Below are 54,857 nucleotides of genomic sequence, written 5' to 3'. Positions count from 1 at the left end.
GTCATTCCCGCCTGGGACACCGCCTTCCTGGCCGAGCCGCGCTTCGGCGGCGTGGGGCTTTCCTCCGTGCTGGGCGTCTGGTCCATCATCCTGGCGCTGAGCGCCGCCATCCTGGTGCTGGTGGCGACGAATTGGGGACGGCTTGCTTCGGTGAAGACCTCGCTGGACGCGGGCGCCAATGCCTCGGTGCTGCCCATCTTCAACACGGCCTCGCTGGTGGGCTTCGGTGCCGTGATCGCGGCCCTGCCGGCCTTCGACCTGGTGCGGCAGGGCGTGCTGGGCATTGGCGGCGAGAACCCGCTGGTCTCCCTCGCCATCGCGGTGAATGTGCTGGCGGGCATCACGGGCTCGGCCTCAGGCGGCATGAGCATCGCGCTCTCCACCCTGGGCGAGACCTATGTGCAGATGGGGGCCGCGGCCGGCATCGCGCCGGAGGCGCTGCACCGCATCACCGCCATCGCGACGGGCGGGCTGGACAGCCTGCCGCACAATGGCGCGGTGGTGACGCTGCTGGCCATCTGCGGGCTGACGCACCGGCAATCCTATGGCGACCTGGCCATGGTGGCGGTGGTGTTCCCGCTGCTGGCGCTGGTGGTGGCGATCCTGGCCGCGACCTTCCTGGGGGCCTTCTAGACGGGGCTCACTCCAGGAACTGAAAGCCCATCGTGCGCGCGTGATAGTGCAGCCCGCCATCCTGCACGATCAGGAAGCGGGCCTGCACATCGCCGCCATTGTGGTGCGAGTGCGGCTCACCCGGCGGGGTGACGAGGGTGTTGTGCAGGCTCCAGCGCCGCGTTTCGCCGGAAATGCGCGAATGGCAATCCTCGCCCTGCAGCACCAGCGTGATGGCGGCGGCGTTGTGGCGATGGGCGCGCTGGTTTTCGCGCGGCGGCAGGGTGTTGAGGGAGAGCGTCATGCTCGCCGTCAGATTCCGCCAGGCCTCGAGCCCGTCCGAGCTGAAGATCAGCGCCAGCCCCGCCGTGCCGTCATTGCTGGTGCAGGCGCCGATGACGGCGAGCTGGCGTTCGATCTCGGCCGCCGGGAAATGCACGGGCGCCAGGGTGGCGGGGCCGGGGCGCAGGCCCTCGAAGGCCAGCAGCGGCTCATTGCCCACCAGCCAGAGCACCGCATCGGCCGAGGCGGTCAGGGCCACATGTCCGCCAGGCAGCAGGAAGACATCGCCCTCGCCCCAGGTGAAGGCATCGGCCGCGCCCATGCCGCGCAACACGCAGCCGATGAGGCCGGTGGCCCTGCTGTCGAAGGCCAGCGTCTCGCCCGCGCGGATCACGGCGTAGCGCGCCAGCATCAGCGGCGTGGTGGCCGGGAAGGGGCAGCCAATGGCCGCTGACTGATCACAGGGATACACGCCGGTCGCGGCGCCGGGGGCGAAGGCCGCGGCGGCCACCGCGCCGAAATCCGCAGCCGGCACGGGCGCCAGCTTCACGTTGAAGGCATTGCCCGAGTTGAAGAAGCGCGCCCGCGCGGCCGCGGCATTGGCGGGGCGTTCGGGGCGCTGCACGGGCAGCGCGGCCATGTCCATCATGCGCACAACTCCTTCACGGTCTCGGCGAGGACGGCGGCGCCGGCCTCCACATGTTCGGGCTCCGCCCATTCCAGCGGCGAGTGGCTGATGCCGCCGCGGCAGGGGATGAAGATCATGGCCGTGGGACAGCGCGGCGCCATGTGGCGCGCGTCATGCCCGGCGGCGGAGAGCAACGCCATGTGCGGCAGGCCGAGCCGCGTGGCGTTGGCGGCGAGGCGCGCGCGTAGCCCTTCGTCGAAACCGTTGGAAGGCGCGTGGACCAGCCGCGTGATGGTGACGCCGCAGGGCGCGGCTTCTTCCGCCGCGATGGCCTCCAGCCGCGCGCCGGCGCGTTCCAGCGCGGCATTGTCCGGGTGGCGAAGATCCATGCGGAACACCACGCGCCCGGCGATGACGGAGGGCGCGTTGGGCACCACCCGCACCATGCCGATGGTGAATTTCACGATGGGGTCCGCCTCGCCCACCTCGCGCTGCATGCGGGCGGCGATGCGGGCGAATGCCATCACCGCATCTCGGCGCAGCGCCATGTCGCGCGTGCCGGCATGGCCTTCCTCGCCCTCCAGCGTGATCTCCCATGTAATCTTGCCCTGGATGCCGGTGACGATGCCGATGGGGATGCCGGCCTCCTCCAGCAGCGTCGCCTGCTCGATATGCGGCTCGATGCAGAAGGCGAATTCGCGGTTCAGGGGCAGGCGCGGCAGATGCGGGAAGGCGGCGTGCAGCGTGTCCAGCGCCTCGCCCAGGGTCACGCCGTCCGCGTCGCGCAGGGCGCGGATGGCGGCCAGCGTGCGCACGCCCGCGAAGGCCTCGGAGCCTGTCATGCCCGGGGCGAAGCGGCTGCCTTCCTCATTGCTCCAGGCCACGACGCTGATGTCGCGGGCGGGGGTGAACCCTAGGTCCGCCACGGCTTCCAGCGCGGCCAGCACGCCCCAGGCGCCGTCGAACTTTCCACCATTGGGCTGGGTGTCGAGATGGCTGCCGATCACGGCCGGCGGCAGGCTGCGGTCGCGGCCGGGGCGGGTCAGGAAGAGGTTGCCGGCATCATCGGTGGCGGCTTCCAACCCCGCCTCGGACGCCCATTGCAGCACCAGCCGCCAGGCCTCGATCTCACCCGGCGTCAGCGCCTGGCGATCCACGCCGCCATCGCCCCGCGCGCCGATCTCCGCCAGGCGCATCAGCCGGTCCCATAGGCGCGACATGCTCAATCCGTCCGCATGATCTGGCCGGGCAGCGCGCGGGGGTCGCGCTTGTCCCAGCGCCCGGCCTCCACCTGCGCGATGAACTCCGCGAGGTGCATGTTGAACCAGGCGGGTTCCTCCAGATTCAGCGTGTGGCCGGTCTTGGGAAAGACCGACAGGCCGCAGGCGGGGAGCGTCTTCTTGAGGAAGATGCCGGGCTGCAGGCAGTGGTCATCCTCATCGCCCACGATGACGAGGGTGGGGATGGGCATGGCGCGCAGCTCCTCCTCCAGATCCCAGAAGGAGGGCCGCCGCGCCTGCACGCCCCGCATGGTGAGCGAGGCGCCCACATCCGAATGCGTGGCCAGCCGGTCGGCGAATTCCCGCCAGCCGCGCGGGTCCTTGTTCTGGAACTGCACGCGGCTGGCGCCTTCGGCGTAGATGGGCGCGAAGGCGCGGGCGCCGTCGGTGGCGAAGCGGCGGGCCACTTCCAGGGAGACGCCGCGGAAATACTCCTCATGCTCCTTCTCGCAGCCATAGCCGGCGCCGGCGACGGTCAGCGACAGGGCACGTTCCGGCGCGCGCAGGCCGAAATGCACGGTCGCGAAGCCGCCCATGGAGAGGCCCACGATATGCGCCTTGGCGATGCCCAGCCCGTCCAGCACCGCCACCGCATCGGCCACCGCGATGGCCTGGGAATACTGCTCGACATCGCTCGGCACGTCCGACGGCGGGTAGCCGCGCGCGGCGTAGGTGATGCAGCGGTGCCGCCGCGCGAAATGGCGCATCTGCGGCTCCCAGCTCTCATGGTTGCCGCCGAATTCGTGGATGAAGAGGATGGGCGTGCCGGTGCCCGCTTCCTCGTAATGCAGGCTGATGCCGTCGGGCGTGGTGATGCGCGGCATGATGTGTCCCTCTCAGAATTGCGGCGTGAGGTCGTTGAGCGTGCGGGCAGTGGCGGCCAGGGCGGGCAGGCGATCGGCCAGCTTCTCCGCCCATTCGCCAGGGACGGAGGTGCTGATCTTCATGAAGCGATGCCCGAAGCGTGCCGTGTGGTAGCTGCCCTGGCGGATCATGATGCCCTCGCGCCGCGCCGCCTCCACCAGGGCCTCGGGGCGGATATTCGCGGCCTCGGTCTCCACCACCAGGAAGTTGCCGTGGCTCGGCCAGACGGGCACGGAGAAGCCCGGGATGCGAAGGGCGGCGTCACGGATCATGGCGTTGTTGGCGCGCGTGGTGGCGCGCACCTGAGCCATCCATTCGGGCTTCACGGCGAGGCCCGCCAGCGCCGCACGCTGCGCGATGACGCTGGCGCCGAGAACGCCCGTGGCCTGGTCCGCGAATTCCTCCAGCAGCGCCGCCGGCGCCACCAGCGCGCCGATGCGAAGCCCCGCGAGGCCCAGCCATTTGGAGAAGGACAGCGAGACGACGGCATGGTCCGGCGCCTCCAGCAGCGCCGGGTGGTGGCCATCGGCGAAGTCGCGATAGGTGCAGTCATGCACCAGCAGCGCGCCCACTTCCTTCGCGATGGCGGCGAAGGCGGCGATCTCGTCCCGCGTGTAGCAGATGCCGAGCGGGTTGTTGGGGTCCACGATGTAGATGACGCTGGTGCGCGCATCCACCGCCGCGCGCAGCGCCTCGGGCGTGAGGCGATACTGGCAGCCAGCGTCGTAGATCGGGATTTCCACCACCTCCGCCCCCGCCTGGCGCGCGAAGAGGCAGGGCCATTTCCACGTCGGGTCGGTGGTGACGAAGGTGGTGCCCGGCCGGCAGCGCGCGCGGCAGACCAGCGCCAGCGCGTTCACGCCGCCCTCCGTCACCAGGGCCTCCGCGCCGCGCACGCCGAGGTCGGCCAGGATGGCTTCCCGCAGCGCCTCGAAGCCCAGCGGCGGCGCGTAGGCGTTGAACTCCAGCCCGTCCACCGCCGCGTGCATGGCGCCCAGCACCGCGGGGTGGGCCGGGATGTGGTTTGTGTTCTGGCCCATCCAGGCCAGGCCCGGCGTGGCGCTGAGCGCGTCGAAATAGCGGTTGCGGGTGAGGGCGCCGGCCATCAGATGACGGAGCCGCGCGCCGAGATGCCGCCATCAATCGTCACCACCGTGCCCGTGATGTAGCCCGCGCGCGGAGAGGCCATGAAGGCGCAGAGATCCGCCGTCTCGCGCGCCGTGGCGGGGCGCTTGCCGGGGTATTTGGCGAAGAGCTCCTCCCAGCGCGCCTCGTCGCCCAGCATCTCGCGCGCCTTCACCTTCATGATCTTGAGCATGCGGTCGGTGGCGACGGGGCCGGGGTTGATGCCCACCACGCGGATGCCGTCATCCAGGCTGCGGCCACCGATGGCCTTGGTGAAGGACATCAGCGCCGCATTGCCGGTGGAGCCGGCGAAATAGCTGGCATCCCAGTTCTCGCCGGAGTTGCCGATGACGTTCACGATGACGCCGTCCCGCCCCTTCATGCGCGGGTAGAACAGGCGCGTCAGCGTGATGTAGCCGAAGACCTTCAGGTCGAAGCCCTGGCGCAGCGCGGCATCGGTCACGGCGTCGAGCGGCCCGGCCGGGATGTCGCCCGCATTATTGATCAGGATGGTGGCGTCCCGCGCGGCCTCGGCCAGCTGTTCCATGGCCGCGGTGGTCGAGAGGTCCAGCGCATGGGTGGTGACGCGCACGCCATGGGCGGCGCGCAGCTTGGCTGCCGCCTCATCCATGGCCGCGCCGTTGCGGGCGGCGAGGTGGAGGTGGCAGCCCTCCTCGGCCAGCACCTCGGCGCAGGCGAGGCCGATGCCCTTGGAAGCCCCGGTGATGAGGGCGGTCTTTCCCGCGAGATCAAGCTGCAAGGGGCGCTCCGTTATCCATGTTGTATGCATTGACTAGCAATATGCATACCAACATGGAGGCGGGCGTCAGTCGAGCCCCGCGATCAGGTCCAGCAGGTTCTCTCCCAGCAGGGTCAGGTGGGCGCGCATGGCGCGGTGGGCGGCCTCCGGGTCGCGGGCCAGGATGGCGGCCATGACCTCGGCATGCTCGCGCAGCGTGTCCTCCACCCGCGTGGGCATGTGCGTGACGCGACGGCGATAGGCGGCGACCCGGTTGCGCAGGCGGCGGGTTTCCTCGGCCAGGAAGGCGTTGTGTGCGGCCTCGTAGATGGCTTCGTGGAATTCGGCGTTGATGTCGTAGAAGGCGTCCGCCGTGTCGCCGGCGGCCTGCTCCAGCCGGGCATGGATGGCCTGGAGCGCCGCGTTCTGGGCGGGCGTGCTGCGCCGGGCGGCCAGCCGGGCGCAGAGCCCCTCCAGCTCTCCCATCACCTGGAACATCTCGATCAGCGTCTGGGCGGAGATGCTGCGGACCACGGCGCCCTGCCGGCCGCGCAGTTCCACCAGGCGCTCGCTCGCCAGCAGGCGGAACGCCTCGCGCACGGGGGTGCGGGAACAGCCGTGCCGGTCGGCGATTTCCTGTTCGTCCAGACGTGCGCCGGGGTCCAGCCGCCCGCCCGCGATGTCGTCGCGCAGGCGGCGGTAGAGGGTGTTGGCCAGGGTGCCGGCACCGGGGGCGGCGGGTGCCCTGCGCCCGGAAGCTGACCATTCTGCCTCGGGCATTGCCTGTTTCGCGCGCATTTGTGTGCGGGAGCCTCATTCATGTGTGCAAAGACGCCCGTCTTTGTATTCCAAATCGGCGCCGCTGTCGTGAAGATGTTTTAGAGCCTCATCCCGGGGCGCAGAAGGCAGGTCACGGATTGAACAACGCCCCTCTTCTCGAACTGCGTGGCCTCTCCAAGCGTTTCGGCGCGGTGCAGGCCCTGGAGGGCTTCGGCCTGGATGTGCAGCCAGGCGAGTTCGTGACCGTCGTCGGCCCCTCGGGCTGCGGCAAGAGCACGCTGTTCAACATCGTGGCGGGCCTCGACGAGCCCGATGATGGCGGCATCCTGCGCTTCAAGGGCCGCGGCTGCCATGCACGGGAATTGCTGGGACAGGTCTCCTTCATGCCGCAGCGCGATTTGCTGCTGCCCTGGCGCAACGTGGTGGACAACGCCATCCTCGCCAATGAGATCGAGGGCGCGAACCGGCGCGAGGCGCGGGCGAAGGCGCTGTCCATGCTGCCCGAATTCGGCCTGACGGGGTTCGAGAACCAGTATCCCCACCAGCTCTCCGGCGGCATGCGGCAGCGCGTGGCGCTGATGCGCACCTTCCTCTTCGAACGCGAGCTCATGCTGCTGGACGAGCCCTTCGGCGCGCTGGACGCGCTGACGCGCAGCATGATGCAGCGCTGGCTGCTGGATGTGTGGCAGCGCCACCGCCGCACCATCCTGTTCATCACGCATGACGTGGACGAGGCCATCTTCCTGGGCGACCGCGTGGTGGTGATGACCGCGCGGCCAGGGGCCGTGAAGCTGATGCGCGCGGTGGACCTGCCCCGCCCGCGCGCGCCGGAACTGCTCACCTCACCGGAATTCACGGCCATCAAGCGCGAGGTGCTCGACGCCATCGAGGAGGAAGCCATGAAGTCCTTCCTGACCGGCACGGCGGCCGCGCCATGACCGATGCGGAACGCGAGGCGCGCATCTCGCTCGCCGCCTGCTACCGGATGGTGGCGCGGCTGGGGCTGGATGACGTCATCTACAACCACATCTCGCTGCGCGTGCCGGGCGAGGACGGCGCCTTCCTGCTGAACCCCTATGGGATGCTGTTCAGCGAGATCACCGCTTCCTCCCTCGTGAAGATCGACACGCAGGGCCGCAAGCTCGCGCCCAGCCCGCATGAGGCGAATGTCGCGGCCTTCGTCATCCATGCCGCCATCCACAAGGCGCGGCACGACGCGGCCTGCGTGCTGCACGCGCATTCGGATGCGGCGGTGGCGGTGTCGGCGCAGCCGGGCGGGCTGCGCCCCCTCAGCCAGTTCGCCATGTGGTTCCACCAGCGCCAGGCCTTCCACGACTATGAGGGCGTCGCGATAGATCTGGACGAGCAGGAACGCCTGGTGCGCGACTTCGGCACGCATCCCGTCATGCTCATGCGCAACCACGGCACGCTGACCGTGGGGCGCACGCCGGGGGCGGCCTTCATGCTGCTCTACTACTTCGAGCGCGCGGCCCGCATCCAGCTGATGATGCAATCCTCCGGCCAGCCCATCATCGAGCCGGCGCCCGAAATCTGCGCCCGCGCCGCCGACCAGTTCTGGCAGCAGCAGGGCGACATCCTGGGCCCCGGCGAGCGCGAATGGCCCGCCTTCCTCCGCCTCCTCGACCGCGAGGAGCCAGGCTTCCGTGACTGACCCAACCCAAGCAGGAGAGAGCAGGATGAACAGGCGCCACCTTCTGGCCGCGACGGGCGCAGCCGCCGTCACCCCCTTCATCCGCCCCGCCGGGGCGCAGAACCTGGTGCGCGCCACGCTGCGCCTGAAATGGCTGACCCAGGCGCAGTTCGCGGGCTTCTACGTGGCGCTCCAGAAGGGCTATTACCGCGAGGCGGGCATAGACCTCACCATCAACCCCGGCGGGCCCAACCTGCTGACGGAAAACCTGGTCGCCTCGGGTGCCGACACCTTCGGCCTTTCGGGCGGCACGGACAGCGTCTTCGCGGCGCGCGAGCGCAACCTGCCCATCGTCTGCGCCGGCGTGATGCACCAGCAGACGCCCTTCGTCTTCGTGACGCGCGCCGATGGCCCCATCCGCACGCTGGCCGATTTCCGCGGCAAGACCATCACCACCTGGTTCACCGGCGCCAACTTCGTGCTGCTGGGTATGCTGGCGCAGGCCGGGCTCGGCCGTGGTGACTTCACCATGCAGCCGCAGCAGGTCAGCGTGCAGCCCTTCGTGGACCGGCAGGTGGATGTGGTGACGGCCACTCGCTACAACGAGTTCTTCACGCTGATGCAGCGCGTGGGCCGCGACAACCTGCGCAGCTTCGTCCCCGACGACCACGGCATCACCTTCCCGCGCGACACCGTCATCGTCAGCGAGCAGACGGCGCGCGACCGCCCGCAGATGGTCACCGCCTTCCTGCGCGCCACCATCCGCGGCTGGCGGGACGCGCTGCGCGACGGCAAGCTCGGCGTGGATTCCGTCATGTCCGTGGCGCCCACGCTGAACCGCCCCCACCAGGAATTCATGATGGAGGAGGCCGGCAAGCTGATGGTCGCCGGCGGCGCCGCGCAGAACGGGCTGTTCTGGATCGACCGGCCCGTGATCCAGGCCGCGCATGACTTCTTCCTGCGGCATGAGGTGATCAAGACGCCGCTCGACCTCGCCGCCGCCTACAATTCCAGCTTCCTGGAGGCGATCCCGCTGGCGGACCGCATGGCATGAAGTCCACGGCGATGGCGGCGCTCCGCCTGCTGGGCGGGGTGATCCTGGCCGGGTTGGTGTGGGAGGCGGTGGTGGTGGGCTTCGGCATCCGCCCGCATTTGCTGCCGCGCCTGTCGGACATCTTCGCCGCCATCGCCCTGACGCCCGGCGCCTATTGGGCCGGGCTGCAACGCACCGCCGCCGAGACGCTGATCGGCTTCGCCGCCGGCACGGCCGTGGGCATCATCAACGGGCTGGTCTTCTTCCGCGCGCCCCTGCTGCGCGACATGCTGCTGCCGGTCTTCGTCGTGTCGCAGACCATTCCCGTCATCGCCTTCGGCGCGCTGGTGGTGATGTGGTTCGGCAACACGCTGATGGCCAAGGCGGTGATCGCCTTCTACCTCACCTTCTTTCCCGTGACGGTGAACACGCTGCTCGGGCTGAACAGCGTGGACCCGCGCCAGGCGGCGCTGCTGCGCAGCTTCGGCGCCACGCCGCGGCAGATCCTGTTCCGCCTGCAATTGCCCATGGCCCTGCCGCAGATCTTCGTCGCACTTCGCCTCGGCGCCTCGCTCAGCCTGGTGGGCGCCATCGTGGGCGAATGGTTCGGCGACAACACCGGCATCGGCGTGCTGCTGCTCCAGGCCATGTACAATGAGAGCGTGGTGGCGCTCTGGGCCGCCATCCTCTGCGCGGCGCTGCTGGGCACGGGCTTCTACGCGCTGGTGGCTTGGGCCGAGCGGCGCATCGTGTTCTGGGGGGCGGAGCAATGAGGGCCTCCGCCACCGCGCGCGGCGTCTTCGGCGCCGTGCTGATCCTGGCGCTGTGGGAGGTCACCGCGCGCGGCTTCGCCCTGCCGGCCTACACCCTGCCGGCTGTGACGCAGATCCTGGGCGCGGTGTGGGAGCATCGGGCAGCCTTGCAGGCGGCGGCCCTCGTCACGGGCTTCGAGGCGGTGACGGGCTATGCCATCGGCGCCTTCGCCGGCATCGGCATGGCGACGCTGCTGGTGCTGGCGCGGCCCTTGCGCGCCGGCGTGCTGCCGCTGCTGCTGGCCATCAACTCCGTGCCGGTGGTGGCCTGGTCGCCGCTGGTGCTGCTGTGGTTCGGCGTGGGCGTCTCCTCCAAGATCGTGATGGTGGCGCTGGCGGTGGGCTTCACCATCTTCCTCAGCGCGCTGGCGGGCTTCGACCGGGTGGACCGGCGCAGCGTGGACCTGATGCGCAGCTTCGGCGCGGGGCGCCTCGGCATCTTCTGGCGGCTGCGCCTGCCGGCCGCGCTGCCGCTGATCGCGGCCGGGCTTCGCGTCGCCACCGTCCGCAGCCTGATCGTGGCCATCGTGACCGAGATGCTGGGCGCCTATGGGGGGCTGGGCTGGATCATCTACCAGTCCGTCACGCTGATTGATTTCGTGCAGGTCTGGGCGGCGATCCTGGTGGCCTCCGCGCTCAGCCTCGCCTTCTTCGGCGCGGTGGGCGCGCTGGAGCGGCGCTTCATCTTCTGGCGGTAGGCGTTTCATGCGGCAGATGCATCTCGGCCTGTTCCTGCTCGGCACCGGCAGCCATGTGGCGGGCTGGCGCATGCCGGGCGCCGTCACCAGCTTCCAGGACATCCGCGCCATCCAGGCCATGGCCGCCCAGGCCGAGCGCGGCTGCTTCGACCTGATCTTCATGGGCGACAACCTCTACGCCGACCCGGGCGCCCATCCCTCCTACACGGTGCGGCTGGAGCCGCTGACCATGCTCTCGGCCCTCGCCATGGTCACGAAGCATATCGGCCTCGGCGCCACCGTCGCCACCACCTACAGCGACCCCTGGAGCGTGGCCCGCGCCTTCGCCTCGCTGGACCATATCAGCGGCGGGCGGGCGGCGTGGAACGCGGTGACGGGGTCCTCCGCCCAGGCGGGGCCCAATTTCGGGCGGCTCCATCCCAACCACGCCGAACGCTACGCCATCGCCGCCGAATTCGTGGAGGTGGTGTGCGGCCTCTGGGATGGCTGGGAGGAGGATGCGCTGGTCGCGGACCGCGCCACGGGCCTCTATGTGGATCCGGCGAAGCTGCACAAGCTGAACCATGAGGGGCCGCATTTCTCCGTGCAGGGGCCGCTCAACATCGGCCGTTCGCCGCAGGGGCGGCCCGTGATCCTGCAGGCCGGCGGGTCCGATGCCGGGCTCGACCTCGCCGCGCGCACCGCCGATGTCGTCTTCGCCGTGGTGCAGGATTTCGAGGAGGCGCGCGCGCAATACGCCGCGCTGAAATCCCGCCTGCCCGCCCAGGGCCGCCGGGCGGAGGAGGTGGCGGTGCTGCCCGGCGTCATGCCCATCGTCGGCCGCACGGAGCGCGAGGCGCTGGACAAGCTGGCGCAGCTGCAATCCTTCATCAGCCCGACCAATGCGCTGCAGCTTCTGCAGGACCGGCTGGGCGTGGACCTGGCGGGCCGCGACATGGACGCGCCGCTGGGCGAGATGCCGCTCTTCGACGGCGGGCACGGCTTCGCGCGCGCCCTGCTGAACAAGGCGCGGCGCGACAACCTGACGCTGCGCGACATCTACAACCTGCTGGGCGCGGCGCGCGGCCACTGGGTGCTGTGCGGCGCGGCCGAGCATGTGGCGGACACCTTGCAGCACTGGTTCGAGAATGGCGCGGCGGACGGGTTCAACGTCATGCCCTCGCACTTCCCGGGCGGCATGGAGGATTTCGTGGAGCTGGTGGTGCCCATCCTCCAACGCCGCGGCCTGTTCCGCACGCGCTACGAGGGCACCACCCTGCGCGACCTGCTGGGGCTGCGGCGACCGGCGCGCGGCGAGGGGTGATTGCCGGGACGCCATGACCGGGCCCACCATGCGCCCACCGGATCATGGAGACCCCCGATGCCCGCTCTCGACCCCGAAATCCGCCTGGCCGCGTTGGAGGCGGTGGTGGCGCGGCTGCTGCTGGCCCAGGCCCGCCAGCACCCGGACCCCGCCGGCATGCTGGACCAGTTCGCCGGCGAGATGCGCCGCCACGCGGACATGCAGGATGATGCGGGGTTGGACGGCCTGGCGCTGGGGGCGGCGCTGTTGCAGCTCGTGACGCTGGCGAAGGAACGCCTGATCGCGGAGGGGGGACGGTAGCCGGCCGCCCCCCGAACCCGCGCCGCCCTCGCCCTATTCGGGCTGCGCGCCGGAGATGCGGACCATCTCGCCCCAGATCGGCCGCTCCCGATCCAGCCTTTCCTGAAGCGCCTCGGGCGTGGTGCCGAGCAGCCGCGCGCCCATCCCGATGACCCGCTGCTGCAACGCCGTATCCGAGAAGGCGGCGCGGACTTCCTCGGAAAGCCGGTCTATCACCGCACGCGGCGTGCCGGCCGGCGCGGCCCACATGTGCCAGGGCCCGTAGGAGAGGCCGGAGAAGCCGGCCTCGGCCATGGTCGGCACATCGGGCAGGGCCGGCCAGCGCTCCTGCGTGGTGACGGCGAGCGGGCGGATGCGGTTGTCCTGGATCACGCCCACATAGGAGGCGAGGTTGTCCACCGCGATCTGGATATCGCCCGAGAGCATGGCGGGGATGGTCTGCGCCGCGCCCCGGAAGGTGACGTGCTCGGCCCGCAGCCCCGCCTGGGCCATGAGATAGGCGCCGGAGAGATGGATGGTGGTGCCCACGCCCGAGGACCCGAAGCTGACCCCCTGCGGCCTTTCCCGCGCCCAGGCGATGAACTCGGCCAGGGTGCGCGCCGGCACGTGCTGCGCCGGCACGGCGGCGACATTGGGCAGGTCCCACATCGCGCTGATCCAGGCGAAATCCCGCTGCGGATCATAGGGCAGGCGGCGGAACAGCAGCGGGTTGATCAGCAGGTTGTGCATGCTGACCGTGCCGATGGTGTAGCCATCGGGGGTGGCGCGCGCGATGGCCTCGGTGCCGATATTGCCGGACGCGCCCGAGCGCGTCTCGACATAGAAGCTCTGGCCCAGCCTGTTCTGCATCTGCTCGCAGGCCAGCCGTGTCATCACGTCGAGCGAGCCGCCCGGCGGGAAACCCACGATCACGCGGACAGGCCGGTTGGGCCAAGGCCGTTGCGCCAGGGCCGGCGCGGCAAGGGGAAGGGTCGCTGACGCGGCGATGAGCCGACGGCGTTGCAGCATCTTGGTTTTCCTCCGGGTGGCCTCCCGCCATCATGTCGCGGGCGGGAGTTGCCGAGGAAAGCTTAGGCGGGCCCCGTCCGGCGGGGCAACCACGGCGGGCGTCAGCGTCCCGTGAAGCGTGGCGGCCGCTTGTCGAGCTTGGCGCGCCTTCCCTCGGCGTAATCCTCGCTCGCATAGCAACGGTCGGCCCAGGCCTGGGCACGCGCCAGGTCGGGCGGGCCGTCGCGGCGGGCCAGTTCCCGGAAGGCGATCTTCGCCGCCGCGAGGCTGAGCGGCGCATTCGTCGCCAACTCCTCCGCCATGGCCTTCGCCTCTTCCCGCAGCGCCGCGCGGTCTGGCAGGACGCGGTGCGCCAGGCCGAGGCGCCGGATATCCTCCGCGCCGTGGCGGCGGCCCAGCAGCACCATCTCGCGCGCCGCCGCCTCGCCGATCACGTCGAGCAGCTTCACGATGTCCTCGGCGCGGTAGGGCAGGCCGAGCTTCACGGCCGGCACGCCCATGGTGGCCTCCGCGCTGCACAGGCGCAGATCGCACATCAGCGCGATCTCCATGCCCGCGCCCAGGCAATGGCCGTGGATGGCGGCGATGGCGGGCTTCGTCAGCTCGCGCAGGCGCGCGGCGACCACGTGCTGCAATTCGTTGTAGCGCGCGGCGGCGTCTGGGTCGGCGCGCAGCGTCTCGAATTCGCTGATGTCGTTGCCGGTGCAGAAGGCGCGGTCGCCCGCGCCTTCCAGCAGCAGCACGCGCGCGGCGGGGTCGGCCTCCACCCGCGCCAGCGCCTCGGCCAGTTCGCGCCACATCGCGGCGGTGATGGCGTTGAGGCGGCGTGGATGGTCGAAGGTCAGGCGCGCGATGCCGTCCTCGACATCGAGCCGTATGCGGGCCTCGTTCATGGGGCGTGCTCCATCAGGGGGTGTGCGCCGCCTGCCGGGGCCCGGGCAGGGTGACGACCAGGTTGCCATTCGCCTCGACCGAGGCCACGGCGCCGGGCGGCAGCACCAGGGTGGACATGCCGTCTTCCACCAGGGCGGGCCCTTGCAGGCGGGCGCCGGCTACGAGCCCCGCGCGGGCATGGACGGGCACGGGCACCAGTCTCCCCTCGATGCGGAGCCCACGCTCGCCCACCGGCGTCGGCGCGGCCGCGAGGCCGGGCTCCAGGGCAGTTCCTGGCGGCTTCGCGCTGACCGAGACGCGGATGTTCACGAACTCGATCCCCTGCACCGGCGGGCGGCGCGTGAAGATCGCGTCATAGGCCGCGAGGAAGGCGTCACGCAGGGGCGCGAGCGAGGCGGCGTCATAAGGCCCGGGCGGCAGGGCCGCCACGATCTCGTAGCCCTGCCCGGCGAAGCGCATGTCCGCGCCGCGGCGCACCTCGCGCGGGACATCGGGGCCGAGCGTGGCCGCGACCACGGCGCCGGCCTCCTCCTCCAGGCGCTGGAAGGCGGCCTCCAGCGCCTCGGGCGGAAGCTGGTCCAGCCTGCGCGCCAGCGTCGCCACCCGGTCCACCCGCGCGGGCGCCAGCAGCAGGCCGAGTGCCGAGGCCACGCCGGCCGCGGGCGGGCAGACCACGCGCCGGATGCCCAGGCGCCGCGCCACCTCGCAACCATGCAGCGGCCCGCCGCCGCCCGTGACCAGCAGCGCGAAGTCGCGCGCGTCGCGGCCATGCTCGGCCACATGCACCCGTGCGGCGGCGGCCATCGTCTCGTTCACGACGGCATGGATGCCGGCAGCGGTCTCCGTCGTGGCGAGGCCGCCCTGCGTCGCCACCTCGCCCACCGCGCGCTCGGCGGCGCCGGCGTCGAGGCGCATGGTCCCGCCGGCGAAGCCCTCCGCGTCCAGCAGGCCGAGCAGCAGGTTGCCATCGGTCACGGTGGGCGCGGTGCCGCCGCGCGCGTAGCAGGCCGGCCCAGGCTCGGACCCCGCGCTGCGCGGGCCCACCTTCAGCAGGCCCAGCGCGTCCAGCCGCGCGATGCTGCCCCCACCGGCCCCGATCTCGATGAGTTCCACGGTCGAGATGGCCAGTGGCAGGCCGCTGCCCCGGGTGAAGCGCCGCTCCCGCCCCGCCTCGAAGCGGTGCGCGACCAGCGGCTCGCCCCCCTGCACCACGCAGAGCTTGGCGGTGGTGCCGCCCATGTCGAAGGCCAGCAGGTCCCGCAGGCCCGAGCGCGCGCCGAACACCGCCGCCGCCAGCGCCCCCGCCGCCGGGCCGCTCTCCAGCAGCTGGACGGGCACGCGCTGCGCCTCTTCCAGATGCGTGAGGCCGCCATTGGACAGCATCATGAACAGCGGCGCGCGCAGCCCCAGCTCCCGCAGATCGGTCGAGAGGCGGCCGAGATAGGCATCGGCCAGCGGCTTGATGTAGGCATTGGCGACGGTGGTGGAGGTGCGGTCGTATTCCCGGATCTGCGGCGCGACCTCGCTGGAGAGCGAGACCGGCAGCCCCGGATGCGCCTCGGCCAGGATCCGCCCCGCCGCCTGTTCATGCGCGGGGTTCGCATAGGCGTGCAGGAAGACGACCGCGAGGGATTCCACCCCCTTGTCCACCAGCCGCGCCGCCGCGGCGCGCAGGCTGCCGCCATCGAGCGGCTGTTCGATGCCGCCATCGGGGCCGATGCGCTCGATCGCCTCCTCGCGCAGGCTGCGGCGGACGAGCGGTTCCGGCAGGGGCAGATGCAGGTCGTAGAGTTCGTATTTCCGCTCATGCCCGATTTCGAGCGTGTCGCGGAAACCGGCCGTCGTGATCAGCCCGGTGCGCGCGCCCCGCCGCTCGATCAGCGCATTGGTGAACAGCGTGGTGGCGTGGACGATGCGCCCCACATCGGCGCAGGCCAACCCCTCGCGCGCGAAGAGCCGCGCGATGCCCGTCACCACGCCGCGCGCGGGGTTGTCCGGAGTGGTCAGTTCCTTATGGGCGTGGAAGCGGCCCGTGCGCTGGTCCAGCACCACCACATCCGTGAAGGTGCCGCCGATGTCCACGGCGAGGGCGAGATGCGGGGCCCTCATGCGACGAAGCCATCCTCGATGTCGGCGGCGATCGCCGCGGGGTCGCGCTCGGCGGGCGGGCCGAAGCCGCCGCCGCCCGGTGTGCGAAGCTCGACCGTGTCGCCCGGCGCCAGGATGTGCTGGCGCTTGGGGTCCACCGGCACGCCATTGACCAGCACCGCGCCGGGCGCGCCGGCCTCCCCGCCCGCGAGCCCCGGGGCGGCGGCCTCGATGCGGGTGCGCTCGGCCATGAAGGTGACGGCGACGGGGCCCGCCGCGCGGTTCTCGAACAGCCATTCCTGCCCGGTGCCGCCACGGTGCCGGCCCCGCCCGCCCGTGCCGGCGCGCAGCCGGCGGTGGCGCACATGGAAGGGGTTGTGCTGCTCGATCATCTCGACGGGCGCGGCCGAGACGTTGCTCGGCCAGGAGAGGACGTTGGGCCCGTCGCGCAGGGCGGAGGCGCCGTAGCCGCCATTCATGAAGAAGTGGTTCGCGGTGGTGCTGCCATCCGCGCGCTGGCCGGCGAAGTTCAGGCTCCAGAGGGGCGAACCCACGCCCGCGATGACGCGCTCCGGAATGGCCTGGGCCAACGCGGACAGGATCAGCGGCGGCAGGAAATGTCCGGTCAGCGCGCGGTTGGCGCCGGCCGCCGGCGGCGTCGAGTTCAGGATGCAGCCGCGCGGCGCCTCCACCGTCACAGGCCGGAACGCGCCCTCATTGTTGGGCACCTCCGGGCAGAGCGCCGCCTTCAGGGCGAAGGCGGTGTAGGCGAAGGTGTAGGAGAGGCAGACATTGATGCCGCGCGGCACCTGCGCGTCGGTGCCCGTGTAATCCGCCACGATGTCCTCGCCCCGCTTGTGCAGCGCCAGCACGAGGCGGATGGGCTGTTCGAGGCCGTCGGTCAGCACCTCGGCGCGGTAGGTTCCGTCCGGCACCTCGCGGATGGCCGCGCGCATGGCCCGTTCGGAGCGCGACTGGATCTCGGTGGCGAGCGCGCCCAGGTCGTCCAGCCCGTATTCGTCCATCAGCGCCAGCAGCCGGCGCTCCATCAGCTCCAGCGCGGTGAACTGGGCGAAGAGGTCGCCCATCACCTGGTCGGGCACGCGCGTGTTCTTGCGCAGCATGCGCGCGAAGGTGTCGTCCAGCACGCCCGCACGTACGGCCTTGAGCGGCGGGATCTGCAGGCCTTCCTCGAACACCTCGCGGCTTTCGGCGGTGCGGATGCGCCCGCCGATGTCCGGCGCATGCGCGGCCGAACCCGCGAAGGCGACGAGGCGGCCCTGGCGGAAGATGGGGCGCGCCACCGTGATGTCGGGCAGGTGGCCTGTCCCCATCCAGATGTCGTTGGTCAGCAGCACATCGCCCGGCGCCAGCGTTTCGGCCGGGTATTCGTCGAGGAAGTGCCGCATGGTGCGCGGCACGGTGCAGAGGAAGGAGGGCACGCCATCCGTCGCCTGCACCAGCGAACGGCCCTGCGCGTCGGCCAGCACGCAGGCGAAGTCGTGGGATTCGCGCACGATCGTCGAGAAGGAGGTGCGCAGCAGCGCCGCGGCCGCCTCGTCCACCGACGAGGCGAGGCGGGTCCAGAGCAGTTCGAGCAGGACGGGATCGAAGGCCCGCGGCGCCGTAGCCATGCCTCAGTTCACCCTGATGTTGGCGGTCTGGATCACGCGCGTCCATTTGCGCGTCTCCTCCGCGAAGAAGCGGCGGCTCTCCTCGACCGAGAGGCCGCGCTTGATGGCGCCGAGCTGCCGCAGCCGGTCCTGGATGGCGGGTTCGTTCAGCACCGCCACCGTGTCGGCGTTCAGGCGCTGGAGCAGCGGCGCGGGCACGCTGGCGGGGGCGGCCAGCGTCATCCAGGCGGTCGCCACATAGTCGGGCAGGCCCGCCTGCGTCGCGGGCGGCACGCCGGGCAGCGCGTCCACCGCCTCGGCCGAGGTGACGGCCAGCGCCCGCACGCTGCCCGCGCGGGCCAGGGGCGGCACGGTCGGCACGTTCTCGAACATGAGCTGGATGCTGCCGGCCATCAGGTCGGTCAGGGCGGCGGAGCTGCCGCGATAGGGCACATGCGTCATCTGCACGCCGGCCACCTGCATGAACAACTCGCCCGCCATGTGGGTGGAACTGCCGCTGCCGGCCGAGCCGAAGGTGAGCGCACCGGGCCGCGCCCGCGCCAGCGCGATCAGCTCCTGGAGGTTCTGCGCCGGCACCGAAGGGTGGACGATGAGCGCGTTGGGCATCTCGGCCAGCACCGTAACGGGTGCGAGATCGGTGTCCGGGTTGTAGGGCAGGCGGGCGTAGATCGAGCTGGCGGCGTGGATGCCGATGGTGCCCAGCAGCAGGGTGTGGCCATCACCCGCCGCACGCGCCACCTGCTCCGCGCCGATATTGCCGCCCGCGCCGGGGCGGTTTTCCACCAGCACGGGCTGGCCCCATTTGGCCGAGAGGCGCTCCCCCACCAGGCGGGCCAGCACATCGGCCGTGCCCCCGGCGGCGAAGGGCACCACGATGCGCACCGGCCGCGTGGGGAAGGCCGCCGTCTGGGCGGAAGGCGCGCCCAGCGGCGCGGCGCCGAGCGATGTGGCAAGCGGCAGGAGTGCGAGGCTGCGTCTACGCATGATGTTCATCCTTCCCTGTTCTGGTCCGAAAGCGGTGATGCCGGTGGGGCGCCGCAGGGCGCCGTCACGGGCCGTAGGGCGTGGCGTCGGTGACATGGCCGGAGGCGAGGTCGGCCGCGCGCGCGCCCGCCTCTCGCAGGCCAGGGTCGCCATGGCCGCCGCCGCCCGGCGTGGCGAGCAGCACCGTCTCGCCCCGTTGCAGGACGTATTGGCGCTTGGGGTCCACCTTCTCGCCATTGATGCGCAGCATGCCGGGCGCGCCGGCCTGCCCGCCCTCGATGCCGAAGGCGGGGAAGATGGTGCGCTCGGCCAGGAAGGAGACGGCGATGGGCGTGTCGGAGCGGCTCTCGATCAGGATTTCCTGGCCGAGCCCGCCCCGGTGCCGCCCCGGCCCGCCGCTGTCGGGGCGCAGCCGCTTGTGGTGGATGCGCAGGGGCGCGATGTGCTCGCTGATCTCGACCGGCGTCGAGGAGACGTTGGAGGGCCAGGAGAGGCAGGAAATGCCATCCCCATGCACGTTCCCGCCCATGCCCCCGTTGAAGAAGAACATGTTCGCATAGGGCTTGCCGGCCGCGTTCACGCCCGACTGGTTCATGCCCCACATGGGCGAGCCGCAGGCGGCCATCACGCGCTCGGGCACCACCTGGCCCAGGCAGCCGAAGACCAGCATGGGCAGGTAATGCCCGATCAGCATGCGCGAGCCGCCCGAGGCCGGGAAGACCGGGTTCACGATGCAGCCCTCGGGCGCCTTCACCGAGATGGGGCGCCAGGCACCCTCATTGTTGGGCAAGGTGGGGGTGGTGCAGACCTTCACCCCGTACATCGTCATGGCATAGGTGTAGCAGAGCGCGCAGTTGATCGCGCGGTCCACCTGCGGGTCGGTGCCGCTGTAGTCCACCTCGATGCGGTCGCCCGCGATGGTGAGCGCCATGCGCAGCGTCACGGGCTTGTCCAGCAGCCCGTCGGTCTGCAGGGCGCTGTGGTAGGTGCCGTCCGGCAGGGCGGCGATGGCCGCGCGCATCGCGTTCTCGCAGCGCGCCTGCACCTCCCGCGCCAGGTCCGACAGGTCGTGCAGCCCGGCCTGCTCCATCAGGACGTGCAGCCTCTCCTCCATCAGGTCGAGGGCCACGACCTGCGCCCAGAGGTCGCCCATGGTCTGTTCGGGCGTGCGGACGTTCTTGCGGATGATCGCGACCAGCGTCTCGTCCGGCTCACCCGCGCGGAGCAGCTTCATGGGCGGGATCTGCAACCCCTCCTCGAACACCTCGCGCGGCTCGGGGCTGCGGATCTTGCCGCCGATGTCCGGCGCGTGCGCGGTGGAGGCGCTGAACGCCACCAGCCGGCCCTCGCGGAAGATGGGCTTGGCCACCGTGATGTCGGGCAGGTGGCCGGTGCCGAGCCAGATGTCGTTCGTGATCAGCACGTCGCCCGGGCGCAGCGCCTCGGCGGGGAAGAAGCGCAGGAAGTGCTTCACCGTCTCGGGCAGGGTGCCGATGAAGCTCGGGATGCTCTCGGTCGCCTGCACGAGCGACTGGCCCTGGGCATCCGTGACCACGCAGGAGAAGTCATAGCTCTCGCGCACCAGCGTCGAGAAGGAGGTGCGGACCAGCGCCGCTGCCGCCTCGTCCACCAGCGAGATCAGGCGGCGCCAGAGCAGTTCGAGTTCGACCGCGTCGAAGCTGCGGGGGGTGTGTTCCATGTCGGGCATCCTCAGCTCAGCCGCTCGGCCAGGATCGAAAGGTCGGGCAGGACGCTGATCCGCGCGTCGGGGCCCACGACGAAGGTGCTTTCGTCCTCCTCGAAGACCGCGGGTCCGGGCAGTTGCGTGCCAGCGGCCAGGGCGTAGCGGTCATAGACGGGGGTCTCGACCATCCCCTCCGCCTCCGGGAAATGCACGGGGCGGCGGCCCTTCAGCGCGGTGTCCGCCGCGTGGGTCTGCAGGCGCAGGGCCGAGCCCGCGCCCGGCATGGGTGCCGCCAGCGACAGGCGCAGCGCCACGAACTGCGCCGCGGCGCCGGGCGGCGTGCGGCCGAACAGGCGGCGATAGGCGGCCTCGAACGCCGCGAGCACCCCTTGCTCCGACAGCGGCTCGGGCAGCGCGATCGTGATCTCGGAGCCCTGGCCCACATAGCGCATGTCGGCCAGGCGGCGGGTGGTGCGCCGGTCCATATCGGCGCCGCTCGCGCGGATGATCCCGGCAGCCTCCGCCTCCAGCGCGGCCAGCAGCCGTTGTGCCTCGGCCCAGTCCGCCGCCGCGACCGGCTGGTTGAAGGAGGCCACGCGGTCCACGCGCGCGGGCGCCATCAGCATGCCGATGGTGCTGCCCACCCCGGCGCCGGGCGGGCAGATGACCCGCCCGATGCCGAGCTTCCCGCCCACCTGCCAGGCATGCACCGGCGCGGCCCCGCCGGTGGCCAGCAGCGCGTAGTCGCGCGGGACGCGCCCGCGCTCGGCGATGGCGACGCGCGCCGCCCCCGCCATGTTCTCGTTCACCACGTCATGCACGCCGAAGGCCGCGCGCGATGCATCGAGCCCGATGCGCCCCGCCAGCGCGCCCAGCGCCTCGGTGGCCGTGTTGGCGTCGATGCGCATGGCCCCGCCCAGGAAGAAATCGCCGTTGAGATAGCCGAGGGCGAGATCGGCGTCGGTCACGGTGGGTTCGGTGCCGCCCCTTCCGTAGCAGACGGGGCCGGGCTGCGCGCCCGCGCTTTCGGGGCCCACATGCAGCGTGCCGAGCTCGCTGCGCCGCGCGATCGAGCCGCCGCCGGCGCCAATCTCGATCAGCTCCACGGTGGCGATCTGGATGGGCAGGCCGCTGCCGCGCAGGAAGCGCTTGGTGCGCGCCGCCTCGAAGCCCCAGGCGACCAGCGGCTCCCCTTCATCCACCAGGGCGAGCTTCGCGGTGGTGCCGCCCATGTCGAAGGCGAGCACCCGGTCCAGCCCCGCCTGGCGGCCGAACCAGGCGCCGGCCAGCGCGCCGGCCGCGGGGCCGCTCTCCAGCAGCTGCACCGGGGCGCGCTTGGCCTCCGCCACATGGGTCAAGCCGCCGCTGGACAGCATGAGGAACAGCTCGCCCGGGATGCCGGCGCGCTTCAGCTCCGCCTCCAGCCGGTCGAGATAGGTCTCGGCCAGCGGGCGCACATAGGCATTGGCGACGGTGGTGACGGTGCGCGGATATTCCCTGATCTCGGGCGCGATATCGGCCGAGAGCGAGAGGGAAAGCCCCGGGAAGCGCGCCGCGATGGCCGCCTCCGCCGCGCGTTCGTGCACGGGGTTCGCGTAGGCGTGCAGGAAGCAGACCGCGAGGCTGGTGACGCCCTGGCTGACCAGCAGCGCCACCTCCTCCAGCAGCGCGTCCACATCGAGCGGCACCTCCACGCTGCCGTCGGGCGCCAGGCGCTCGCGCGCCTCGCGCCGCCAGGGGCGGGGCACGAGGGGCTGTGGCATCTCCAGGAACAGGTCGTAGAGCTCGTATTTCCGCTCGCGCCCGATCTCCAGCACATCGGCGAAGCCCGCGGTGGTCAGCAGCCCGGTGGGGGCGCCCTTGCGCTCGATCAGGGCGTTGGTGAACAGCGTCGTCGCGTGCACCACGCGGCCCACGCGGCCGGGCGCCACGCCGGCCTTCTCCAGCAGCCGGGCCACGCCCGTCATGGCCCCGCGGGCGGGTTCGTCAGGCGTGGTGCTCTCCTTCCAGATGACGATGCGGCCATCGGAAGGGTCGAGCAGGACGAGGTCGGTGAAGGTGCCACCGATGTCGATGCCGAGGGAAAGTGACGCTGTCATGAACTTCCATATCCTTGCGCGCATGGCGCCTTGCTGGGCACGGGGGCCCCGTCTTGGCCGCGGTTCAGTCGCTGCGGATGGCGTTGGCCTCGATCACCTGCCGCCAGCGCTCGCGGTCGCGGCGGATGCGGGAAGCGAAGGCGGGGCCCGCCTCGGGCAGCGGTTCGAGGCCGCGCTGCCGCAGGGTGTTCGCGGTCTGCGCGTCGCGCAGCACCACGTCGAAGAGGTCGGCGAGGCCGGTCCGGACATCGGCCGGCAGCCCCGCGGGGCCCACCAGTCCGAACCAGTTGGTGATGTCGAGCTGCGGGACGCGGGCGGCGAGGGGGACGAGATCGGGCGCCATGGCGCTGGGCTGCGCGGCCGTGATGCCGATGGCCTTGAGCTGCCCCGCGCGGAGCTGGCCCGCGACCTCGGCGAGGTTCGCCACCATCACATCCACCCGCCCCGCCGTCACGTCGAGCACGGCGGGCGCGCCGCCGCGATAGGGCACATGCGTCATCCGCACGCCCAGCACCCCCGCCAGCAGGGCGCCCGCCAGGTGGTTGATCGAGCCGGTGCCGCCCGAGGCATAGGTGGCCGCGCCGTCACGGCCCCGCGCGAAGCCGGCCAGGCCGTCGAGGTCGGCGAAGGGGGCATCGGGCCGCGCCACCAGCGCCATGGGCGTGCCGGCGAGGTTGGAGACCGGCACCAGCTCCCGGTCCAGGTCGAAGGGCACCGCCACCCCGGGCATGACGGGTGCCACGGACATGTTGCCCATGATGGCGCTGGCCAGGGTGTAGCCGTCGGGCGCCGCCCGGGCCGCGCCCTGGGCCGCGATGAAGCCATAGGCGCCGCTGCGCACCTCGGGCACGGTCGCGACGCCGCGCAGGCGGAGCATGCCCTCGGCGACGATGCGGATCACGATGTCCACGGCCCCGCCGGGCGGGAAGCCGATCAGCAGCCGGACGGGCTGGCTGGGCGTCCAGGCGGCGCGTGCCGGCAGGGCGGCCGCGGTGCCGAAGCCCGCGGCGAGCAGCATTCGGCGTGAGGTGATGGCGTCGGTCATGCGCAATTCCTTCCGTGGGCCATGACCGGCGTTGCCCTTCCCCTTGAGCGCATGGCCGCCCGCGTCCAGCGCGGGTCATGTCCATGCTGCATGATGTCTTTCTGTCCGAGACCGTTAAGCAGGAGCGTAAGGGCAGGAATGTCCTGCTCGCTACTGAAAAGCCGTCATGTTTCCATGAGGGTATGGAATGAAGTGACCGGAGACGCGCCATGCATCGCCACACGCCTCCCACCCATTGGCTGCGGGCCTTCGAGGCCTGCGCGCGCCATCTGAGCGTCTCGCGCGCGGCCGAGGAGCTGTCCCTGACCCAGAGCGCGGTGAGCCGACAGCTGGCCGCGCTGGAGGGCCAGCTTGGCCTGCGCCTGTTCCAGCGGGTGCGGCAGCGCCTGGTGCTGACCGCCGCGGCCGCCAGCTATGCGCCGGAGGTGAGTGCTGCGCTGGCGCGCATTGACAGCGCGACGCAGGAGGTGCTGGCGCATCGCGGCGCGGGCGGCACGCTGAACCTGGTCGTCTCGCCCACCTTCGGCGCGAGGTGGCTGATGCCGCGCATGCCGCGCTTCCAGGCGCGGCATCGGCTGGTCGTGGTGAATATCCGCAACCACACCACATTGCCGCGGCCGCTGGATTTCGCGGGCGAGGGGGTTCACGCCGCCATCTACATGGGCGCGGTGCCGCGCGCGGGCGTCACGCTGCACCCGCTGGTGCGGGATGTGCGGGTGCCCATCTGCGCGCCGGCGCTGCTGGCCGGGGGCGGGCTGCCGGCGCCCGCGGCGCTGGTCCGCCACACCCTGCTCCAGCAGACCACGAGGCCCCGCGCCTGGCTGCATTGGCTGCAGGCGCATGGCGTGACGGGCGTGGATGGGCTGCGCGGCCCGCAATACCAGCACCACGCCATGGTGGCGGAAGCGGCGGCGGCCGGGCTGGGGGTGGCGCTGATGCCGCGCTTCCTGGTGGAGCCGGAGCTGGCGGCGGGGCGGCTTGTGGTCCCCTTCGACCTGCCGCTGGATGATGGCGAGGCCTATAGCCTGGCCTATCCGGAGGGGGCGGCGGGACATCCCGTGCTGCGCGCCTTCCGCGACTGGCTGCTCGGGGAGGTGGCGGACGCCAGCGGATAACCAGCCTGTACCGATGGCCGGGACAGGACTCGGCCGAGGGCCAAGCGTGCGGCGCTGCTACCTATGTGCTTCCGAGGCTTTCGCCGCCTGGCCGCGATGCGCTGTAAGTGCTTGAAAGGATGGTGGGCGCGACAGGGATTGAACCTGTGACCCCTGCCGTGTGAAGGCAGTGCTCTCCCGCTGAGCTACGCGCCCATCCGTGGCCGCTCCTTTGCGGCGAAGGCGGCGATCTGTCAAGCGCGGTCCCTGCCGGTTGTATGGGCGGCCGTGAAGCGCATATGCGCAAGCATGGCCCTGCGCGCGCTTCCCCTGCTGCTGCTTCTCGCCACGCCGGCCGCGGCCGAACCCTGGCGTGCCACCTATTTCATCAATGCTGCCGGCCTGCCCATCGCGGAGGTCGAGCTGCGCTTCGCCCTGGACGGCCCCGGCTACAGGGTGGAGACCCGCGCGCGCTCGCTGGGCGTGGCACGGCTGTTCCTGCGCGGCGAGCAGGTCTCGCGCTCCGAGGGGCAGTGGGTGGCCGGGCTGCCCCGGCCGCGCGTCCATGTCAGCGAAGGCAATTGGCGCGGCGTCATGCGCCGCACCCGGCTGGAATACGGGCCCGATGGCGCGCCGCGCGTGGCGGTGCTGACGCCCGCCCAGGACATGCCGCGCAGCCCCGTGCCGGCCTCGGCCATTCCGGGCACCATGGACGGGCTGTCCGCCCTGGCGGGGCTGGCGCGCCATGTGCGCGAAACCTCGACCTGTGAGACGGGGGCGCGCGGCTTCGACGGGCGGCGCCTCACGCAATTCGCCGTGGCGCGTGACCCCGCGCCGGCGGAAGGGCCCCGCCTGCGCTGCGTGATCGAGGCGCGGACACTGGCCGGCTATGCCCTGGACCGCGACGCGGCCGAGGCGCGCGAGCCGCTTCGCATCCTGGCCGACTTCGGCCCCCGCGCACCCGGCCACCCGGCGGTGCCGGAGCGCGTGGAACTCGGCAGCCGCTGGTGGGGCACCATCGAGGCGACGCTGATGGATCTGCGGCGCGAGGCGCCGGCCAGCAACTGAGTTCAGCCCCCCAGCAGGAAGGGCAGGTCCTGCGGGCGCCTGGCCACCAGATCCGCGCCCTCGCCGCTGCCATAGCCCCAGGCGGCGAAGACCGTCCGCACGCCGGCGCCCTTGGCGGCCAGGATGTCGTTCTGGTGGTCGCCGATCATGACGGATTGCGCGGGGGACATGTGCATGGCCTCCAGCACGCCGCGCACATGGCCGGGGTCGGGCTTGCGGACGGGCAGGGTGTCGCCGCCCACCACCAGCTCGAAGAAGCGCAGCATGCCCAAAGCCCGCAGCAGCGCCTGGGCGGCGGCCACGGGCTTGTTGGTGCAGACGGCGGCGCGCCAGCCCGCCACGCCCATGGTGGCGAGCGCGGCCTCGATCCCCTCATAGGGCTGGGTGAGGTTGGCGCTGTTGGCCTCCAGATCGGCCAGGAAGGGCGGGATCACGTCATCGGTCAGGGTGGCGCCGCGGGCGGTGAAGGCCTTCACCAGCAGGGCATGGGCGCCGTCGCCCACCATGGCCGCCACCTGGGGCACGGTGAAGGGGGCCAGCTTTTGCCGGGCCAAAGCGCGGTTCAGCACGGCGGCGATGTCCGGCGCGCTGTCCACCAGGGTTCCGTCGAGGTCGAAGATGGCAAGCTTCATGGGCGTTCCGTCTGGGGGCGTTCCGTCGGCGTGGCGAAGAGTTTCAGCAAGGGCGGCAGCACCAGCATCACGCAGGCCAGCGAATAGACAAGGCTGATGGAAAGCACGACGCCCATGCTGGCCGTGCCCGGGTGCGGCGAGACCATCAGCGCCCCGAAGGCGGCCGCGTTGGTCACGGCGGAATAGATCACGGCGCGGTTCAGCGGGCTGGCCAGCAGGTCGCGCCGCCCCTGCTGCCAGGCGGTCACGAAGTAGATGTCATAGGCGACACCCATGCCGAACAGCAGCGGCAGGGCGATGATGTTGGCGAGGTTCAGGTCCGGCCCCAGCAGGGCGCAATGCGCCATGGTCAGTAGCCCCGCCAGCGCCAGCGGCGCCACCGCCAGGACCGACAGCTTCAGCGAGCGCAGCGCCACCCAGAGCAGCAGCACCACCACCGTCATGGCGATGACGCCCGAGAGGATGAAGGCCCCCTGGATGGTGGCGGAGGATTCCACCGCCGAGATGGCGAGCCCCGTCGCATCCGGCGCCACCGCCTGCACGGCGCGGGCGAAGCGGCGCAGCTGGGTGGTCTCGTCGCCCTCGCCGGGGGAGGGCGCGATCTCGATGCGCGCCTGTCCCGTGGCGGTGATCCAGTCGCGCCGCAGCGCCTCGGGCAGGGTTTCCAGCGTCACGGGGCCGGCGGAGAGCAGCAGGCGCACCCGGCGCAACGTGTCGGTCAGGCCGGGCAGGGTGGCTTCGGCCAGGGCCTCGCGCCCCGCGGGCAGCCCGTCGGCGAGGCGGTTATAGGCGATGGCCAGCGCGCGGGCATCGGCCGCGACGGGCCCCGTGCCGCGCAGGGCCGCGAGCGCCAGGGCCGCCTCGCGCAGGGCGGCGATGGTCTCGGCCTCGGTGGGGGGCTCGCGCGGGGTGGGGGCCAAAGCGGGCCCCAACAGCATGGCCGCGTCCTCGATGAGGAAGAGCTTGGCCTCCTGCCCGCCCGGGAGGAAGTCGGCCAGGGTGGTGGCGCGGGCCACCTCGGGCAGGGCGTCCAGCCGCGCGGCCAGGGCCTGCGCCGCCTCAAGGTCCGGTGCCAGGATTTCCAGCGTGTTGGGGTCGGTGTCCGGGTCCTGCGCCAGGTCACGCCAGGTGGAAACCGATTCCGCCTGGGGGTCGCGCAGGTTGATGGGGTTGGTGTCGAAGCGCAGCCAGTAGCTGGCGCCGGCGCAGAACAGCGCCAGCAGCAAGGCGAGCGTGCCGGCCAGCCGCGCATGGCGGGAGAGCCACTGGTCCACCGGGCGCAGGGCGGGGTAGCCCACCTCCCGCATTTCGCGCCCCGGCCGGGCCAGCAGCATCAGGGCGGGCAGCATGGTCATGGCCAGCAGCCAGCCGATGAACATGCCCGCCCCCGCGATGAGGCCCAGCTCCGCCACGCCGCGGTAGTCGGTCGGAATGAAGGCGAAGAAGCTGAGGCCGATGGCCAGCGTCGCCAGCGTCATGCCCGGGCCGGCCACCCGCGCGGCCTCGATCAGCGCGGGGCGCACCTGGCCGAGGCGCGCGCTCTCGGCGCGGAACTGCACGGCGTATTGCGTGCCGAAATCATTGCCCAGGCCGATGAACATCACCGCGAAGGCGATGGAGAGCGGGTTGAAGCTGCCCACCGCCAATATGCCGAAGGCGGCCGTCCAGAAGATGCCCACGATGGTCAGCGCCAGCAGCGGCCAGATCAGCCGCCAGGAGCGCAGCGCCATCCAGAGCAGGATGCCCACCAGCACGAAGGAGAGCACGCCTGTCAGCACCGCGCCGTCGGCCACGGTGGCGAATTCCTCATCGCCCATGGGCACGGGGCCGGTCAGGCGCAGGCGCATCCCCTCTTCCGCGAGGCCCAGCATGCGGGCCTCCTCGCGGATCACCTCCGACGCCGCGGCGCCGGCGGAAAGCTGCGCGTAGTCCAGCGTGGGCTGGATCATGACGAAGCGCCGCAACTCGGAGGGGCGGGGCGTCTGCCCCGTCATCAGGGCGCGCCAGTCGGGGGGCGCGATGGCCTCGCGCGTGGCGGCCTCGGCGGCGGCGGCGAGCGCGTGCAGGGGGCCGGCCACGCGGTCGGGCTCCGCCTCGCCCCGCGCCAGCCCCTCGGCCATGAGGCGGCTGATTTCGGCGAGGCCCCGCAGCGAGGGGTCGGCCGCGATGGTGCCCAGCAGCGCCTGGCCCTCGATGAGGCGTTCGGCGACGGCCGCGACCTCGGCCTCCGGCAGGAAGAGCAGGCCGTGGCGGTCCCAGAATTCCCCGGCATCGGGGCGGCGGACGGTGCGGAAGAGCTGGGGCTGGGCGCGCAGGCGCTCGGCCAGCGCCTCCGCCGCGCGGTCGAGGCGCCCGGCATCGGGCCCGTCCAGCACGGCCACGACGAGGTCGGTGCGTTCGGGAAAGGCCTCGGCCAGGGTGCGCTCGGACACCCGCCAGCCGAGCTCATCCGGGAAAAGCTTCGAGACGTCCGAATCCAGGGTGAAGCGCGTGACCGTGAGCCAGGCCGCGAAGACCGTCACCACCGCGCAGAGCAGCAGCGTGGCGACGGGCCAGCGCACCGAGCGGCCGACCAGCGCGACCACCAGCCGCCCCAGCAGCGCCCCCGGGGGGGATGGCTGCGGGGAGGCATTCATGGCCTAAACCGCATGCACCAGCAGCGCCGCCACCAGGGCCGCCAGCGCCACGCCGGGCCAGAAGGCCTGGCTGGTGCTGCCCTCACAGGTCTCGGGCTGGCGCCGGGCGAGCCAGCGCAGGCAGCCCGCCATGACGGCCAGCAGGCCGACCAGCGCCGCACCCGCGCCCAGCGCCACCGTGCCGGCCGCGACCAGCAGCAGGGCGAGGATGCCGCCCGGAAGCGAGGTGAACCACACGCTCAGCGCCAGCGCCGCCGCCACCAGGAAGACCGGCAGCACGGCCCAGAGCCCCGGCACCGGCACCCCCATGAACAGCGCGGCGATGGGGCCGCAAAGGGCGGTAGCGATCAGGATGGAGGCCTCGGTCAGGGCCAGCAGCCGGTCGGGCGGGACCTCGCCGCGCAGCAGCCAGGCCTGCCACAGCGTCAGCTTCACCAGCCCCAGGATCAGCCCCGCCGTGGCGAGGATCATGCCGCCGGGGGCCGCGACGCCCGGGCCCATCTGCGCGCCCAGCATCAGCACGCCCGGCAGGGCCAGCGCCATGCCGCCCAGCGCCAGCATCCGGTGGTTGCGGGCGCTGCGCATGGCGCCGGTGCCACGCAGGGCGAACCAGAGCAAAGGCAGGCTGCCCATCCAGATGGCCGCGCCCGATTCGCGCAGGAAGGTGGCCAGAACGGGCAGGGCGCCGGCATGGGCGCCCCCCTGCAGGATGCCGCCCAGCAGCAACACGGTGGCCGCGCCCACGATGGGGGCCGGCGGCCCGTCCTTCCAGGCCAGCGCGGCCGTCGCCGCCCCGCCGCCCAGCGCCATCAGCGCGCCGATCAAGCCGCCCCAACCCGCGGTGGAGGGCAGGACCAGCAGCGCCACCAGCACCGCCAGCACGGCGGCCACGGTGGTGACATAGCGGGCCAAAGGCCGCACCGCGGGCGGGGCCGCGACCAGCAGGAAGGCGGCGCTGCCGAGCGCCGCGCTGCGCGCGAGCATGGCCAGCGCGTAGAGGAACCAACCCTCCGTCATCGCTCAGCCCGCCGCCGGCGTGGCGGGGGGCGCCATGCGGTTGGGGGCGCGCAGGAAGAAGCGCGCGAAGCGGGCCAGGGCCGGCATGGTGGTGGGGCGCAGCAGGCGGGCATCATAGCCCGCGAAGCGCCGGTCATTCTCGGCGAGGCAGAGGTCAATGATGTCGGCCAGGGTGTAGTCCTCGGCGGAGACCGACTTGGCGCCGGTCACGGTGAAATTGTTGTCCTGCTTCTGTTCCTGGCCGCTGCCATCCACGGTCTTGGCCAGGCCGATGCGCTCCCAGCCCAGGAAGGCCCAGACGGCCCAGACCCGCAGCTCGAACCAGGGGCGGCGCCAGAGCGGCATGTTCGCCCGGTGCCAGGCCAGCCAGTTGGCGAAGAGCAGGATGTGCCGGCATTCCTCCTGGATCACCGGCTCGAAGGTGTCCGTCAGTTCCGTGGGGAAGAAGCCGGAGCGCCGGGCCATCTCGAACAGGCCGAAGGCGAAGAAGCTGTCCACGCATTCGCTGAAGCCGGTGACGAGATAGGCCCATTCCGCGTCCTTCGGGTGGACGTATTCGGGCTCGGGCGCCAGCTTGATGTCATAGGCGGCCACCAGGCGCGACAGCACCTCCTTGTGGCGGTTCTCCTCCCAGCCATTGCGCGCGATGGTCTCGCGCATCTCGGGGTCCTGGATGGTGGCGGCATAGGCGGCCATGCGCAGCCGCGCCTTGCCCTCGGTCTGCACCGCGATGTCCCAGATGGGGAGCGAGGTGATGCGGTTCAGCGCCTCGGCGTCGAGCTTGGGCCAGGGAATGACGCTCGGCTTGTAGGGGTTGAAGGTCTCCTCGAACATCCGGCAGACGGCGCGCTTGTGCTCGGGCGAGCCGGGGCGCAGCCGGCCGGGCTCGGGGCTGTGCCAGTGGCGGGCGCGGGCATCGGCGGCGGCGACCGTCGCCGCGTCGGGCAGGCGCCCGGCCAGGTTGTCGTCGAGGCTGCCGGAGAGGCGGGCGTCGATGTCCGAGACAGAATGGCTCAAGGCGGCGTGGCTCCGAGGGGCGCGCGAGGGGTGGGCCGTCCTTACCTGATTACCCGTGGCCCGCGCGCAAGTCCACGCGCGGCAGGTCAGTCCGGAGCCCCGGCGCTGCGGACATGGGCCTCGGCGCGGCGGGCGGCCAACGCCTCGTCCCCGGCGAGGATGGCTTCCGATATCCCACGGTGATTCTTCCCAGCTGCGGCGCTGGGCGGCCTTGCCCCTGCTGGCATTCTCAAGCGCCCTGCGGAACCCGTCGGGTTCATCAGCTCGGGTATGGGGGCCGCCCGCCGCCAGGATTTCATGTGCCGTTTGGGGAGGCAGGCCCACCTCAACGAAAAAGCCGCGCGCCCATCACAGGCGTGCGGCTTTCCGAAAGCTCCAGCGGAGGTGCGTTTTACTGCGGCTCGATCCCCGCGGCGCGGATGGCGTTGGTCCACTTGGTGGTTTCGGCGCGGATGAAGGCCGCGGCCTCGGCCGGCGTCGAGGGCAGCAGCGCCATGCCGAAGCCGGTGCTGAGGCGCTCCTGCAAGGTGCTGTCCGACATCGCATGGCGCACCGCCACGTTCAGCCGCTGGATGATGGGGGCGGGGGTGGCCGCGGGCACCATCAGCGCGAACCAGGCAAACAGCTCGTAGTCGGGCAGGCCCTGCTCGGCCACCGGCGCCACGTCCGGCAATTGCGCCGAGCGCGTGCGGGTCGTGATGCCCAGCACCCGCAGCTGCCCGCCCTGCACGCCGGGCAGGATCACGGCCTGGTCGGCCACGAAGAGGTTCACCCGCCCCGCGATCAGGTCCTGCACCGCGTTGGGCGAGGAACGGTAGGGCACGTTCAGCATCTTCACGCCGGCCATGGCGGCGAGCATCTCGGCCGCCACCTGCTGCGAGGAGGAGGCGGAAGCGAAGCTGATGCTCTCCGGCCGCTCCCGCGCGGCGGTGATCAGGTCCTGCAGGGTGCGGTAGGGCGAGTTGGCGGCGACCGCCACCAGCAGCGGGATGGAGGCCAGCGTCGAGACCGGCGCGAAGTCACGCTCCTGGTCATAGGGCACGCGGCGGAACAGGGCGTTGGCGGCGGCCTGGGTGGAGTTGGTGCCGAAGAGCACCGTGTAGCCATCGGGGGCGGCGCGGGCCACGGCCTCGGCGCCGATCATGCCCGAGGCGCCGGCGCGGTTCTCCACCACCACCGGCTGGCCCAGATTGTCGCGCATGCGCTCGGCGAAAAGGCGGCCCAGGATGTCGGTGGCGCTGCCGGCGGCGAAGGGCACGATGGCGCGGACAGGCTGCGCGGGCCAGGTCTGGGCGGACGCGGAGGTGGCGATGGCGGCGGCCGGGATCGCGGACAGCAGGGCGCGGCGGTTCATGTGCGGTTTCCTTCCCTCGGGTGTCTGCGCGGATAGGCGGAACCGGGGCGCCCCGCAAGCGGCTTGCGGCGCGGGCGCGCGCGGCGAATGCTGGCCGTGCAGGAGGATATGACGATGGACAGGGAGGCGGCGGGCTGGACGCTCGCCATTCACGGGGGCGCGGGCACCATTCCGCGCGCGGCGCTGACGGGCGGTAGGGAGGCGGAGTATCGCGCCGGGCTGATGGCGGCGCTGGAGGCCGGCGCGGCGGTGCTGCGCGCCGGCGGCACGGCCGGGGATGCGGTGGTGGAGGCCGTGCGCGCGCTGGAGGATTGCCCGCTGTTCAACGCCGGGCGCGGCAGCACCTTCACCTCGGACGGCACCATCGAGATGGACGCGGCGCTGATGCTGGGCGAAGGAAAGGCCGGCGCGGTGACGGGTGTGACACGCCCGCGCAACCCCATCCGCGCCGCGCGGGCGGTGCTGGAGGGCGGGCGGCATGTGCTGCTGTCCGGCGCCGCGGCCGATGCCTTCGCCGCCGCCGCGGGGCTCGATCTGGCCCCGGCCGACTATTTCCGCACCGAACACCGCCTGGCGCAGTTGGAAGCTGCCCGCGCACAGGACCGCGTGGCGCTGGACCATGACGTGCCGGCCCGGATGGGAACCGTGGGCGCGGTGGCGCGCGATGCGGCCGGGCGGCTCGCCGCCGCGACCTCCACGGGCGGCATGACCAACAAGCGGCCGGGGCGGGTGGGGGATTGCCCGGTCTTCGGCGCGGGCACCTGGGCGGATGGCACCGTCGCCATTTCCTGCACCGGCACGGGCGAGGCCTTCATCCGCGCCGCCGCCGCGCATGAGATCAGCGCGCGGATGCGCCATCTGGGCGAGACGCTGGAACAGGCCTGCGCGCGGGTGATCGGCACCGATGTCCCGGCGGCGGGCGGGCGCGGCGGGCTGATCGCGGTGGATGCGGCGGGCCATGCCGCGCTGCCCTTCAACACGGAGGGGATGTATCGGGGCGCCTGGCGCGCGGGCGGGCGGCCCATGGTCGCCATCCATGAGGAGACGCCGGCCCCTGCCGCCCCGCGCGCAGAAGCTGGTGCTTGACCGTAAATATTTTGCGCGTAACTGCCAAGCTTATGGGTCGGAAGGGTGGAGGCAGGCCTGTAAATATCAATAACAGGATGGCTTTATTACTGTCATTCCTCTGCATCATGATGGAATATCGGTGCAACGGGCGTCGTAGCGTGGCGTTCATTTGCTACACCACAGTGCAACGGAGATGTTCCATGGCCAGATTCACTCGCGTCTGCCAGGCGGCCCTGGTGGCTGCCCTGCTCTCGGCGCCCGTCCTGACCCCGGCGGTGCAGGCGCAGCCCGCCACGACCACGACCGGCACGACCACCGCCCCCGCCACGGGCGGCTTCCAGGGGGGCGGCGGGCGCACCGACGGGTTCAACTGGGGCTGGCTCGGCTTGATCGGGCTTGCGGGGCTGGCACCGCTCTTCATGCGGCGCGACCGGGCCGGGACCATCCATCCGGACACCCGTCGCTGAGCAGGTGATCCGCCGGTCGGGGCCCCCCGGGGTTACCGCCGGGCCTGGAAGAAGTCCCGCAGCAGGGCGGCGGCGTCGGCCTCGCGCACGCCGCCCACCACCTCGGGCGCGTGGTGGCATTGGCGGTGGGCGAAGACGCGGGCGCCATGCTCCACCCCGCCCGATTTCGGGTCATAGGCGCCGAAGACCACGCGCTTCACCCGGAACAGGCTGGCCGCCTGGGCGCACATGGCGCAGGGCTCGAGCGTGACCCAGAGCGTCGCGTCCTCCAGGTGCTTGTCGGCGCGACGGGTCGCGGCGGCGCGCATGGCCAGGATCTCGGCATGGGCGGAGGGGTCGTGGCGCGCCTCCACCTCATTACCGGCGCGGGCCAGCACGGTGCCCGCGGCGTCGGTGACGACTGCGCCCACCGGCACCTCGCCGCGCAGGGCGGCGGCGCGGGCCTCTTCCAGCGCGATCTCCATGGGCGACATGCGGCGCTTGTGCCGCAGAAGTCGCGGCCGCGCCACTTGCGGCGGGCGGCGCCCCCGCGTCACAAGGGCGCATGGAGAAACGCCCCCTCATCGGCCTGACCCTGGACAGCGAGGCCGCCGGCGGCTGGTCGAAGCTGCCCTGGTATGCGCTGCGCCAGAACTACTTTTCCGCCGTCATCGCGGCCGGCGGGTTGCCGGTGGCCTTGCCCCATGCGCCCGAGCTGGCGCTGGACTACCTGGCCGCGCTGGACGGGCTGCTGGTGACGGGCGGCGCCTTCGACGTGGACCCCGCCTTGTGGGGCGGCGGCGCGCCCCACCCCAAGGTGGTGCTGAAGCCCGGCCGGACGGATTTCGAACTGGCCGCGACCCGCGCCGCCCTGGCGCGCGACATGCCGGTGCTGGGCATCTGCGGCGGGCAGCAGCTTCTGGCGGTGGCGCTCGGCGCCACCCTGCACCAGCACATCCCGGACGAGGCGCCTTCCGACATCGCCCACGAACAGCCCAACCCGCGCACCGAGCCGGGGCATGAGGTGGAGGTGGCACCCGGCACCCTGCTGGCGCGCATCACGGGCCGCGCGCGCATGGCGGTGAACTCCGCGCACCACCAGGCGGTGCGGAGCGTGGGCGAGGGGCTGGTGGTGAACGCCCGCGCCCCCGATGGGCTGATCGAGGGCATCGAGGCGCCCGCGCATCGCTTCGCCCTGGGGGTGCAGTGGCACCCCGAATATGCGGTGGACCCGGCCGACCCGTTGATCCTGAAGGCGTTCGTGGAGGCGTGCCGTGGTTGACGTGAAGAAGCCCGAAGGCGAGCGCATCGCCAAATGGCTCGCTCGTGCCGGCGTCGCCTCGCGCCGCGATGCGGAGAAGATCATCGCCGAAGGCCGCGTGACGCTGGAGGGCAAGCCCGTCACCCAGCCGGCCACCTTCGTCCAGCCCGGCGACATCGTCACCGTGGACGGCAAGGCGGTGAACGAGCCGGAGCGCACGCGCCTCTTCCGCTACCACAAGCCCGCGGGGCTGATGACGACCCACAAGGACCCGGAAGGCCGCCCCACCGTCTTCGAGAAGCTGCCGGAGGATTTGCCCCGCCTCATCTCCATCGGCCGCCTCGACTACAACAGCGAGGGGCTGCTGCTGCTGACCAATGACGGCGCGCTGGCGCGGCGGCTGGAACTGCCCTCGAATGGCTGGGTGCGGCGCTATCGCGTGCGCGTCTTCGGCCTGGTGAACGAGAAGGCGCTGGAGGTCCTGGCCCAGGGCGTGACCATCGAGGGCATCCGCTACGCGCCTATCGAGGCGGGGCTCGATTCCAAGAAGGGCGACAACGCCTGGCTGACCGTGGCCCTGCACGAGGGCAAGAACCGCGAGATCCGCCGCGTCATGGCCTATCTGGGGCTGGAGGTCTCGCGCCTCATCCGCGTCGCCTATGGCCCCTTCCAGCTCGGCACCATGGACCGTGGCGCGGTGGAGGAGGTGAACCCGAAGGTGGTGCGCGAACAGCTTGGGCTGGCGGCGCCGGCCCGCAAGCGCTGATGCGCATCATCGCCGGCGCCTGGAAGGGCAGGCGGCTTCAGGCCCCGGAGGGGCTGGGAACGCGCCCCACCGCCATCCGCGCGCGGCAGGCGCTGTTCGACATGCTCTGGCATGCCCCCTGGGCGGGGCGTGAGCTGGTGGAGGGGGCCGTGGTGCTGGACGCCTTCGCCGGCACCGGGGCCTATGGGCTGGAGGCGCTGTCGCGCGGTGCGGCGGAGGCCACCTTCCTGGAAACCGACCGCGCGGCGCTCTCCGCGCTGCGCGCCAACATCGCCGCCTGCGCGGGGGCGAAGGCGCGGGTGCTGGCGGCCGATGCCACCCGGCCGCCCCGCGCCGTCACCCCCTGCACCCTGGCCTTCCTGGACCCGCCCTATGGTTCTGGCCTGCTGAAGCCCGCGCTGGACGCGCTGGACGCGGCCGGCTGGTTCGCGCCCGGGGCCATCATCTGCGCCGAGCTCGGCCCCAAGGACGAGGCGCCGGAAACCCGCTTCCCGGTGCTGACGGACCGCGCCCATGGCAAGGCGCGGCTCTTGGTCCTGGGCGGATGATCGCGCTGCGCCGCCTGCTGGTGGTGGTGCCCTCGCCCGGCTTCGGCGGCGCGGAGGCGCAGACCCTGCAGGTGGCACGCGGCCTGGCGCGCATGGGCGCCGAGGTGCTGGTGGTGGCCGAACCCGCCACGCTCGCCGCCGCGGGCGCGGCCCTTTCCGGCTGCGCCCCCCATCCCGCCCCGCTGCACATGGACCCCGACGCGCCGCTGGCCGTCGCCCTGGCCCGGCAAGGCGAGGCGCTGCGCCCGTTCCTGCGCGGCGCCGAGTCCGCGCTGGTCTGCTGCCCCCTGCCCAATGCCGCGCTGGGCGCGCTGCGGGCGCTGTCGGAGGCCGCGATCCCCACCCTGGCCGTGGCGCATCTGGTCCGGGTGGACTGGAACTCCACCCCGGCCGAGGCCGCGCTGGTGGCCGGGCTGCGCCTGGGCTGGGCCGCCGTTTCCGCCCCGGCCGCGCGGCGGCTGGAGGCGCTGTTCGACCTGCCGCATGGCCAGGTGGCCGTGGTGCCCAATGGGCTGCCACCCGCGCCTCCCCCCGTGGCGGACCGTGCCCGCTTCAACCTGCCCTCGGGGGTTCCGCTGCTGGTGCAGGTGGGGCGCCTCGATGACCGCAAGGGCGCGCACCTGGCCCCCGCCTTGTCCTGGGCGGTGGCGCCGGGGCTGCTGGCCCTGGCGGGGGAGGGGCCCTTCGCGCCCGCCCTCGCCGCCGCCGGGGTGCGGCTGCTGGGCCGCGTCGCGGATGTGCCGGCGCTGCTCGCCTCGGCCGATGCGATGGTGCTGCCCTCCCGGCATGAGGGCGCGCCGCTGGTGCTGCTGGAGGCGGCCCGCGCCGGCTGCCCCATCCTGGCCACCCGCGCCGCGCTGGAGGCCTGGCCGGCGCCCGAGGCCGTGGCGCGCATCATCCCGCGCGAGGCCGATTCCATCGCCGCCGCTTTCCGCGCCCTGCTGGCCGACGGCGCGGGCACGGCGGCCCGTGTGGCGGCGGCACGCGCGGTGGCGGAGGCTTGCGACGAGGCGGCCATGATCACCCTCACCGCCCGCCTGATCGAGGCTGCGGCCGCCAGATGCGCCGCCTGATCCTGGACCGCCCGCCCGGCCCCGCCCGCTTCTGGCTGTGCGAGGCGCCCTTCCGCCTGGACGCGCCCCAGGCCGGCACGCTGGCGCTGCACCTGCCGCGCCCCGCGCCCCTCTCCGTGCTGGTGGTGGGCGCCGCCCGCCTGCCGGGGGCGCTGCTGCGCGCGGGCTGGGTGGAATGCGCCGCCTCCGGCCCCGTGGCGCTGCGGGCCGAGGGCGCGCCCATCGCCCTGTCCCTGAACCAGCACGGCCGCCCCGCCCTGCGCGCCTGGGACGCCCCGCCCGAACCCCCCTGGCAGGCCGCGCGCATCCTGGGCCGTGGCGCGGTGGTGGCGCTGGGGGCGGGCGGTGCGCGGCCGGTGCTGCGCCTGGCGGCGGGCGAGGCCGCCTGGGTCACGCTGCCTCATCTGGACACGCTGCCCGAACCCCGCCTGCGCGCCCTGCGCGGCCCCCTGCCGCGCGCCGCATTGCGCTGGGGCCTGCCGCATGCGCCCATGGCGCGAGGCCCCGGCCCCGCCACGCTCTGGCTGCGCGCGGGCCTGGCCTGCGAGGTGGTCTGGGAGGGTTGATCAGCCTGCCGGCGCGATGGCGCCATGCGGCGCTGCCATCAGGCGTTCCAGCAGGGCGCTGCGCTGCACGGGCTTGGGCAGGTAGTCATCCATCCCGGCCGCGCGGCATTGCCGTTCATAGACCAGCCCCACCGCCGCCGTCAGGCCGATGATGGGGGCGCGCCTGTTGGGCCCGTCCCCGGCACGGATGCGGCGGGTCGCTTCCAGCCCATCCACCACCGGCATCTGCAGATCCATGAGGATGAGGTCGAAGGCATGGGCCTCGGCGATGGTGACACCCTCATCGCCATCGCCCGCCACCACCACCTCGCAGTTCATCTTCGCCAGCAGCGCGCGCATGACCATCTGGTTGGTCGGGTTGTCCTCGACCAGCAGCACATGGCGGCGCGGCATCTCGGCGGCGGGTTCGGGCGTGGGCGCGGGGACCTGTGCGGCCGCCCCTGGCCCTCGCATGGCGTGCTGCAGGGCGTCGCGCAGCCGGGCGGGCAGGGTGGGCTTCAGCAGCATGGCGTCCACCAGCCCCTCATGCGGCTGTTCGCGCGCGAGATCGGCGCCCGAGCTGCACAGCAGGATGGCCATGCGCGGCAGCCCCTGCGTGGCGCGGACACGGCGGGCGAGGTCGAGGCCGTTGGTCTCGCCCAACTGCCCGTCCAGCACCATCGCCTGCACCGACTGGTTGGCCTCCGCCGCGGCGAGGATGGTCTGCATGGCGCTCGTGGCATCGGGCACCGCGATGGCCAGCGCCCCCATGGCCGTCAGCTGCCGCACCAGGATTTCGCGGTTGATCTCCAGGTCATCCACCACCAGCACGCGCAGCCCGACCAGGCCATCAATGCGCGGCGGCTCGGCCGGCGTGGCGGAGACGCCGGTGCGGAGCGTGAAGCTGAAGCGGCTGCCGCCGCCGCGTGGCAGCGTCGGATCGCGCGGGGCGGCCTCGATGTTGCCGCCCATCTCCTCCGCGAGGCGCTTGCAGATGGCCAGCCCCAGGCCGGTGCCGCCATATTTGCGGTTGATGGAGGCATCGGCCTGGGTGAAGCGTTCGAACAGATGCGGGATCTGGTGCGCCTCCAGCCCGATGCCGGTGTCCAGCACATGGCAGCGCAGCAGCCATTCGCGCTTGCCGCGCAGGCGTTCGGCGCTGATCTCCAGCTCGATCCAGCCATGCTCGGTGAACTTCACCGCATTGCCGACGAGGTTGAACAGCACCTGGCGGAAGCGCCCCGGGTCGCCCACCACCTGGGCGGGCAGGGAGGGATCGAGCGCCACCACCAGCTCCACATCCTTGGTGGCGGCGCGGGGGGCGAAGAGCTCGACGATGGTGCCGATCTCGCGCTCCAGATCGAAGGGCACGCGCTCCAGCTCCACCGCGCCGGCTTCGAGCTTGGACAGGTCGAGGATGTCGTTCAGCACCATCAGCAGGTGCTCGGCCGAGTTCTGGATGGTCTCGCCATAGCGGCGCTGCAGGGGGTCGAGGCGCGTATCGAGCAGCAGGCCGGTCATGCCGATCACGCCGTTCATGGGCGTGCGGATCTCGTGGCTCATGCTGGCCAGGAAATCCTCCTTGGCGCGGGAGGCGGCGCGGGCCTGGCGTTCGCTTTCCTTGAGGCGGCGGCCCTGGGCCTCCAGCGCCTGCGCCTGGCGGATGACCAGCGCCAGCGCGCCCAGGATGGCCAGCCCCGCCACGCCGATGCCCACCAGCAGCAGCAGGCTCAGCGCGCGGATGCCGTCGAAGGCGTCGTCCTGGCGGCGGACCACCTCCACCACGAACAACCCCTGCCGCGTCACGGCGAAGCTGCCGATGATGTCCAGCCCGTCCTGGTCGGCGCCGGTGTAGGTGCCGCTCTCGCGCCGGGGCAGGAAGTTGCGGAAAGGCCAGGCGCCGGGATGGATGGTCCCGATGCCCTCCCGCGCGCCGTCGGACCGCACCAGCAGCGCGCCGTTGAAGGCGTGCAGCCGCACCGTGACGCCGAAGGCGCTGGCATATTGCTGCGAGATGGAGATCAGGTAGTCGGGGTTCAGCAGCGCCACCACGGCGCCGTCGAACTCGCCTGTGGCCGTGCGGATGGCGCGGGCGAGGGGAATGGACCACAGCCCGCTTTCCGCGATGGCGCGGGGGTTGGTGCCGGCCAGGAAGCGCCCGGCCTCGGGCGGGCCCAGGCGCAGCTGCTGCCCGCCGAAGCGCAGCACGCGGAACCAGTCACGGTTGGCGAGGTCCACGCCCACCAGCGGGTCCGCCGTGGCGTGGATCACCACGCCGCCCGTATCGGTGACGCCCAGCGCGCGAAGCTGCGTGAGATCCCCCAGCAGGCTGGAACGTTCGCCGGCCAGCGCGGCCGCCACCCGTTCCCGCGGGCGCTCAGCCACGTCCAGCAGCATGAGGTCCACGGTCTGGATGGCGCGGGTGAGCTGGTCGGACAGGGCGACGGCGACGGCTTCGGTCAGGCGTTCCGCCTCGCGCCGCGCCTCGGTGTGGCCGCGATAGGTGACGATGCCCCAGACGCCCAGCAGGCACAGGATCACGATGGCCGCCACGGTCGGGTAGAGGCGCGTGGAACGGCGCGGGGCGGGAGCCCCGGCCTTCCGCCGCGTCTCAAGAAGTGGCTTTGTGGGGGCCATGACGCCTATATTAGCGGCATTCGTCCCGGTTTGCGAGGCATTCCTGAACATGCGGGGCTGCCTTGCGCCACAGGCTTGTAACTTCTGGTTTGTTCACTCCGCGGCGGCGCGTGCCTCCGGCCCCAGCTCGGCCCAGGCGGCGTCCAGGCCCTGGCCGAAGCGGCGGCACATGTCCTGGATCTCGGCCTCGCTGATGATGAGCGGCGGCGTGAAGGCGATGCGGTCGCCGATGGCGCGGACGATCAGCCCGGCCTCATGGCACTTGTTCTGCACCAGCACGCCCACCTTGCGGCTGGGGGCGAAGGGCGTGCGGGTGGCCTTGTCGGCCATGAGTTCCACGCCGGCGATCAACCCCACGCCCCGCACATCGCCCACCAGCGGATGGTCGCGGAAGGCGGCCAGCCCGTCGAGGAAGGCGGGCGAGACGGCGCGCACATGGCCCACCATGTCGCGCTCCTCATAGATGGCCAGCGTCTCCAGCCCCACCGCGCAGGCCACCGGATGGCCGCCATAGGTGAAGCCATGGCCGAAGCTGCCATGCTTCTTCGAGCCCGCGATCAGCGCCTCCTGGATGGGCCGGCTGATCAGCGTGGCGGAGAGCGGCTGGTAGGCGGCCGTGAGCTGCTTCGCGCAGGTCAGGATGTCGGGTGTGATGCCATAGGTCTCACAGCCCCAGAGGTTCCCGGTGCGGCCGAAGCCGCAGATCACCTCATCGGCCACGAAGAGGATGTCGTGCTTCTTCAGGATGGGCTGGATGAGGTCGAAATACCCCTCCGGCGGGGTGATGGCGCCGCCGCCGCCCTGCACCGGCTCGGCGAAGAAGGCGGCGATGGTGTCGGCGCCCTCGCGCTCGATCAGGGCTTCGAGCTCGGCGGCCATGCGGGCGGAGAATTCGCGCTCCGTCTCGCCCGCCTCGTGGAAGCGGTAGTAGTGCGGGTTGGAGATGTGCAGGAAGCGGTCGCCATAGGGCAGGTCGAAATCCGCCTGCATGTGCGGCTGGCCGGACAGGGACGCGGTGGCGACGGTGTTGCCGTGATAGCCGCGGATGCGCCCGATCAGCTTCTTCTTCTGCGGCTTGCCGCGCAGATTGTTGTAGTACCAGATGACCTTGATGGCCGCGTCATTGGCCTCGCTGCCCGAGCATTGGAACATCACGTGGCTGAGGTCGCCGGGCGCCATCTCCACGAGCTTTTCGGCGAGCCGCACCGAGGGCTCATGCCCCTTCTGGAAGAAGGTGTGGTAGTAGGGCAGGGCGAGAAGCTGCTTGTAGGCCGCATCCGCCAGCCGCTTCTCGGAAAAGCCGAGCGACGCGCACCAGAGACCCGCCATGGCCTCGATGTAGCGCCGGCCCTCGGTGTCCACCACATGCACGCCGTCACCCTTGGCGATCAGCACCGCCCCCTCGCGCCCATGGGCGTCGAGGTCGGTCTGCTGGTGCACCATATGGGCGATATCCGCCATGTGCAGGTTGTTGGCGCGCATGATGGTTCTCCCTTTCCCGGTTCCTCGGGAAGGGAGCCTAGGCCCATCCGCGCGCCGCTGTCAGTCCCTGATGAGGGTCAGGCGGGATCACCCGTGTCCGGCGCCAGCCCGGCCGCCTCGATGCCCGCGATGCAGGCTTCCTCATCCTTGGCCGAGACATCGCCCGAGATGCCCACGGCGCCGAGCAGCACATGGGCCGCATCGCGCACCAGCACGCCGCCCTGGGCCGGCACCGCTTTGCCGCCCGTCAGGTCGGACAGCGCGTTGGTGAAGCCCGGCATGGACTGGGCCCGCCGCGCCAGCTCCCGCGTGCCGAAGCCCATGGCCAGCGCGCCATAGGCCTTGCCCATCGCGATCTCGGGGCGCAGCAGGCTCGCGCCATCCTCGCGCTTCATCACCTTCACATGGCCGCCGGCATCCAGCACCACGACGCAGAGCGGCAGCAGCCCCAGCTCGCGGCCCTTGGCGAGGGCGGCATCGGCGATGGTCTCGGCCTGGGCGAGGGTGAGGCCGTTCACGGCGGCCGGGTGGGCGGGCTGGGGCATGGTCGTCTCCTTTATCCTTGCCCCGAATTAACCCGGAACGGCGCCGGGTCAAATCCGCAGCAGCGGGCGGGGGTCCACCGCCTCGCCGCGCCGCCGCAGCTCCACATAGAGGGTGGGGCTGCCCGAGGGCGCCAGCACCCCCACCGGCTCGCCCGCGCGCAGGCGCTGGCCGGCCCGCACATCCAGCCGCGCCATGCCCCCCAGCACCAGGTGCTGCCCCGCCCCGCATTCGACGATGACGAGGTGCCCATAGCTGCGGAAGGGCGCGGCGAAGGCGATGGACCCCGCGCATGGCGTCACCACCCGCGCGCCGGGTGCCGCCGAGAAGGTCAGCCCCCGCGCCGGCCCGCCCTCGCCGGGCGAGCCGAAGCCGCGCACCAGCCGCCCGGCGACGGGGGGGATGCTGCCGGCGGGTGTGGGGTCGGCCGGGGGTGGGGCCGGCGCGGGGGCGGGGGCGGGCCGGGCGCGGCGGGCGGCGGCCGCGGCCGCGCGGGCCTCGGCCCGGGCGCGCGCCGCCTCCGCCCGCGCCTGGGCTGCCTCGACCCGCGCCAGCGCCTCGGCCAGCGAGGTGGCGCGGGCGATGGCGGCCTCCGCCTGTTCGGCGGCGCGGCGCTCGGCGCGGGTCTGGAGGGTCAGGTTGCGCTGCGCCTCGGCGAATTGCGCGTCCAGCGCGGCGGCGGCCTCGCGGGCCGCGGCCTCGGTGGCGGCGAGGCGCGCGCGGGCAGCGTCCAACGCCTCCGCCTCTTCCCGCGCGCGGGTGGCGGCATCGCGCAGCCGGGCGGCCAGGAGTTGCGCCTCCCGCACCATGCCGCGCATGGCGGCCAGTCCCAGCGTGACCTCCTCCGGGGGCAATGGGGCGGCGAGCAGCAGGGGGGCGGGTTCGCGGGCCACGCGCATCAGCACCGGCAGCAGGGGGGCGATGCGGGCGGAAAGTTCCGCCACTTCCGCCCGTGCCGCGGCCTCGGCGGTGGCCAAGGCTTCCGCACGTTCGGTGGCGTCCAGCAGGGCGCGTTCGGCCGCCTGGGCCCGGGCGGCGCCGGCCACGCGCTCGGTGGCCAGGCGTTCGGCCTCGGCCTCGGCCTCGGCGCGACGTTCCTCGGCGGCCTCGGCCGCGCGGCGGGCCTCGGCGGCCTGGCGCTGCGCCTCGGCGGCACTTTGCGCCGCCACGCCACCACCCGCCGCCAGCCAGATCGCCGCCCCCAGAAACCATCCCCGCATCATGGGGGCGGACCAGACCACAGACCGGGCCTCACCGCCAAGGACCATGAGCGCGCGTGATTCACGCCTCCAGGCGTTCCGCCCTGCGGCGATCACGCGCCAAGGTTTCCTCCCTCCCGCGCCCGTGCGAGAAACCTTCCCGGAAAGGAACGCCCCATGCCCGAAGGTCGCCTCTTCATCGGCACACGCCGCTATTCCTCCTGGTCGCTGCGCGGCTGGCTGGCCGTGCGCCTCGCGCGGCTGGATGTGGAGGAGGTGGTGATCGCCCTCGCCACCCAATCCACCGCCGCCATCAAGGGCGCCTCGCCCACCGGCATGGTGCCCTGCCTGGAGCATGGGGGGGCGCGCATCTGGGACAGCCTGGCCATCGGGGAATATTGCGCGGAATTGACGCCAGGCCTCTGGCCCGCCGACCGCATGGTGCGCGCCCATGCCCGCAGCGTGACGGCGGAGATGCATTCGGGCTTCCGCGAATTGCGCGTGGCCATGCCCATGAACCTCGGCCGTGACTTCGCCGGGCGCGGGCGCACCACCGGCGCCCTGGCCGATATCGCGCGCATCGAGGCGCTCTGGGCCGAATGCCTCGCCGCCCATGGCGGGCCCTATCTGTTCGGCGCGAACTTCACCCTGGCGGATGCCTTCTACGCGCCCGTGGTGGCGCGTTTCCTCACCTGGCAGCCGCAGCTCACCGGCACCAGCATGGCCTATGTGGAGGCCGTGCGCGCCCACCCGCTGGTGGCGGAATGGTATGATTTGGCCCGCGCCGAACCGGCGGAATGGCTGCTCGACAAGTATGAGAACCCCGCGACATGACCGACACCGCGCTGGCCCTCGACCATGTGGGCGTCTGCAATTTCGAACTGGGGCCGATGACGGCGGCCTATGAGGCGCTGGGCTTCACCCTCTCGCCCATCGCGCAGCAATCGGGCAAGCGCACGCCCGACAGCCCGACCGAGCGCATGGCCACCGGCAATCGCTGCGCCTTCCTGCGCCATGGCTATATCGAGCTGCTGGCCATCGTGGAGCCGGGGCGCTGGGACAACCGCCTCTCGGAATTCGTGGGGCGCTATGGCGGGCTGCACATCCTGGCCATGGCGATGGACGATGCCGAGGCGAATTTGGCCCGGCTGCGGCGCGGCGGGGTGGACATCCCCGGCATCGCGCATCTGGAACGGCCGGTGGACAAGCCCGACGGCCCGCGCGCCCGCTTCTCGCGCCTGCCCTGGCCCGATGCGCCGGAGGGGCGGCTGCAGCTCATCCAGCACCACACCCCGGAGCTGATGTGGCAGCCGCATCTGCTGGAGCACGCCAACAAGGCGGATCTGCTGAAGGAACTCATCCTCGTCAGCCCCAACCCCGCGGAAAGCGGCGCGCGCCTCTCCCGCCTGACCGGCCTGCCGCTGGAACCCGGCGCCGAGGGCGGCTTCGTGCTGCGCTTCCCGGGCGGGGCGGGTGTCGCGGGGCCGAACGCGCCCGCCATGGAAACCCGGGTGAGCCTGCTGCCACCCGAGGCGTTGCCCGCCGTGCTGCCGGGCGTGGAGATCCCCTCGCTGCCCTTCCTGGCCGGCTTCGTGGTGCGGACCAGCGATGGCAATGCGGCCGTCGCGCGCCTGCTGGCGGGCAAGGCGGTGGAACTGCCGGGCGGGCGCCTGATGGTTCCGCCTTCGCTCGCCGCCGGGGCCGCGCTGGTCTTCGCCCCGTGATCCCCGCCGCCGCCATCGGGCGGTCGCTGCGGCTGTATCACGACAAGGCGCGGCGGCCGGGGCTGGACGCCTTCTATCGGCGGTTTTTGTCCTTCGGGGATTTGGCCTTCGACGTGGGCTGCCATGTGGGCGACCGCGCGGCCAGCTTTCTGCGGATTGGCGCGCGGGTGGTGGCGGTAGAACCCCAGCCGCGACTCGCGCGCACGTTGCGCCTCCTGTTCCACCGGGCCCCCGGCTTCGCGTTGGAGGAGGTGCTGCTCGGCGCCACCCCGGGCGAGGCCGTGCTGCGGCTGAACCGCGCCAACCCCACCGTCGCCACGGCCAGCGAGGCCTTCATCGCCGCCGCCGCCGGCGCGCCGGGCTGGGAGGGGCAGGAATGGGACGCGACCCTCACCCTGCCGCGCACCACCCTGGATGCGCTGGTGGCCCAGCACGGCGCCCCCGCCTTCATCAAGATTGACGTGGAAGGGTGGGAGGCCGAGGTGCTGGCCGGGCTTTCCACGGCCCCGCCCGCGCTCTCCTTCGAATTCACCACCATCCAGCGCGAGGTCGCCCATGCGGCGCTGGCGCGGCTGGTGGCGCTGGGCTTCGCCCATTTCAACGCCTGCCTCGGTGAGAGCATGTCCTGGGCCTTCCCCGCCGCCGTGGATGCCGCGCAGATGGCCGCCTGGCTCGACGCCCTGCCGCCGGAGGCCAACAGCGGCGATGTCTATGCCAGCCTGGACCCCGCGCGGCTTTTGGCCTGAACCTCCTCCGGTGTCGCGGCGATCCCGCGCGCCTTGAGCCAGCGCCCCGCGCCCGGCGCCGTGGTCCACACGCAGAAGGGGATGGCCAGGACCAAGCCCCCCACCCAGGGAATGGCGAACCACAGCGCCCAGGGCGTGGTGGCGGCCACGGCCAGCAGCGCCAGCGCCCCCAGCAGCGAATGCGGCCAGAGCAGCCGCGCCGCATCCGCCCAGGACACGCCCCGGTCGGCGCGGTTCTGCGGCTTCCAACCCATCCGCAACCCGAAGGGCAGGGCCAGCAGGAAGCCCGTCTGGTGCACGGCGCGGATGGGGGCCAGCAGCAGCGCGAAGAGCAATTCGGCCAGGGCGCCCCGCAGGAACCGCCCCCGCCCGCCATAGGTCGCGGCCACCTGCCCTTGCGCCAGCACCTGCGCATAGCCTGCCAGCTTGGAGGCCGCCGGCAACGCCCAGAAAGTGAGAAACACCCCGGCCAGCAGCCCGGCCGGCGCGGCGTCAAAGCCCCCCGTCGCCGCGATCAGCGCCGCCAGCGCGAAGGCCAGCACCCAGAGCGGCGCGCAGAGGAACAGCAGCACCGCCTGGAGCAATTGCCAGCGTGCCATCAGCGTCAGCCCCGGCGCGCCCAGCAGCGACCAGTATTGCATGTTGCCCTCGGCCCAGCGCAGGTCGCGCGCCAGGAATTCGGGCAGGGCGGGCGGGTTGCCCTCCAGGCTGCCCGCCTCCTCCGGCACGCACCAGACCTCCCAGCCGGCCTCGTGCAGCCGCACCGCCTCCACCTGGTCATGGCTCAGGATGGCGCGGCCATCGGGCAGGGCCTCCAGCCGCCCATGTTCCCGGAAGGGCGCCACCCGGAGCAGCGCGTTGTGGCCCCAGTAGGGGCCCTTCTCGGCCTGCCACCAACCCTGGCCGGTTGACCAGGCGCGCATGCCCGCCCGCATGCCGAACTGGAAGAGGCGCGGGAAGGCCGCGGTGACCGGCCGCCCCACGATGATCTGCTGGAGGATGGCGATGCGCGGCGCCGCCTCCATGGTCGCGACCAGGGTGCGGACGGCGGCGGGCGACATTTCCGAATCGGCGTCGAGGCAGAGCAGGTGGTCGTAGTCCCGCCCCTCCGCCTCCAGGAATTCCATGACATTGCCGGCCTTGAAGCCGGTGTTCACGGCGCGGCGGCGCAAATGGATGCGCGCGGCATCCGCCGGGCGGCGGGCGCGCAGGGCCGCGATGGCGGCGGCCTCGGCCTCGGCAGGCGCGCCCTCGGTGCTGTCCGAGAGGAACCACAGCGCGAAGTGTGGGGCGGGCAGCCCGTCCAGCAGGGTTTCCAGCGGCGGAATGACCCCTGCCATGTCCTCGTTGCGGATGCAGACGCCGATGGCCGTGCGGCTGCGCGGCGGCCCTTCCGGCGCCCGCAGGGCCGGCACCACATGCGCGGCCGGCCGCGGTGTGAAGAGCAGGATGGCCAGCCCCACCAGCCCATTCCCGCAGGAGAGGGCGGCCCAGGGCGTCAGGCCGGCCAGCACCAGCAGCCAGGCGAGGTCGAGGGCGGAAAGCCCATCCCCCCCACCGCGCGCCCCGCCAGCAGCAGGGCCGAGAGGGCGATCAGCCCGCACAGGGCGAGGAAGGCGAGGCGCCGCAGGGTCATGCGCCCCATACTGCCATGGCGCGCGGCGTTTGCCGAAAGCTCAGCCGCCGGCCACAGCCTTCCAGAGGGTGCGCGCCATCACGGCCAGGAAGGCGGCCACGAGCAGCAGCAGGGTCAATCGCAAGAGGATGAGAAAGGCTTCGCCCCGCCGGGCCGCCCGCTTTTCCGCCATTCTGGAGGACTTTCGCGCTGATGAGGTCGCGGGGGCGTAACGGTCTCGCCGCGGGGCTTCAAGACGGGCCGCCGGGTTATCCACATGACAATTTCGGACGAGCAGGCCGGGTAATGGGTTGACGAAACTTCAAATTGAGTTTCAGCCCTCGCCCCCGAGCTCCTGCCGGAACAGGTCCAGCAGCCGCAGCGACCCGTCGCGCTGCACCAGGTGCCAGAAGGTCCAGCCATTGCAGGAAGGCGCCTCCTGCACCGCCGCCCCCACCGCATGGATGGAGCCGCGCGCCGTGCCGCAGGCCAGGCTGGCATCGGCCTGGACGGTGGCGGTCCAGCGGCGGTGGCGGTCGGTCAGGGCGTCGCCGGGCGCGATCAGGCCGCGTTCCACCAGCACGCCGAAGGGGATGCGCTTCTGCTCGCGCTTCGAGGGGGTGCCCACCAGCGCGGCCTCGTCATGCGGGGTGATGGAGAGGATGCGCCGCTCGGCGGCCGCGGCGTAGCCCGGGTCGCGCTCGATGCCGATGAAGCGCCGCCCCAGCCGCCGCGCCACCGCCCCCGTGGTGCCGCTGCCCAGGAAGGGGTCCAGCACCACATCGCCGGGCCTGGTGCAGGAGAGCAGCACCCGGTGCAGCAGCGCCTCGGGCTTCTGGGTGGGGTGCAGCTTGCGCCCGGCCTCGTCCCGCAGCCGCTCGGCGCCGGTGCAGAGCGGGATGAACCAGTCGCTGCGCATCTGCAAATCATCGTTCAGCGACTTCATGGCCGCGTAGTTGAAGCGGTACTTCGCGTCCTGGCTGTGCGCGGCCCAGATCAGCGTCTCATGCGCGTTGGTGAAGCGCCGGCCGCGGAAGTTGGGCATGGGGTTGGATTTGCGCCAGATGACGTCGTTCAGGATCCAGAAGCCCAGATCCTGCAACGCCACCCCCAGGCGGAAGATGTTGTGGTAGCTGCCGATCAGCCACAGCGTGCCGTCCTTGCGCAGCACGCGGCGGCATTCGGTCAGCCATTCGCGGGTGAAGGCGTCATAGGTCGCGAAATCGGCGAAGCGGTCCCAGTCATCATCCACGGCGTCCACGCGGCTGTGGTTGGGGCGCAGCAGCTCGCCCCGAAGCTGGAGGTTGTAGGGCGGGTCGGCGAAGATGGCATGGACGCTGGCCGGCGGCAGGGCGCGCAGCGTCTCGATGCAGTCGCCCACCAGCACCTTGTCCAGCGGCAGATCGAGCCCGGCCCCCACGTCATCCCCTTCGCGAATCGGTCAGGGACCATGCAGGGCGGGGAGTCGTGCCGTCAACCGCGCTGAAGCTCCAACGCGGCCTCGATGGGCGCGAAACCGCGGCGGTGGTGCGGGCAGGGGCCGTGCCGGGCGATGGCGTCGCGGTGCAGCGCGGTGCCATAGCCCTGGTGCCGCGCGAAGCCATATTGCGGCCAGGCGCGGGCCAGCTTGGCCATGCCCGCGTCGCGCACCGTCTTGGCGAGGATGGAGGCGGCGGCGATGGAGAGCGACAGCCCATCCCCCCCACCACGCAGCGCACCGGGCAGGGCAGGTTTGGAGCGCGGTTGCCGTCCACCAGCACCACATCGGGCCGGATGGTGAGGCGCATCACGGCGCGGCACATGGCGATGTGGGTGGCGGCCAGGATGTTGTGCGTGGCGATCTCGCGCGCCGAGGCCGCCCCCAGGGCGAAGACCAGCTTCCCGTCGCGCGCGGCGGCGCGGATCGCGGTGGCGGCCACCTCGCGCGCCGCCGGGCTCAGGCGCTTGCTGTCATCCAGCAGCGCGGCCAGCGGGGCGGGGCAGGGGGCGAGGAACATGACGGCGCCGGCCAGCACCGGGCCGGCCAGCGGCCCGCGCCCAGCCTCGTCCACCCCGGCGACAAGGCCACCCGCGTCTGCCTCCAGCGTGTAGTCCGGCACCATGCCCCCCGCGCGAATCGCGGCCCCATCCTGCCGCGCGGGGGGCGGGGCGGTCAAAGCAGGCGAAGCTGCGCGTCATCCACGCGCCCGTCGAAGTGATGGGTGGCGAGGTGGTGCATGGTCTCCGCGCGGCGTTCCAAACCCAGGCGCCGCGCGGTGGTGGCGAAGCGCTGGGCGAGCATCTCGGCATAGGCGCCCTCGCCGGTCTGGCGGCGTTCGAAATCCGCGTCGTAGAGCTTGCCGCCGCGGGTCTGCCGCACCAGGGCCAGCACGCGGGCGGCGCGGTCGGGGTAGTGCTGGTGCAGCCATTCCTCGAAAAGCTGCCGCACCTCGTGCGGCAGGCGCAGCAGCACATAGCCGGCCAGCGCGGCGCCGGCCCCCGCACTCGCCTCCAGGATGCGCTCCAGCTCGGAATCGTTGATGCCGGGGATCATGGGCGCGGCCAGCACGGCCACGGGCACGCCCGCCGCATGGAGCTGGCGGATGGCCTCGATGCGCCGGGCCGGGCTGGCGGCGCGGGGTTCCATGGCGCGGGCCAGCTTCGCATCGAGGGTGGTCACGGAGATGCACACCCGCACGAGGTCGAGCTTCGCCATGCGCGCGAGGATGTCGAGGTCGCGCAGCACCCCCGCCCCCTTGGTCACGATGCTGACCGGGTGGCGGAAGCGTTCCAGCACCTCCAGCGTGCGGCGCGTCAGCTTCGTGGTGCGTTCGATGGGCTGGTAGGGGTCCGTGTTGGCACCCAGCGTCACCACGCGCGGCACATAGCCAGGCTTGGCCAGTTCCCGCGCCAGCAGCTCCGGTATGTCGGGCTTGAAGAAGAGCTGCGTCTCGAAATCCAGCCCGGGGGAGAGGCCCACATAGGCGTGGGAGGGCCGCGCGAAGCAATAGACGCAGCCATGCTCGCAGCCGCGATAGGGGTTGAGGGAGCGGTCGAAGCTGAGGTCCGGGCTGTCATTGTAGTTCAGCGCGGATTTCGCTGCCTCGCGCGTCAGGGTCGTGCGCAGCGGCGGCATGTCCTCGGTGAGGCTGCCCCAGCCATCGTCGAAGGCCTCGCGCGCCGTGCTTTCGAAGCGCACGGCGGGGTTGGAGGCGGTGCCGCGCCCCTTCTGCCATATTGGCGGCCATATGGGCGGATGACCATTGTCGGGCATGGTGGCGCCTCCGTTTCGCATGGGGTGAAGCTGTGGCCGGGGGCGGGTCGGGTCAAGGAAAAGGGATGAGCCTCACGTCTGTATCGGTCGTGGTGCCGGTCCTGAACCCGGGGCCGCTGCTGCCGCCGCTGCTGGCGCAGCTGGTCTCGGCCGGGGTGGGCGAGGTCATCCTGGCCGATGGCGGCAGCGCCGCCCCGCCCGAGGCCGCGCCCCCGTGCGGCTTCTCCACGCCCCGCGCGGGCGCGGCACGCAGATGGCGGCGGGGGCCGAGGCGGCGCGGGGGGACTGGCTGCTCTTCCTGCACGCCGACACGCGGCTGGGCGAGGGCTGGGAGGGCGCGCTGCGCGCCGCCATGGCCGAGCGTGCCCGCGCCCACCACTTCGCCTTCGCCCTGGATGATGACGCGCCCGAGGCGCGCCGGCTGGAACGCGCCGTGGCCTGGCGCTGCCGCTGGCTCGCCCTGCCCTATGGCGACCAGGGCCTGTTGATCCATCGCGACCTCTACGCGCTGCTGGGCGGCTTCCGCCCCCTGCCGCTGATGGAGGATGTGGACCTGGTGCGCCGCCTGGGCCGGGCGCGGATCGCGGCCATGCCCGTGCCGGCCATCACTTCGGCCGAGCGCTGGCGGCGCGACGGGTGGCGGCGGCGGTCGGCGCGGAACCTGATGGTCCTGTCGCTGTGGTTCGCGGGCGTGCCGCCACGCTGGCTGCTGCGGCTCTACGCCGGCCGGTGAGGCGCTGGACTTCCGAGGCGAAAGGGCCAGTCTTGCGGCCATGCTGCTGCGCGTCATGACCTGGATCCTTGTCGGCCTGCTGGTCCTCCTGCTGGGGCTGGCCATCTGGCTCTACACGCCCGATGAGCGGCGCGAGGCGCATGAGGCGCGCTGGGCGCCGCCGCCCTCAACCTTCGTCGAGGTGGCGGGGCTGCGCCTGCACCTGCGCGACACCGGCCCCCGCGAGGCGCCCGCCATCCTGCTGCTGCACGGCTTCGGCAGTTCCCTGCACACCTGGGACGATGTGGCGGCGGGGCTGGAAGATCGTTTCCGCGTGCTGCGCATGGACCTGCCCGGCTTCGGCCTGACCGGGCCCGACCCTTCCGGCGACTACAGCGACGCCCGCGCCCATGTGGTGATCGCAGCCCTGCTGGACCGGCTGCGGCTGGACCGCGTGCACCTGGTGGGCAGTTCCATGGGCGGGCGCATCGCCTGGAGCTTCGCCGCCGCCGAGCCTGCCCGCGTGGAGCGCCTGGTGCTGATGGCGCCGGATGGCTTCGCCTCGCCTGGCATCGACTACAACCGCAGCCCGCGCGTGCCGCTGCTGATGCGGGCGCTGCCCTACACCCTGCCGCGCTTCGCGGTGCGCGGTGGCATGGCGCCCGCCTATGCCGACCCCAATGCCATGACCGATGCGCTGGTCGAGCGCTACCACGCCATGATGATCGCCCCCGGCGTGCGGCAGGCCATTTTGGACCGCATGTCCCAGCACATCCTGTTGCCGCCCGAGCCGCTGCTGGCGCGCATCCAGGCGCCGACGCTGCTGCTCTGGGGCGCGGTTGACCGCATGGTGCCGGTGACGAATGCGGAGGATTACCTGCGTGCGCTGCCCAATGCGCGGCGCGTGGTGCTGGAAGGCGTGGGGCATGTGCCCATGGAGGAGGCTCCGGCCGAGGTGCTGCGCGTGCTGCGGGACTTCCTGGCGGGGTAGGGGTCAGCCCGCCTGGGCGTGCAGCCGCTGATACACGCCGCCGGCCTTCACCAGCTCGGCGTGGGTGCCTTCCTCGACGATGCCCTGCTCGGTCACCACGATGATCCGGTCGGCGTTGCGGATGGTGCCCAGCCGGTGCGCGATGACCAGCGTGGTCCGCCCCGCCGCGAGTTCCGCCAGCGCGCCCTGGATGGCGGCCTCCGTCACCGTGTCGAGAGCACTGGTCGCCTCGTCCAGGATCAGGATGGGCGGGTTCTTCAGGAAGATGCGCGCGATCGCCAGCCGCTGCTTCTGCCCGCCCGAGAGCTTCACGCCGCGCTCGCCCACCACGGTGTCGAGGCCCTGGGGCAGGTCCGCGATCACCTCGTCCAGCCGCGCGCGGCGGGCGGCGTCGCGGATTTCCGCCTCGGTGGCGCCCAGGCGGCCATAGGCAATGTTCTCGCGCAGCGTGCCGGCGAACAGGAACACATCCTGCTGCACGATGCCGATGTTCCCGCGCAGGCTCTCCTGCGTCATGTCGCGGATATCGATGCCGTCGATGCTGATGCGCCCGCCCGTCACCTCGTAGAAGCGCGGCAACAGGGAGCAGATGGTGGTCTTGCCCGCGCCCGACGGCCCGACCAGCGCCACCGTCCGCCCGGCCGGGATGTGCAGGTCGAGGCCGCGCAGCAAAGGGCGGTCGGGCGTGTAGCCGAAATGCACACCCTCGAACCGCACCTCGCCGCGCAGCTTGCCCACTTCGCGCGCCTGGGCGCGGTCGGTGATGTCCGGCTCCGTCGCCATGAGGTCGAGGAAGCTGCGGAAGCCCGCGATGCCCTTGGGGTAGGTCTCGATGACCGCGTTGATCTTGTCGAGGGGCCGGTAGAACACGCCCACCAGCAGCAGGAAGGCCACGAAATCGCCGATGGTGAGCTGCCCGCGCACGATCAGCACCGCACCGGCCAGCATCACGATCACCTGCACGAGCCGCATGCCGAGGTAGTTCAGCGTCTGGCTGACGGCCATGATGCGATAGGCTTCCAGCTTGGTGTCGCGGTATTTCGCGTTGTCGGCGTCGAACAGCGCGCGCTCATGCGCCTCGCGCCCGAAGGCCTTCACCACGCGGATGCCGCCCACGGCCTCCTCGATGCGCGCGTTGAAGGCGCCGACGCGACCGAACTGCGCCTGCCAGTTCAGCGTCATCCGCCCGCCGTAATGCGCCACGACCCAGGCGATGCCGGGGACCACCAGCGCGGTGATGAGCGCGAGCGTGGGGCTGACCAGCAGCATCAGCGCGAAGGCACCCGCGAAGGTCAGCACCGCGATCAGCACATCCTCGGGGCCGTGATGCGCGACCTCGCCGATATCCTCCAGGTTCTTGGTGACGCGGCCGACCAGATGCCCGGTCTTCTGGTTGTCGTAGAAGCGGAAGGAGAGCTTCATCAGATGGTCGAAGGCCCGCGCGCGCAGCCGCGTCTCGATCGCGATGCCCAGCACATGGCCGTAATAGGTGACGACGGCCATCAGCGCCGCATTGGCCATGTAGACGGCCAGCAGCCCCAGCACCGCCAGCACGATCAGCTGCATGTCCTGCTGCGGCAGCAGGTGGTCAATGACGGCGCGCACCGCCATGGGGAAGCCGAGTTCCAGCATCCCCGACAGCGCCGCGCAGCCGAAATCAAGAAGCAGTAGCCGCTTGTGCGGGCGGTAACAGGCGGCGAACTGCTTCAGCATGGCACCCTCAGTGGCCGTGGCGCAGCGCGGCCCGTGCCAGGGCCACGCAGCCCGCCAGTGCCAGCACGGCGAGCGCCGCCGGCAGGCCCCAGGCGGGCAGGGTTTCCAGCGCCACGCCCGCGGCCGGTGCGCCCAGCGCGCCGCCGGCCAGGTAGGCCGTGTTCAGCCCCGCCA

The 54,857-nt window shown here is 72.1% G+C and carries 53 protein-coding genes, 1 tRNA gene and 1 pseudogene (2 of these 55 cut by a window edge); 22 read left to right on the top strand and 33 right to left on the bottom strand.

Features of this window, described 5'->3' with window-relative positions:
- Positions 1–633: the final stretch of a GntP family permease gene (locus tag ICW72_RS10480; protein WP_191082655.1), read on the top strand. It extends 813 nt beyond the left edge of the window; 633 of the gene's 1,446 nt are visible here — the last part of the coding sequence; its start codon lies beyond the left edge, outside the window; it ends in the stop codon at positions 631–633.
- A 7-nt stretch (positions 634–640) separates the two neighbouring features.
- Here the strand turns inward: ICW72_RS10480 and ICW72_RS10475 are convergent, their stop codons facing one another.
- The 6 genes from ICW72_RS10475 to ICW72_RS10450 all read right to left on the bottom strand — a co-directional run bounded on the left by ICW72_RS10475 (position 641) and on the right by ICW72_RS10450 (position 6,328).
- Positions 641–1,543: a cupin domain-containing protein gene (locus ICW72_RS10475; RefSeq protein ID WP_191082654.1), complete on the bottom strand. Its 903-nt coding sequence runs from the start codon at positions 1,541–1,543 to the stop codon at positions 641–643.
- Positions 1,540–2,742: a M20 family metallo-hydrolase gene (locus tag ICW72_RS10470; RefSeq protein ID WP_191082653.1), complete on the bottom strand. Its 1,203-nt coding sequence runs from the start codon at positions 2,740–2,742 to the stop codon at positions 1,540–1,542. Before ICW72_RS10470 ends, ICW72_RS10475 begins: the two co-directional genes overlap by 4 nt.
- 2 nt (positions 2,743–2,744) lie before the next feature.
- Positions 2,745–3,626, bottom strand: a complete 882-nt coding sequence (locus tag ICW72_RS10465; protein WP_191082652.1) for an alpha/beta fold hydrolase — start codon at positions 3,624–3,626, stop codon at positions 2,745–2,747.
- Positions 3,627–3,638: 12 nt separating this feature from the next.
- A complete protein-coding gene (locus ICW72_RS10460) occupies positions 3,639–4,772 on the bottom strand; it encodes a pyridoxal phosphate-dependent aminotransferase (RefSeq protein ID WP_191082651.1) in 1,134 nt (377 codons plus the stop codon).
- Positions 4,772–5,551 carry an SDR family oxidoreductase gene (locus ICW72_RS10455; RefSeq protein WP_191082650.1) on the bottom strand — a complete coding sequence of 260 codons (780 nt, stop codon included), beginning with the start codon at positions 5,549–5,551 and terminating at the stop codon, positions 4,772–4,774. The genes ICW72_RS10460 and ICW72_RS10455 overlap by 1 nt, the downstream gene beginning before the upstream one ends.
- 66 nt (positions 5,552–5,617) lie before the next feature.
- Positions 5,618–6,328, bottom strand: a complete 711-nt coding sequence (locus tag ICW72_RS10450) for a GntR family transcriptional regulator (RefSeq protein ID WP_223880522.1) — start codon at positions 6,326–6,328, stop codon at positions 5,618–5,620.
- A 119-nt stretch (positions 6,329–6,447) separates the two neighbouring features.
- Between ICW72_RS10450 and ICW72_RS10445 the strand changes: the two genes are divergently transcribed.
- Genes ICW72_RS10445 through ICW72_RS10415 form a run of 7 tightly spaced genes read left to right on the top strand, consistent with a single transcriptional unit; the run spans position 6,448 to position 12,107 of the window.
- On the top strand, positions 6,448–7,248 hold the full coding sequence (locus ICW72_RS10445; protein ID WP_191082649.1) for an ABC transporter ATP-binding protein: 801 nt from the start codon (positions 6,448–6,450) through the stop codon (positions 7,246–7,248).
- Entirely contained in the window at positions 7,245–7,982 is a 738-nt protein-coding gene (locus tag ICW72_RS10440; RefSeq protein WP_191082648.1) for a class II aldolase/adducin family protein, read from the top strand. The genes ICW72_RS10445 and ICW72_RS10440 overlap by 4 nt, the downstream gene beginning before the upstream one ends.
- Before the next feature lie 25 nt (positions 7,983–8,007).
- Positions 8,008–9,015, top strand: a complete 1,008-nt coding sequence (locus tag ICW72_RS10435) for an ABC transporter substrate-binding protein (protein ID WP_191082647.1) — start codon at positions 8,008–8,010, stop codon at positions 9,013–9,015.
- Complete coding sequence (locus ICW72_RS10430) at positions 9,012–9,767, top strand: ABC transporter permease (protein WP_191082646.1); 756 nt, start codon at positions 9,012–9,014, stop codon at positions 9,765–9,767. The genes ICW72_RS10435 and ICW72_RS10430 overlap by 4 nt, the downstream gene beginning before the upstream one ends.
- Entirely contained in the window at positions 9,764–10,504 is a 741-nt protein-coding gene (locus tag ICW72_RS10425) for an ABC transporter permease (RefSeq protein ID WP_191082645.1), read from the top strand. Before ICW72_RS10430 ends, ICW72_RS10425 begins: the two co-directional genes overlap by 4 nt.
- A gap of 7 nt (positions 10,505–10,511) precedes the next feature.
- Positions 10,512–11,807, top strand: coding sequence for an LLM class flavin-dependent oxidoreductase (locus ICW72_RS10420; RefSeq protein WP_191082644.1), 1,296 nt, complete (start codon positions 10,512–10,514; stop codon positions 11,805–11,807).
- Between the two features lie 57 nt (positions 11,808–11,864).
- Positions 11,865–12,107 (top strand): hypothetical protein, encoded by a 243-nt coding sequence (locus tag ICW72_RS10415; protein WP_191082643.1) that lies wholly within the window; start codon positions 11,865–11,867, stop codon positions 12,105–12,107.
- 33 nt (positions 12,108–12,140) lie between these two features.
- Here the strand turns inward: ICW72_RS10415 and ICW72_RS10410 are convergent, their stop codons facing one another.
- The 8 genes from ICW72_RS10410 to ICW72_RS10375 form a co-directional block, all read right to left on the bottom strand.
- On the bottom strand, positions 12,141–13,115 hold the full coding sequence (locus ICW72_RS10410; RefSeq protein WP_191082642.1) for a Bug family tripartite tricarboxylate transporter substrate binding protein: 975 nt from the start codon (positions 13,113–13,115) through the stop codon (positions 12,141–12,143).
- A 101-nt stretch (positions 13,116–13,216) separates the two neighbouring features.
- Positions 13,217–14,008: an enoyl-CoA hydratase-related protein gene (locus ICW72_RS10405; RefSeq protein WP_191082641.1), complete on the bottom strand. Its 792-nt coding sequence runs from the start codon at positions 14,006–14,008 to the stop codon at positions 13,217–13,219.
- Positions 14,009–14,021: 13 nt separating this feature from the next.
- Positions 14,022–16,118, bottom strand: a complete 2,097-nt coding sequence (locus tag ICW72_RS10400; RefSeq protein ID WP_191082640.1) for a hydantoinase/oxoprolinase family protein — start codon at positions 16,116–16,118, stop codon at positions 14,022–14,024.
- Positions 16,115–17,731: a hydantoinase B/oxoprolinase family protein gene (locus ICW72_RS10395; RefSeq protein WP_191082639.1), complete on the bottom strand. Its 1,617-nt coding sequence runs from the start codon at positions 17,729–17,731 to the stop codon at positions 16,115–16,117. Before ICW72_RS10395 ends, ICW72_RS10400 begins: the two co-directional genes overlap by 4 nt.
- 3 nt (positions 17,732–17,734) lie before the next feature.
- Positions 17,735–18,715 (bottom strand): Bug family tripartite tricarboxylate transporter substrate binding protein, encoded by a 981-nt coding sequence (locus tag ICW72_RS10390; protein ID WP_191082638.1) that lies wholly within the window; start codon positions 18,713–18,715, stop codon positions 17,735–17,737.
- Positions 18,716–18,779: 64 nt separating this feature from the next.
- Positions 18,780–20,414: a hydantoinase B/oxoprolinase family protein gene (locus ICW72_RS10385; protein ID WP_223880521.1), complete on the bottom strand. Its 1,635-nt coding sequence runs from the start codon at positions 20,412–20,414 to the stop codon at positions 18,780–18,782.
- An 11-nt stretch (positions 20,415–20,425) separates the two neighbouring features.
- On the bottom strand, positions 20,426–22,498 hold the full coding sequence (locus ICW72_RS10380) for a hydantoinase/oxoprolinase family protein (RefSeq protein ID WP_223880520.1): 2,073 nt from the start codon (positions 22,496–22,498) through the stop codon (positions 20,426–20,428).
- Positions 22,499–22,562: 64 nt separating this feature from the next.
- On the bottom strand, positions 22,563–23,543 hold the full coding sequence (locus ICW72_RS10375) for a Bug family tripartite tricarboxylate transporter substrate binding protein (protein WP_191082635.1): 981 nt from the start codon (positions 23,541–23,543) through the stop codon (positions 22,563–22,565).
- A gap of 209 nt (positions 23,544–23,752) precedes the next feature.
- Between ICW72_RS10375 and ICW72_RS10370 the strand changes: the two genes are divergently transcribed.
- Positions 23,753–24,658 carry a LysR substrate-binding domain-containing protein gene (locus ICW72_RS10370; RefSeq protein ID WP_191082634.1) on the top strand — a complete coding sequence of 302 codons (906 nt, stop codon included), beginning with the start codon at positions 23,753–23,755 and terminating at the stop codon, positions 24,656–24,658.
- Positions 24,659–24,778: 120 nt separating this feature from the next.
- Here ICW72_RS10370 and ICW72_RS10365 read toward each other — a convergent pair.
- Positions 24,779–24,853: transfer RNA gene (locus ICW72_RS10365), tRNA-Val, on the bottom strand.
- Positions 24,854–24,946: 93 nt separating this feature from the next.
- Between ICW72_RS10365 and ICW72_RS10360 the strand changes: the two genes are divergently transcribed.
- On the top strand, positions 24,947–25,705 hold the full coding sequence (locus tag ICW72_RS10360) for a DUF3108 domain-containing protein (RefSeq protein WP_191082633.1): 759 nt from the start codon (positions 24,947–24,949) through the stop codon (positions 25,703–25,705).
- A 2-nt stretch (positions 25,706–25,707) separates the two neighbouring features.
- Here ICW72_RS10360 and gph read toward each other — a convergent pair whose 3' ends face one another.
- From gph to ICW72_RS10335, 5 genes are all read right to left on the bottom strand, one after another.
- Positions 25,708–26,337, bottom strand: a complete 630-nt coding sequence (gene gph, locus ICW72_RS10355; protein ID WP_191082632.1) for a phosphoglycolate phosphatase — start codon at positions 26,335–26,337, stop codon at positions 25,708–25,710.
- The gene (locus tag ICW72_RS10350) at positions 26,334–28,973 is read right to left on the bottom strand and encodes an MMPL family transporter (protein ID WP_191082631.1); all 2,640 of its coding nucleotides are present in this window, start codon (positions 28,971–28,973) and stop codon (positions 26,334–26,336) included. Before ICW72_RS10350 ends, gph begins: the two co-directional genes overlap by 4 nt.
- 3 nt (positions 28,974–28,976) lie before the next feature.
- Entirely contained in the window at positions 28,977–29,990 is a 1,014-nt protein-coding gene (locus tag ICW72_RS10345) for a hypothetical protein (RefSeq protein WP_191082630.1), read from the bottom strand.
- 3 nt (positions 29,991–29,993) lie between these two features.
- Positions 29,994–31,007, bottom strand: a complete 1,014-nt coding sequence (locus ICW72_RS10340) for a ferritin-like domain-containing protein (RefSeq protein ID WP_408639201.1) — start codon at positions 31,005–31,007, stop codon at positions 29,994–29,996.
- Between the two features lie 391 nt (positions 31,008–31,398).
- On the bottom strand, positions 31,399–32,361 hold the full coding sequence (locus ICW72_RS10335) for a Bug family tripartite tricarboxylate transporter substrate binding protein (protein WP_191082629.1): 963 nt from the start codon (positions 32,359–32,361) through the stop codon (positions 31,399–31,401).
- A gap of 108 nt (positions 32,362–32,469) precedes the next feature.
- On the opposite strand from ICW72_RS10335, the gene ICW72_RS10330 reads away from it, so the two are divergent.
- Together ICW72_RS10330 and ICW72_RS10325 are read left to right on the top strand one after the other, a co-directional pair.
- Positions 32,470–33,447 (top strand): isoaspartyl peptidase/L-asparaginase family protein, encoded by a 978-nt coding sequence (locus ICW72_RS10330; protein WP_223880519.1) that lies wholly within the window; start codon positions 32,470–32,472, stop codon positions 33,445–33,447.
- Between the two features lie 182 nt (positions 33,448–33,629).
- The gene (locus ICW72_RS10325) at positions 33,630–33,896 is read left to right on the top strand and encodes a WGxxGxxG family protein (RefSeq protein WP_191082628.1); all 267 of its coding nucleotides are present in this window, start codon (positions 33,630–33,632) and stop codon (positions 33,894–33,896) included.
- A 32-nt stretch (positions 33,897–33,928) separates the two neighbouring features.
- Here the strand turns inward: ICW72_RS10325 and ICW72_RS10320 are convergent, their stop codons facing one another.
- Positions 33,929–34,360 (bottom strand): nucleoside deaminase, encoded by a 432-nt coding sequence (locus tag ICW72_RS10320; RefSeq protein WP_191086220.1) that lies wholly within the window; start codon positions 34,358–34,360, stop codon positions 33,929–33,931.
- Between the two features lie 80 nt (positions 34,361–34,440).
- On the opposite strand from ICW72_RS10320, the gene ICW72_RS10315 reads away from it, so the two are divergent.
- The 5 genes from ICW72_RS10315 to ICW72_RS10295 are packed head-to-tail and all read left to right on the top strand — an operon-like array spanning position 34,441 to position 38,089.
- Positions 34,441–35,157, top strand: coding sequence for a gamma-glutamyl-gamma-aminobutyrate hydrolase family protein (locus tag ICW72_RS10315; RefSeq protein ID WP_191082627.1), 717 nt, complete (start codon positions 34,441–34,443; stop codon positions 35,155–35,157).
- A complete protein-coding gene (locus ICW72_RS10310; RefSeq protein WP_223880517.1) occupies positions 35,150–35,902 on the top strand; it encodes a pseudouridine synthase in 753 nt (250 codons plus the stop codon). Before ICW72_RS10315 ends, ICW72_RS10310 begins: the two co-directional genes overlap by 8 nt.
- Entirely contained in the window at positions 35,902–36,450 is a 549-nt protein-coding gene (gene rsmD, locus ICW72_RS10305; RefSeq protein ID WP_191082626.1) for a 16S rRNA (guanine(966)-N(2))-methyltransferase RsmD, read from the top strand. The genes ICW72_RS10310 and rsmD overlap by 1 nt, the downstream gene beginning before the upstream one ends.
- On the top strand, positions 36,447–37,523 hold the full coding sequence (locus tag ICW72_RS10300) for a glycosyltransferase family 4 protein (RefSeq protein ID WP_191082625.1): 1,077 nt from the start codon (positions 36,447–36,449) through the stop codon (positions 37,521–37,523). Before rsmD ends, ICW72_RS10300 begins: the two co-directional genes overlap by 4 nt.
- Positions 37,511–38,089, top strand: a complete 579-nt coding sequence (locus tag ICW72_RS10295) for a hypothetical protein (protein WP_191082624.1) — start codon at positions 37,511–37,513, stop codon at positions 38,087–38,089. The genes ICW72_RS10300 and ICW72_RS10295 overlap by 13 nt, the downstream gene beginning before the upstream one ends.
- Here the strand turns inward: ICW72_RS10295 and ICW72_RS10290 are convergent, their stop codons facing one another.
- The 4 genes from ICW72_RS10290 to ICW72_RS10275 all read right to left on the bottom strand — a co-directional run bounded on the left by ICW72_RS10290 (position 38,090) and on the right by ICW72_RS10275 (position 43,953).
- Positions 38,090–40,621, bottom strand: coding sequence for a response regulator (locus ICW72_RS10290; protein WP_191082623.1), 2,532 nt, complete (start codon positions 40,619–40,621; stop codon positions 38,090–38,092).
- Positions 40,622–40,798: 177 nt separating this feature from the next.
- Entirely contained in the window at positions 40,799–42,187 is a 1,389-nt protein-coding gene (locus ICW72_RS10285) for an aminotransferase (RefSeq protein WP_191082622.1), read from the bottom strand.
- A gap of 77 nt (positions 42,188–42,264) precedes the next feature.
- Complete coding sequence (locus ICW72_RS10280; protein ID WP_191082621.1) at positions 42,265–42,732, bottom strand: GlcG/HbpS family heme-binding protein; 468 nt, start codon at positions 42,730–42,732, stop codon at positions 42,265–42,267.
- Positions 42,733–42,780: 48 nt separating this feature from the next.
- The gene (locus ICW72_RS10275) at positions 42,781–43,953 is read right to left on the bottom strand and encodes a murein hydrolase activator EnvC family protein (protein WP_191082620.1); all 1,173 of its coding nucleotides are present in this window, start codon (positions 43,951–43,953) and stop codon (positions 42,781–42,783) included.
- 153 nt (positions 43,954–44,106) lie between these two features.
- Here ICW72_RS10275 and ICW72_RS10270 point away from each other — a divergent pair, with 153 nt between their 5' ends.
- The 3 genes from ICW72_RS10270 to ICW72_RS10260 are packed head-to-tail and all read left to right on the top strand — an operon-like array spanning position 44,107 to position 46,399.
- A complete protein-coding gene (locus ICW72_RS10270; protein WP_191082619.1) occupies positions 44,107–44,763 on the top strand; it encodes a glutathione S-transferase family protein in 657 nt (218 codons plus the stop codon).
- Positions 44,760–45,653 carry a VOC family protein gene (locus ICW72_RS10265; RefSeq protein WP_191082618.1) on the top strand — a complete coding sequence of 298 codons (894 nt, stop codon included), beginning with the start codon at positions 44,760–44,762 and terminating at the stop codon, positions 45,651–45,653. The genes ICW72_RS10270 and ICW72_RS10265 overlap by 4 nt, the downstream gene beginning before the upstream one ends.
- Positions 45,650–46,399 carry an FkbM family methyltransferase gene (locus ICW72_RS10260; RefSeq protein WP_191082617.1) on the top strand — a complete coding sequence of 250 codons (750 nt, stop codon included), beginning with the start codon at positions 45,650–45,652 and terminating at the stop codon, positions 46,397–46,399. Before ICW72_RS10265 ends, ICW72_RS10260 begins: the two co-directional genes overlap by 4 nt.
- Here the strand turns inward: ICW72_RS10260 and mdoH are convergent.
- From mdoH to ICW72_RS10235, 6 genes and pseudogenes are all read right to left on the bottom strand, one after another.
- Positions 46,363–47,913, bottom strand: coding sequence for a glucans biosynthesis glucosyltransferase MdoH (gene mdoH, locus ICW72_RS10255; protein ID WP_191082616.1), 1,551 nt, complete (start codon positions 47,911–47,913; stop codon positions 46,363–46,365). The genes ICW72_RS10260 and mdoH overlap by 37 nt on opposite strands.
- Positions 47,898–48,035, bottom strand: a complete 138-nt coding sequence (locus tag ICW72_RS10250) for a hypothetical protein (protein ID WP_191082615.1) — start codon at positions 48,033–48,035, stop codon at positions 47,898–47,900. Before ICW72_RS10250 ends, mdoH begins: the two co-directional genes overlap by 16 nt.
- Positions 48,036–48,075: 40 nt before the next feature.
- On the bottom strand, positions 48,076–48,207 hold the full coding sequence (locus ICW72_RS21050; RefSeq protein WP_269749812.1) for a hypothetical protein: 132 nt from the start codon (positions 48,205–48,207) through the stop codon (positions 48,076–48,078).
- 141 nt (positions 48,208–48,348) lie between these two features.
- Positions 48,349–49,434 (bottom strand): site-specific DNA-methyltransferase, encoded by a 1,086-nt coding sequence (locus ICW72_RS10245; protein ID WP_191082614.1) that lies wholly within the window; start codon positions 49,432–49,434, stop codon positions 48,349–48,351.
- Positions 49,435–49,487: 53 nt separating this feature from the next.
- Positions 49,488–50,113: pseudogene (locus tag ICW72_RS10240) on the bottom strand (ribonuclease HII).
- 53 nt (positions 50,114–50,166) lie between these two features.
- Complete coding sequence (locus tag ICW72_RS10235; protein ID WP_223880516.1) at positions 50,167–51,267, bottom strand: PA0069 family radical SAM protein; 1,101 nt, start codon at positions 51,265–51,267, stop codon at positions 50,167–50,169.
- A 214-nt stretch (positions 51,268–51,481) separates the two neighbouring features.
- Here ICW72_RS10235 and ICW72_RS10230 point away from each other — a divergent pair, with 214 nt between their 5' ends.
- Together ICW72_RS10230 and ICW72_RS10225 are read left to right on the top strand one after the other, a co-directional pair.
- Positions 51,482–52,000, top strand: a complete 519-nt coding sequence (locus ICW72_RS10230; RefSeq protein WP_191082612.1) for a glycosyltransferase family protein — start codon at positions 51,482–51,484, stop codon at positions 51,998–52,000.
- Positions 52,001–52,040: 40 nt separating this feature from the next.
- The gene (locus ICW72_RS10225; RefSeq protein ID WP_191082611.1) at positions 52,041–52,970 is read left to right on the top strand and encodes an alpha/beta fold hydrolase; all 930 of its coding nucleotides are present in this window, start codon (positions 52,041–52,043) and stop codon (positions 52,968–52,970) included.
- A 3-nt stretch (positions 52,971–52,973) separates the two neighbouring features.
- Here the strand turns inward: ICW72_RS10225 and ICW72_RS10220 are convergent, their stop codons facing one another.
- Together ICW72_RS10220 and ICW72_RS10215 are read right to left on the bottom strand one after the other, a co-directional pair.
- Positions 52,974–54,683, bottom strand: a complete 1,710-nt coding sequence (locus tag ICW72_RS10220) for an ABC transporter ATP-binding protein (protein WP_191082610.1) — start codon at positions 54,681–54,683, stop codon at positions 52,974–52,976.
- Between the two features lie 7 nt (positions 54,684–54,690).
- Positions 54,691–54,857: the 3' portion of an MFS transporter gene (locus ICW72_RS10215; RefSeq protein WP_191082609.1), read on the bottom strand. The gene runs 1,006 nt beyond the window's last position; 167 of the gene's 1,173 nt are visible here — the last part of the coding sequence; its start codon lies beyond the right edge, outside the window; it ends in the stop codon at positions 54,691–54,693.

This window comes from Roseococcus microcysteis (assembly GCF_014764365.1).
Taxonomy (GTDB): Bacteria; Pseudomonadota; Alphaproteobacteria; order Acetobacterales; family Acetobacteraceae; genus Roseococcus; species Roseococcus microcysteis.
Note: the sequence above shows the minus strand (reverse complement) of the source record. Positions and strands in the feature narration are given on the sequence as shown.

Excerpts from the sequence above, each read along its gene's own strand:
- ICW72_RS10235 (WP_223880516.1), bottom strand. The coding sequence starts at position 51,267 with ATGCCCGACAATGGTCATCCGCCCATATGGCCGCCAATATGGCAGAAG.
- ICW72_RS10275 (WP_191082620.1), bottom strand. The coding sequence starts at position 43,953 with ATGATGCGGGGATGGTTTCTGGGGGCGGCGATCTGGCTGGCGGCGGGT.
- ICW72_RS10280 (WP_191082621.1), bottom strand. The coding sequence starts at position 42,732 with ATGCCCCAGCCCGCCCACCCGGCCGCCGTGAACGGCCTCACCCTCGCC.
- ICW72_RS10380 (WP_223880520.1), bottom strand. The coding sequence starts at position 22,498 with ATGACAGCGTCACTTTCCCTCGGCATCGACATCGGTGGCACCTTCACC.
- ICW72_RS10400 (WP_191082640.1), bottom strand. The coding sequence starts at position 16,118 with ATGAGGGCCCCGCATCTCGCCCTCGCCGTGGACATCGGCGGCACCTTC.
- ICW72_RS10405 (WP_191082641.1), bottom strand. The coding sequence starts at position 14,008 with ATGAACGAGGCCCGCATACGGCTCGATGTCGAGGACGGCATCGCGCGC.
- ICW72_RS10450 (WP_223880522.1), bottom strand. The coding sequence starts at position 6,328 with ATGCGCGCGAAACAGGCAATGCCCGAGGCAGAATGGTCAGCTTCCGGG.
- ICW72_RS10425 (WP_191082645.1), top strand. The coding sequence starts at position 9,764 with ATGAGGGCCTCCGCCACCGCGCGCGGCGTCTTCGGCGCCGTGCTGATC.
- rsmD (WP_191082626.1), top strand. The coding sequence starts at position 35,902 with ATGCGCATCATCGCCGGCGCCTGGAAGGGCAGGCGGCTTCAGGCCCCG.
- ICW72_RS10320 (WP_191086220.1), bottom strand. The coding sequence starts at position 34,360 with ATGGAGATCGCGCTGGAAGAGGCCCGCGCCGCCGCCCTGCGCGGCGAG.
- ICW72_RS10420 (WP_191082644.1), top strand. The coding sequence starts at position 10,512 with ATGCGGCAGATGCATCTCGGCCTGTTCCTGCTCGGCACCGGCAGCCAT.
- ICW72_RS10460 (WP_191082651.1), bottom strand. The coding sequence starts at position 4,772 with ATGGCCGGCGCCCTCACCCGCAACCGCTATTTCGACGCGCTCAGCGCC.
- ICW72_RS10265 (WP_191082618.1), top strand. The coding sequence starts at position 44,760 with ATGACCGACACCGCGCTGGCCCTCGACCATGTGGGCGTCTGCAATTTC.
- ICW72_RS10250 (WP_191082615.1), bottom strand. The coding sequence starts at position 48,035 with ATGACCCTGCGGCGCCTCGCCTTCCTCGCCCTGTGCGGGCTGATCGCC.
- ICW72_RS10390 (WP_191082638.1), bottom strand. The coding sequence starts at position 18,715 with ATGCGTAGACGCAGCCTCGCACTCCTGCCGCTTGCCACATCGCTCGGC.
- ICW72_RS10410 (WP_191082642.1), bottom strand. The coding sequence starts at position 13,115 with ATGCTGCAACGCCGTCGGCTCATCGCCGCGTCAGCGACCCTTCCCCTT.
- ICW72_RS10325 (WP_191082628.1), top strand. The coding sequence starts at position 33,630 with ATGGCCAGATTCACTCGCGTCTGCCAGGCGGCCCTGGTGGCTGCCCTG.
- ICW72_RS10435 (WP_191082647.1), top strand. The coding sequence starts at position 8,008 with ATGAACAGGCGCCACCTTCTGGCCGCGACGGGCGCAGCCGCCGTCACC.
- gph (WP_191082632.1), bottom strand. The coding sequence starts at position 26,337 with ATGAAGCTTGCCATCTTCGACCTCGACGGAACCCTGGTGGACAGCGCG.
- ICW72_RS10295 (WP_191082624.1), top strand. The coding sequence starts at position 37,511 with ATGCGCCGCCTGATCCTGGACCGCCCGCCCGGCCCCGCCCGCTTCTGG.
- ICW72_RS10285 (WP_191082622.1), bottom strand. The coding sequence starts at position 42,187 with ATGCGCGCCAACAACCTGCACATGGCGGATATCGCCCATATGGTGCAC.
- ICW72_RS10375 (WP_191082635.1), bottom strand. The coding sequence starts at position 23,543 with ATGACCGACGCCATCACCTCACGCCGAATGCTGCTCGCCGCGGGCTTC.
- ICW72_RS10475 (WP_191082654.1), bottom strand. The coding sequence starts at position 1,543 with ATGATGGACATGGCCGCGCTGCCCGTGCAGCGCCCCGAACGCCCCGCC.
- ICW72_RS21050 (WP_269749812.1), bottom strand. The coding sequence starts at position 48,207 with ATGGCGGAAAAGCGGGCGGCCCGGCGGGGCGAAGCCTTTCTCATCCTC.
- ICW72_RS10370 (WP_191082634.1), top strand. The coding sequence starts at position 23,753 with ATGCATCGCCACACGCCTCCCACCCATTGGCTGCGGGCCTTCGAGGCC.
- ICW72_RS10330 (WP_223880519.1), top strand. The coding sequence starts at position 32,470 with ATGACGATGGACAGGGAGGCGGCGGGCTGGACGCTCGCCATTCACGGG.
- ICW72_RS10335 (WP_191082629.1), bottom strand. The coding sequence starts at position 32,361 with ATGAACCGCCGCGCCCTGCTGTCCGCGATCCCGGCCGCCGCCATCGCC.
- ICW72_RS10225 (WP_191082611.1), top strand. The coding sequence starts at position 52,041 with ATGCTGCTGCGCGTCATGACCTGGATCCTTGTCGGCCTGCTGGTCCTC.
- ICW72_RS10465 (WP_191082652.1), bottom strand. The coding sequence starts at position 3,626 with ATGCCGCGCATCACCACGCCCGACGGCATCAGCCTGCATTACGAGGAA.
- ICW72_RS10220 (WP_191082610.1), bottom strand. The coding sequence starts at position 54,683 with ATGCTGAAGCAGTTCGCCGCCTGTTACCGCCCGCACAAGCGGCTACTG.
- ICW72_RS10300 (WP_191082625.1), top strand. The coding sequence starts at position 36,447 with ATGATCGCGCTGCGCCGCCTGCTGGTGGTGGTGCCCTCGCCCGGCTTC.
- ICW72_RS10270 (WP_191082619.1), top strand. The coding sequence starts at position 44,107 with ATGCCCGAAGGTCGCCTCTTCATCGGCACACGCCGCTATTCCTCCTGG.
- ICW72_RS10360 (WP_191082633.1), top strand. The coding sequence starts at position 24,947 with ATGGCCCTGCGCGCGCTTCCCCTGCTGCTGCTTCTCGCCACGCCGGCC.
- ICW72_RS10430 (WP_191082646.1), top strand. The coding sequence starts at position 9,012 with ATGAAGTCCACGGCGATGGCGGCGCTCCGCCTGCTGGGCGGGGTGATC.
- ICW72_RS10440 (WP_191082648.1), top strand. The coding sequence starts at position 7,245 with ATGACCGATGCGGAACGCGAGGCGCGCATCTCGCTCGCCGCCTGCTAC.
- ICW72_RS10395 (WP_191082639.1), bottom strand. The coding sequence starts at position 17,731 with ATGGCTACGGCGCCGCGGGCCTTCGATCCCGTCCTGCTCGAACTGCTC.
- ICW72_RS10385 (WP_223880521.1), bottom strand. The coding sequence starts at position 20,414 with ATGGAACACACCCCCCGCAGCTTCGACGCGGTCGAACTCGAACTGCTC.
- ICW72_RS10345 (WP_191082630.1), bottom strand. The coding sequence starts at position 29,990 with ATGACGGAGGGTTGGTTCCTCTACGCGCTGGCCATGCTCGCGCGCAGC.
- ICW72_RS10415 (WP_191082643.1), top strand. The coding sequence starts at position 11,865 with ATGCCCGCTCTCGACCCCGAAATCCGCCTGGCCGCGTTGGAGGCGGTG.
- ICW72_RS10315 (WP_191082627.1), top strand. The coding sequence starts at position 34,441 with ATGGAGAAACGCCCCCTCATCGGCCTGACCCTGGACAGCGAGGCCGCC.
- ICW72_RS10470 (WP_191082653.1), bottom strand. The coding sequence starts at position 2,742 with ATGTCGCGCCTATGGGACCGGCTGATGCGCCTGGCGGAGATCGGCGCG.
- ICW72_RS10350 (WP_191082631.1), bottom strand. The coding sequence starts at position 28,973 with ATGAATGCCTCCCCGCAGCCATCCCCCCCGGGGGCGCTGCTGGGGCGG.